53 protein-coding genes and 1 tRNA gene are annotated in these 52,702 nt (G+C 65.2%); 23 read left to right on the top strand and 31 right to left on the bottom strand.

Features of this window, described 5'->3' with window-relative positions; genetic code table 11:
• The first annotated feature begins 15 nt into the window (after nucleotides 1–15).
• From rpmI to rfbD, 11 genes are all read left to right on the top strand, one after another.
• Entirely contained in the window at nucleotides 16–213 is a 198-nt protein-coding gene (rpmI, locus tag IT472_RS02675; RefSeq protein WP_027083463.1) for a 50S ribosomal protein L35, read from the top strand.
• A gap of 11 nt (nucleotides 214–224) precedes the next feature.
• Nucleotides 225–584 carry a 50S ribosomal protein L20 gene (gene rplT, locus IT472_RS02670; protein WP_297177969.1) on the top strand — a complete coding sequence of 120 codons (360 nt, stop codon included), beginning with the start codon at nucleotides 225–227 and terminating at the stop codon, nucleotides 582–584.
• A gap of 102 nt (nucleotides 585–686) precedes the next feature.
• Nucleotides 687–1,682, top strand: coding sequence for a phenylalanine--tRNA ligase subunit alpha (gene pheS / locus IT472_RS02665; RefSeq protein ID WP_297177966.1), 996 nt, complete (start codon nucleotides 687–689; stop codon nucleotides 1,680–1,682).
• Between the two features lie 10 nt (nucleotides 1,683–1,692).
• The gene (pheT, locus tag IT472_RS02660; protein WP_297177964.1) at nucleotides 1,693–4,062 is read left to right on the top strand and encodes a phenylalanine--tRNA ligase subunit beta; all 2,370 of its coding nucleotides are present in this window, start codon (nucleotides 1,693–1,695) and stop codon (nucleotides 4,060–4,062) included.
• A 12-nt stretch (nucleotides 4,063–4,074) separates the two neighbouring features.
• Nucleotides 4,075–4,377, top strand: a complete 303-nt coding sequence (locus IT472_RS02655) for an integration host factor subunit alpha (RefSeq protein ID WP_297177961.1) — start codon at nucleotides 4,075–4,077, stop codon at nucleotides 4,375–4,377.
• A complete protein-coding gene (locus tag IT472_RS02650; protein ID WP_297177958.1) occupies nucleotides 4,370–4,726 on the top strand; it encodes a MerR family transcriptional regulator in 357 nt (118 codons plus the stop codon). Before IT472_RS02655 ends, IT472_RS02650 begins: the two co-directional genes overlap by 8 nt.
• Nucleotides 4,727–4,788: 62 nt before the next feature.
• Nucleotides 4,789–4,865 (top strand) — tRNA-Pro (locus tag IT472_RS02645).
• A gap of 129 nt (nucleotides 4,866–4,994) precedes the next feature.
• Entirely contained in the window at nucleotides 4,995–6,050 is a 1,056-nt protein-coding gene (rfbB, locus tag IT472_RS02640) for a dTDP-glucose 4,6-dehydratase (protein ID WP_297177955.1), read from the top strand.
• The gene (rfbA, locus tag IT472_RS02635) at nucleotides 6,047–6,937 is read left to right on the top strand and encodes a glucose-1-phosphate thymidylyltransferase RfbA (protein WP_297177950.1); all 891 of its coding nucleotides are present in this window, start codon (nucleotides 6,047–6,049) and stop codon (nucleotides 6,935–6,937) included. Before rfbB ends, rfbA begins: the two co-directional genes overlap by 4 nt.
• The gene (rfbC, locus tag IT472_RS02630) at nucleotides 6,934–7,497 is read left to right on the top strand and encodes a dTDP-4-dehydrorhamnose 3,5-epimerase (RefSeq protein ID WP_297177947.1); all 564 of its coding nucleotides are present in this window, start codon (nucleotides 6,934–6,936) and stop codon (nucleotides 7,495–7,497) included. The genes rfbA and rfbC overlap by 4 nt, the downstream gene beginning before the upstream one ends.
• Nucleotides 7,494–8,390, top strand: a complete 897-nt coding sequence (gene rfbD / locus IT472_RS02625; protein ID WP_297177944.1) for a dTDP-4-dehydrorhamnose reductase — start codon at nucleotides 7,494–7,496, stop codon at nucleotides 8,388–8,390. Before rfbC ends, rfbD begins: the two co-directional genes overlap by 4 nt.
• Here the strand turns inward: rfbD and IT472_RS02620 are convergent.
• The 7 genes from IT472_RS02620 to IT472_RS02590 form a co-directional block, all read right to left on the bottom strand.
• Nucleotides 8,379–9,206: a M15 family metallopeptidase gene (locus tag IT472_RS02620; protein ID WP_297177942.1), complete on the bottom strand. Its 828-nt coding sequence runs from the start codon at nucleotides 9,204–9,206 to the stop codon at nucleotides 8,379–8,381. The genes rfbD and IT472_RS02620 overlap by 12 nt on opposite strands.
• Nucleotides 9,207–9,237: 31 nt before the next feature.
• Nucleotides 9,238–9,792: a hypothetical protein gene (locus IT472_RS02615; protein ID WP_297177937.1), complete on the bottom strand. Its 555-nt coding sequence runs from the start codon at nucleotides 9,790–9,792 to the stop codon at nucleotides 9,238–9,240.
• 3 nt (nucleotides 9,793–9,795) lie between these two features.
• Complete coding sequence (locus IT472_RS02610; protein ID WP_297177934.1) at nucleotides 9,796–11,121, bottom strand: alpha/beta fold hydrolase; 1,326 nt, start codon at nucleotides 11,119–11,121, stop codon at nucleotides 9,796–9,798.
• A 2-nt stretch (nucleotides 11,122–11,123) separates the two neighbouring features.
• A complete protein-coding gene (locus tag IT472_RS02605; protein WP_297177931.1) occupies nucleotides 11,124–11,306 on the bottom strand; it encodes a DUF4177 domain-containing protein in 183 nt (60 codons plus the stop codon).
• A complete protein-coding gene (locus IT472_RS02600; RefSeq protein ID WP_297177928.1) occupies nucleotides 11,303–11,482 on the bottom strand; it encodes an Arc family DNA binding domain-containing protein in 180 nt (59 codons plus the stop codon). The genes IT472_RS02605 and IT472_RS02600 overlap by 4 nt, the downstream gene beginning before the upstream one ends.
• Before the next feature lie 15 nt (nucleotides 11,483–11,497).
• On the bottom strand, nucleotides 11,498–12,361 hold the full coding sequence (locus tag IT472_RS02595) for an SPFH domain-containing protein (protein ID WP_297177925.1): 864 nt from the start codon (nucleotides 12,359–12,361) through the stop codon (nucleotides 11,498–11,500).
• Nucleotides 12,362–12,451: 90 nt separating this feature from the next.
• Nucleotides 12,452–13,369 carry a hypothetical protein gene (locus IT472_RS02590; protein WP_297177922.1) on the bottom strand — a complete coding sequence of 306 codons (918 nt, stop codon included), beginning with the start codon at nucleotides 13,367–13,369 and terminating at the stop codon, nucleotides 12,452–12,454.
• Nucleotides 13,370–13,506: 137 nt separating this feature from the next.
• Here IT472_RS02590 and IT472_RS02585 point away from each other — a divergent pair, with 137 nt between their 5' ends.
• Nucleotides 13,507–13,857: a hypothetical protein gene (locus IT472_RS02585; RefSeq protein WP_297177919.1), complete on the top strand. Its 351-nt coding sequence runs from the start codon at nucleotides 13,507–13,509 to the stop codon at nucleotides 13,855–13,857.
• 28 nt (nucleotides 13,858–13,885) lie between these two features.
• Here IT472_RS02585 and IT472_RS02580 read toward each other — a convergent pair whose 3' ends face one another.
• Nucleotides 13,886–14,632, bottom strand: a complete 747-nt coding sequence (locus tag IT472_RS02580) for an arginyltransferase (RefSeq protein ID WP_297177916.1) — start codon at nucleotides 14,630–14,632, stop codon at nucleotides 13,886–13,888.
• A gap of 109 nt (nucleotides 14,633–14,741) precedes the next feature.
• Here IT472_RS02580 and IT472_RS02575 point away from each other — a divergent pair, with 109 nt between their 5' ends.
• Nucleotides 14,742–15,251: an EF-hand domain-containing protein gene (locus tag IT472_RS02575; RefSeq protein ID WP_297177913.1), complete on the top strand. Its 510-nt coding sequence runs from the start codon at nucleotides 14,742–14,744 to the stop codon at nucleotides 15,249–15,251.
• 191 nt (nucleotides 15,252–15,442) lie between these two features.
• On the opposite strand, the gene IT472_RS02570 is transcribed toward IT472_RS02575, so the two are convergent.
• From IT472_RS02570 to IT472_RS02560, 3 genes are all read right to left on the bottom strand, one after another.
• Nucleotides 15,443–16,246 (bottom strand): hypothetical protein, encoded by an 804-nt coding sequence (locus IT472_RS02570; RefSeq protein ID WP_297177911.1) that lies wholly within the window; start codon nucleotides 16,244–16,246, stop codon nucleotides 15,443–15,445.
• On the bottom strand, nucleotides 16,243–17,118 hold the full coding sequence (gene tesB, locus IT472_RS02565) for an acyl-CoA thioesterase II (protein ID WP_297177908.1): 876 nt from the start codon (nucleotides 17,116–17,118) through the stop codon (nucleotides 16,243–16,245). Before tesB ends, IT472_RS02570 begins: the two co-directional genes overlap by 4 nt.
• Before the next feature lie 241 nt (nucleotides 17,119–17,359).
• A complete protein-coding gene (locus tag IT472_RS02560; RefSeq protein WP_297177905.1) occupies nucleotides 17,360–17,917 on the bottom strand; it encodes an N-acetylmuramoyl-L-alanine amidase in 558 nt (185 codons plus the stop codon).
• 22 nt (nucleotides 17,918–17,939) lie between these two features.
• Here IT472_RS02560 and IT472_RS02555 point away from each other — a divergent pair, with 22 nt between their 5' ends.
• The 4 genes from IT472_RS02555 to IT472_RS02540 all read left to right on the top strand — a co-directional run bounded on the left by IT472_RS02555 (nucleotide 17,940) and on the right by IT472_RS02540 (nucleotide 23,560).
• Nucleotides 17,940–18,497: a hypothetical protein gene (locus IT472_RS02555; protein ID WP_297177902.1), complete on the top strand. Its 558-nt coding sequence runs from the start codon at nucleotides 17,940–17,942 to the stop codon at nucleotides 18,495–18,497.
• 85 nt (nucleotides 18,498–18,582) lie between these two features.
• On the top strand, nucleotides 18,583–20,712 hold the full coding sequence (gene rlmKL / locus IT472_RS02550; RefSeq protein WP_297177899.1) for a bifunctional 23S rRNA (guanine(2069)-N(7))-methyltransferase RlmK/23S rRNA (guanine(2445)-N(2))-methyltransferase RlmL: 2,130 nt from the start codon (nucleotides 18,583–18,585) through the stop codon (nucleotides 20,710–20,712).
• Between the two features lie 373 nt (nucleotides 20,713–21,085).
• Nucleotides 21,086–22,729 (top strand): beta-propeller domain-containing protein, encoded by a 1,644-nt coding sequence (locus IT472_RS02545; protein WP_297177896.1) that lies wholly within the window; start codon nucleotides 21,086–21,088, stop codon nucleotides 22,727–22,729.
• A gap of 69 nt (nucleotides 22,730–22,798) precedes the next feature.
• Complete coding sequence (locus IT472_RS02540) at nucleotides 22,799–23,560, top strand: hypothetical protein (RefSeq protein WP_297177893.1); 762 nt, start codon at nucleotides 22,799–22,801, stop codon at nucleotides 23,558–23,560.
• Between the two features lie 103 nt (nucleotides 23,561–23,663).
• Here the strand turns inward: IT472_RS02540 and IT472_RS02535 are convergent, their stop codons facing one another.
• From IT472_RS02535 to IT472_RS02500, 8 genes are all read right to left on the bottom strand, one after another.
• Nucleotides 23,664–24,752 carry a hypothetical protein gene (locus IT472_RS02535; RefSeq protein ID WP_297177890.1) on the bottom strand — a complete coding sequence of 363 codons (1,089 nt, stop codon included), beginning with the start codon at nucleotides 24,750–24,752 and terminating at the stop codon, nucleotides 23,664–23,666.
• Between the two features lie 230 nt (nucleotides 24,753–24,982).
• Nucleotides 24,983–25,663: an HNH endonuclease gene (locus IT472_RS02530; RefSeq protein ID WP_297177886.1), complete on the bottom strand. Its 681-nt coding sequence runs from the start codon at nucleotides 25,661–25,663 to the stop codon at nucleotides 24,983–24,985.
• A gap of 130 nt (nucleotides 25,664–25,793) precedes the next feature.
• Entirely contained in the window at nucleotides 25,794–27,587 is a 1,794-nt protein-coding gene (locus IT472_RS02525; protein ID WP_297177883.1) for an acyl-CoA dehydrogenase C-terminal domain-containing protein, read from the bottom strand.
• Between the two features lie 110 nt (nucleotides 27,588–27,697).
• Complete coding sequence (locus tag IT472_RS02520; protein WP_297177881.1) at nucleotides 27,698–28,171, bottom strand: hypothetical protein; 474 nt, start codon at nucleotides 28,169–28,171, stop codon at nucleotides 27,698–27,700.
• A 49-nt stretch (nucleotides 28,172–28,220) separates the two neighbouring features.
• Nucleotides 28,221–28,406, bottom strand: coding sequence for a hypothetical protein (locus IT472_RS02515; protein WP_297177879.1), 186 nt, complete (start codon nucleotides 28,404–28,406; stop codon nucleotides 28,221–28,223).
• A gap of 175 nt (nucleotides 28,407–28,581) precedes the next feature.
• The gene (locus IT472_RS02510) at nucleotides 28,582–30,660 is read right to left on the bottom strand and encodes a M13-type metalloendopeptidase (protein ID WP_297177876.1); all 2,079 of its coding nucleotides are present in this window, start codon (nucleotides 30,658–30,660) and stop codon (nucleotides 28,582–28,584) included.
• 70 nt (nucleotides 30,661–30,730) lie between these two features.
• Nucleotides 30,731–32,140, bottom strand: a complete 1,410-nt coding sequence (locus tag IT472_RS02505; protein WP_297177874.1) for a pitrilysin family protein — start codon at nucleotides 32,138–32,140, stop codon at nucleotides 30,731–30,733.
• Nucleotides 32,141–32,184: 44 nt separating this feature from the next.
• Nucleotides 32,185–33,564, bottom strand: a complete 1,380-nt coding sequence (locus tag IT472_RS02500; RefSeq protein WP_297177870.1) for a pitrilysin family protein — start codon at nucleotides 33,562–33,564, stop codon at nucleotides 32,185–32,187.
• A gap of 631 nt (nucleotides 33,565–34,195) precedes the next feature.
• Between IT472_RS02500 and IT472_RS02495 the strand changes: the two genes are divergently transcribed.
• Nucleotides 34,196–35,569 carry an MBL fold metallo-hydrolase gene (locus IT472_RS02495; protein ID WP_297177868.1) on the top strand — a complete coding sequence of 458 codons (1,374 nt, stop codon included), beginning with the start codon at nucleotides 34,196–34,198 and terminating at the stop codon, nucleotides 35,567–35,569.
• 110 nt (nucleotides 35,570–35,679) lie between these two features.
• On the opposite strand, the gene IT472_RS02490 is transcribed toward IT472_RS02495, so the two are convergent.
• The gene (locus IT472_RS02490) at nucleotides 35,680–35,805 is read right to left on the bottom strand and encodes a hypothetical protein (protein ID WP_297177865.1); all 126 of its coding nucleotides are present in this window, start codon (nucleotides 35,803–35,805) and stop codon (nucleotides 35,680–35,682) included.
• 174 nt (nucleotides 35,806–35,979) lie between these two features.
• Nucleotides 35,980–37,455 carry a hypothetical protein gene (locus IT472_RS02485; protein WP_297177862.1) on the bottom strand — a complete coding sequence of 492 codons (1,476 nt, stop codon included), beginning with the start codon at nucleotides 37,453–37,455 and terminating at the stop codon, nucleotides 35,980–35,982.
• A gap of 576 nt (nucleotides 37,456–38,031) precedes the next feature.
• On the opposite strand from IT472_RS02485, the gene IT472_RS02480 reads away from it, so the two are divergent.
• Both IT472_RS02480 and IT472_RS02475 read left to right on the top strand, forming a co-directional pair.
• Nucleotides 38,032–39,402 (top strand): DEAD/DEAH box helicase, encoded by a 1,371-nt coding sequence (locus IT472_RS02480; RefSeq protein ID WP_297177860.1) that lies wholly within the window; start codon nucleotides 38,032–38,034, stop codon nucleotides 39,400–39,402.
• Between the two features lie 142 nt (nucleotides 39,403–39,544).
• On the top strand, nucleotides 39,545–41,203 hold the full coding sequence (locus IT472_RS02475) for a phosphoethanolamine--lipid A transferase (protein ID WP_297177857.1): 1,659 nt from the start codon (nucleotides 39,545–39,547) through the stop codon (nucleotides 41,201–41,203).
• Here the strand turns inward: IT472_RS02475 and IT472_RS02470 are convergent.
• From IT472_RS02470 to IT472_RS02435, 8 genes are all read right to left on the bottom strand, one after another.
• Nucleotides 41,192–42,430, bottom strand: coding sequence for a cysteine desulfurase (locus IT472_RS02470; protein ID WP_297177972.1), 1,239 nt, complete (start codon nucleotides 42,428–42,430; stop codon nucleotides 41,192–41,194). The genes IT472_RS02475 and IT472_RS02470 overlap by 12 nt on opposite strands.
• A 2-nt stretch (nucleotides 42,431–42,432) precedes the next feature.
• On the bottom strand, nucleotides 42,433–43,692 hold the full coding sequence (gene sufD, locus IT472_RS02465) for a Fe-S cluster assembly protein SufD (RefSeq protein ID WP_297177854.1): 1,260 nt from the start codon (nucleotides 43,690–43,692) through the stop codon (nucleotides 42,433–42,435).
• The gene (gene sufC / locus IT472_RS02460) at nucleotides 43,692–44,453 is read right to left on the bottom strand and encodes a Fe-S cluster assembly ATPase SufC (protein ID WP_297177851.1); all 762 of its coding nucleotides are present in this window, start codon (nucleotides 44,451–44,453) and stop codon (nucleotides 43,692–43,694) included. The genes sufD and sufC overlap by 1 nt, the downstream gene beginning before the upstream one ends.
• Nucleotides 44,437–44,940: a hypothetical protein gene (locus tag IT472_RS02455; protein WP_297177848.1), complete on the bottom strand. Its 504-nt coding sequence runs from the start codon at nucleotides 44,938–44,940 to the stop codon at nucleotides 44,437–44,439. The genes sufC and IT472_RS02455 overlap by 17 nt, the downstream gene beginning before the upstream one ends.
• Nucleotides 44,924–45,127, bottom strand: coding sequence for a hypothetical protein (locus IT472_RS02450; protein WP_297177845.1), 204 nt, complete (start codon nucleotides 45,125–45,127; stop codon nucleotides 44,924–44,926). Before IT472_RS02450 ends, IT472_RS02455 begins: the two co-directional genes overlap by 17 nt.
• The gene (gene sufB, locus IT472_RS02445; RefSeq protein WP_297177842.1) at nucleotides 45,124–46,569 is read right to left on the bottom strand and encodes a Fe-S cluster assembly protein SufB; all 1,446 of its coding nucleotides are present in this window, start codon (nucleotides 46,567–46,569) and stop codon (nucleotides 45,124–45,126) included. The genes IT472_RS02450 and sufB overlap by 4 nt, the downstream gene beginning before the upstream one ends.
• 72 nt (nucleotides 46,570–46,641) lie before the next feature.
• A complete protein-coding gene (locus IT472_RS02440; protein ID WP_297177839.1) occupies nucleotides 46,642–47,079 on the bottom strand; it encodes an SUF system Fe-S cluster assembly regulator in 438 nt (145 codons plus the stop codon).
• A 60-nt stretch (nucleotides 47,080–47,139) separates the two neighbouring features.
• The gene (locus IT472_RS02435; protein ID WP_297177836.1) at nucleotides 47,140–48,069 is read right to left on the bottom strand and encodes an alpha/beta hydrolase; all 930 of its coding nucleotides are present in this window, start codon (nucleotides 48,067–48,069) and stop codon (nucleotides 47,140–47,142) included.
• Between the two features lie 192 nt (nucleotides 48,070–48,261).
• On the opposite strand from IT472_RS02435, the gene IT472_RS02430 reads away from it, so the two are divergent.
• Both IT472_RS02430 and IT472_RS02425 read left to right on the top strand, forming a co-directional pair.
• A complete protein-coding gene (locus tag IT472_RS02430; protein ID WP_297177833.1) occupies nucleotides 48,262–48,507 on the top strand; it encodes a hypothetical protein in 246 nt (81 codons plus the stop codon).
• Between the two features lie 48 nt (nucleotides 48,508–48,555).
• Nucleotides 48,556–49,020 (top strand): SET domain-containing protein-lysine N-methyltransferase, encoded by a 465-nt coding sequence (locus tag IT472_RS02425; RefSeq protein ID WP_297177830.1) that lies wholly within the window; start codon nucleotides 48,556–48,558, stop codon nucleotides 49,018–49,020.
• 15 nt (nucleotides 49,021–49,035) lie between these two features.
• Here the strand turns inward: IT472_RS02425 and IT472_RS02420 are convergent, their stop codons facing one another.
• Nucleotides 49,036–49,749, bottom strand: a complete 714-nt coding sequence (locus tag IT472_RS02420; protein WP_297177827.1) for a hypothetical protein — start codon at nucleotides 49,747–49,749, stop codon at nucleotides 49,036–49,038.
• A gap of 79 nt (nucleotides 49,750–49,828) precedes the next feature.
• Nucleotides 49,829–51,874, bottom strand: a complete 2,046-nt coding sequence (fusA, locus tag IT472_RS02415) for an elongation factor G (RefSeq protein ID WP_297177824.1) — start codon at nucleotides 51,872–51,874, stop codon at nucleotides 49,829–49,831.
• 279 nt (nucleotides 51,875–52,153) lie between these two features.
• On the opposite strand from fusA, the gene IT472_RS02410 reads away from it, so the two are divergent.
• Nucleotides 52,154–52,702 (top strand): glycine zipper 2TM domain-containing protein (locus tag IT472_RS02410; RefSeq protein ID WP_297177821.1); only part of this gene is annotated, 549 nt, incomplete at its 3' end.

Raw genomic sequence — 52,702 nt, 5'->3', positions numbered from 1 at the left:
TCGCAAGGATTCCCAATGCCCAAGATCAAGACCAATCGGGCGGCGGCCAAGCGCTTCCGGAAGACCGCTTCCGGCAAGTACAAGTGCGGCCACGCCAACAAGAGCCACATCCTCACCAAGAAAGCGACCAAGCGGAAGCGCAACCTGCGGCAGACGAACCATGTTCGTGCCGAGGACGCGGGCCGTCTGGACCGCATGCTGCCGTATTTGTGAGGAGATAAGACATGGCACGAGTCAAACGTGGTGTCATGGCGCGCGCGCGCCACAAGAAGGTCCTGAAGGCCGCCAAGGGTTACTACAACGCCCGTCGCAAGGTCTTCCGCGCCGCCAAGCAGGCCGTCACCAAGGCTGCGCAGTACGCCTACATCGGTCGCAAGCAGAAGAAGCGCCAGTTCCGCACCCTGTGGATCGCGCGTATCAATGCAGCGGCCCGCGCCAACGGCCTGAGCTACAGCCGTTTCATGAACGGCCTGCTGAAGGCCGGGGTCACCCTGGATCGCAAGGTGCTGGCGGACATCGCCGTGCACGATGCGGCGGGCTTTACCGCCCTGACCGAAAAGGCCAAGGGCGCTTTGGCGGCGTAAGCCGCTGATCCACACGCAAGTTGCATCGGTGGCGCAAGCCGCCAGGACGTGGGGAAGGGCGCAAGTCCTTCCCCATGTTTGTTTATGGGACCGGAAAACCTCATGGCCGATATCCAATCCATCACCACGCAGTCACTCGCCGACATCGCCGGCGCCGCAAGCCCCGACGCGCTGGAAGCGCTGCGCGTGGCCCTGCTCGGCAAGAGCGGCAGCATCACCGCGCAGCTGAAGGCGCTGGGCGCACTGCCCGGTGACCAGCGCAAGTCGGCGGGTGAGGCGATCAACCGCGCGCGCGATGTGATCTCCGAGGCGCTCGCCGCGCGCAAAGCCGCGTTGGACGATGCTGCGCTGGACACGCGTCTGGCCGCGGAAATCCTCGATGTCACCCTCCCCGGACGCGATGGCGAACGCGGTGGTGTGCATCCGGTCAGCCGCACCATGGAGCGCATGGTCGAGATCTTCGGGCGACTGGGTTACGAATTGGCCGACGGCCCCGAGATCGAGGACGACTGGCACAACTTCGAGGCGCTGAACTTCCCGCCGCATCACCCGGCGCGGGCGATGCACGACACGTTCTATTTTCCTGACGGTCGCCTGCTGCGTACGCATACATCGGGCGTGCAGGTGCGCTACATGAAGGATGTGAAGCCGCCGCTGCGGATGATCGCCGCCGGCAAGGTCTATCGCAGCGACTCCGACCAGACCCATTCACCGATGTTCCACCAACTGGAAGGCCTGCTGGTGGACGAGCATTCCACCTTCGCCGACCTCAAGGGCACGATCACCGAATTCCTGCGCGCGTTCTTCGAGCGCGATTTCGAGATGCTGTTCAAGCCGACTTACTTCCCCTTCGTCGAGCCGGGTGCCGACGTGGTGATCAAGTGGGACACCGCGGACGGCGGTTCGCGCTGGCTGGAGGTGCTGGGCTGCGGCATGGTGCATCCGAACGTGCTGCGCGCGGTCGGCATCGATCCCGAGCGCTACACCGGCTTCGCCTTCGGCATGGGCGTGGAACGACTGGCGATGCTGCGCTACGGCATCAACGACCTGCGCGCGTTCTACGAAAACGACGTGCGTTTCCTGAAGCAATTCGCGTGAGGCGGGGCGTATGAAATTCTCCGAAAACTGGCTGCGCCAGCACGTCCGCATCGATGCCGACAGTGCCGCCTTGCAGCACACCCTGACCATGATCGGTCTGGAAGTCGAGTCCAGCGCGGCAATTGGCAATGGGCTTGACGGCGTGGTGGTGGCGAAGATCCTGTCTGCCGAAAAACACCCGGAGGCCGACAAACTGCAGGTGTGTCAGGTCGACGCCGGTGGCGCGGTGCCACTGCAGATCGTCTGCGGCGCGCCGAACGCACGGCCCGGGTTGGTCGCGCCATTGGCGACCGTTGGTGCGGCGTTCGGCGGCTTCGAGATCAAGGCGGCCAAGCTGCGCGGGGTCGAGTCCCAAGGCATGTTGTGCTCGGCCAAGGAGCTGGGGATCGATGCCGATGCCTCCGGCCTGCTGGAGCTTCCCGCCGATGCGCCGGTCGGCGCTTCCATTGCCGAGTATCTCGGCCTGCCGGACACCATCGTCGAGCTGGGCCTGACCCCGAACCGTGCTGATTGCTTCGGCGTGCGCGGGATTGCCTTCGACGTCGCCGCCGCGTTCGGCAGCGTGGTCGAGCCGTTCGAGGCAGCGCCAGTGGCCGCAGCCAGTGCGTCGACCATGGCCGTCGAGTTGAACGCCGGGGCCGATGCGCCGCGCTTCTGCGGTCGGGTGATCGAAGGCGTCGATGCATCGGCGACCACGCCGATGTGGATGGCGCAGCGCCTGTTGCGCAGCGGCGTGCGCCCGATCAGCCTGTTGGTTGACGTCACCCAGTACGTGATGCTGGAACTTGGCCAGCCGATGCACGCCTACGACCGTGACTTGCTGAGGGGGCCGATCGGCGTGCGTCATGCGCGCACCGATGAAAGCGTGAAGCTGCTCAATGGCGAGACGGCCAAGCTCGATCCGCAGTTCCTCGTCATCACCGACGCCGATCGGGTGGTTGGCCTTGCCGGCATCATGGGCGGAGACGACACCAAGGTCGGCACTGCCACCCGCACCATCTTCCTCGAGGCCGCGCATTTTGCGCCCGCCGCGATCATCGGTCGCAGTCGCGAGCTCGGCCTGCACACCGATGCCGCGCACCGCTTCGAGCGTGGCGTCGACCCCGAACTGCCGTGCATCGCCATCGAATATGCAACGCGGCTGATCCTCGATATCGCCGGCGGCACGCCCGGCCCGGTGGTCGAGGCAGCGTTGCCGCAGCACCTGCCCAAACCGCAGGCGATCCACTTGCGGCGTGCGCGATTGGCGCGCGTGCTGGGCACGAGCGTGGCCGATGCCGAGGTCGCACGCATCCTGTCCGCGCTGGGCCTGGCGGTGGAGGCGAGCGACGACGGTTGGCAGGTGACGACGCCGGCGCGCCGCTTCGATCTGGCCATCGAGGAAGACCTGATCGAGGAAGTCGCCCGCATCCACGGCTACGACGCGATCCCGACCTCGCTGCCCGGTGGTGCCACCCGCTTGGTCAGCCCCAGCGAGACCCGCAGCAGCGCGCATGACCTGCGCCGGCAATTGGTCGCACGTGATTATCTGGAAGCGATCAATTTCGCATTCGTGGAGGCCAGCCAACTCGAGGCATGGTCGCTGGCCGACGGTGGCGTCGCGCTCGCCAATCCACTGAGCGCCGAGCTTGGGGTGATGCGCACATCGCTGTTGCCCGGACTGATGGCCGCTTTGACGCGCAATACCGCGCGCCAGCAGCCGCGCGTGCGCCTGTTCGAGCTCGGTCGCAGCTTTGCGGCCGGCGCGGTGGGGCCGCTCGAAACCCGCCGCATGGCCGCGGTGGCCTGTGGCGAGGCGGTGTCCGAGCAGTGGGGCATTGCGGCGCGCACGCTCGATTTCCACGACATCAAGGGCGACCTGGACAGCCTTGCCGCCGTCTCGGGCGTGACCCTGGAGTACCGTGCGGCGGTGCATCCGTTTGCGCATCCGGGTCGGAGTGCCGACGTCTATCGGGACGGCGTGCGGCTCGGCTGGATCGGCCAGGTGCATCCACGCCTGCAGGAGCGGCTCGGGATCGAGGCCGAGGTCTATGCCTTCGAACTCGATCTTGACGCATTGATGGCGCGGCCATTGCCGCGCGCCAAGCCCTTGTCGCGCTTCCCATCGGTACGTCGGGATCTTGCCTTCGTGGTTGGCGATGGCGTGGCCTGGGGCGCGTTGCGGGCGTCCGCGATCGCCGCGGGCGGCGCGCTGCTGCGCGAGGTGGGACTGTTCGACCGCTATCTCGGCAAAGGTATTGATCCGGGTTGCAAAAGTCTCGCCATGCGCTTGATTTTTCAGGATGATTCGCGCACTCTCACCGAGCAGGACGTGGAATCTGCGGTATCTGACGTCGTGGCTGCGCTGGGCCAGGGGTTCGGCGCAACGATTCGACGTTGACAGGGGATGGCAATGGCGTTGACCAAGGCAGAGATGGCCGAACGACTCTATGAGGAAGTTGGGCTGAACAAGCGCGAGGCGAAGGAATTCGTCGATGCGTTCTTCGATGGATTGAGCGAAGCTCTGGAGCAAGGCGGCCAGGTCAAGCTGTCCGGCTTCGGTAATTTCGACCTGCGGCGTAAGAGCCCGCGCCCGGGACGCAACCCGAAGACCGGCGAGGAAATCCCGATCACCGCGCGTACCGTGGTGACCTTTCGCCCAGGGCAGAAACTGAAGGCACAAGTCGAGGCTTACTCGGGCGTCTCGCATGCTTGATCCCGGCAGCAACCGCGAACTCCCGCCGATCCCGGCCAAGCGCTACTTCACCATCGGCGAAGTCAGCGAACTGTGTGATGTCAAACCGCATGTGCTGCGCTACTGGGAAACCGAGTTCCCCAGCTTGGAGCCCTCCAAGCGGCGCGGCAACCGCCGCTACTACCAGCGCCACGACGTGCTGATGGTGCGCCAGATCCGCAGCCTGCTGTACGAACAGGGCTACACCATCAGCGGCGCCCGCTTGCGCCTCGAAGGTGATGGTGCCAAGCAGGAATCCGCGCTGAGCGTGCAGATCGTGCGCCAGGTGCGCAGTGAACTGGAAGATGTGCTGCAGATCTTGCGCCACTGAATGCGCTCGATGCGATTCGCTTGGCGACGCGGTGCTCGCATTCGTTATAATCAGCATCCAACCGGGGTATAGCGCAGCCTGGTAGCGCACTTGTCTGGGGGACAAGTGGTCGTCGGTTCAAATCCGGCTACCCCGACCAAATCATCCGGCTCGCACCGGATTGTCCCGGAAGCCCTGCTGGAAAGCGGGGCTTTTGTTTTTTGCAGGTGGCGAGGCAGAATCGACCGCAGCGGCCTTGGACGAATCGTCGATGGGATCAGGAGAACGCATGACGACGTGGCTTGTCACCGGAGGGGCTGGATTCATCGGCGGCAACTTCGTGCTGGAGGCGGTGCAGCGTGGCATCAAGGTGATCAATCTTGATGCGCTGACCTATGCCGGCAATCGCGACACCCTGGCTGCTCTGGATGGCGATGCGAACCATGTATTCGTGCATGGCGAGATCGGTGATCGTTCGCTGGTGGATGCGTTACTGGTCGCGCACCGCCCGGATGCCGTGCTGAACTTTGCCGCGGAAAGCCATGTGGATCGATCGATCGACGGCCCGGCGGCATTCATCCGGACCAATGTGGTGGGCACATCGGTGCTGTTGGAGGCGATCTGCGACTACTGGAAGGGCTCATGCGGCGCGAGTGCTGAGACGTTCCGATTCCTGCATGTCTCCACCGATGAGGTCTACGGCTCGCTTGCTGACACCGGCAAGTTCACGGAAGCCACGCCGTATGCGCCGAATTCGCCGTATTCGGCGTCAAAGGCTGCATCAGACCACTTGGTCCGCGCCTTCCATCACACCTATGGCTTGCCGACGTTGACCACCCATTGCAGCAACAACTACGGACCTTACCAATTCCCGGAAAAGCTCATTCCGCTGGTGATTGCCAAGTCCTTGGCCGGAGAACCGCTGCCGGTGTACGGCGATGGCCAGCAGGTACGTGATTGGCTGTTCGTCAGCGACCATTGCGAGGCGATCCGCCTCGTGCTGGCCAAGGGCCGGGTAGGTGAGACCTACAATGTCGGCGGCGGCGCCGAGATGCAGAACATCGAAGTCGTCCACGCGATCTGCGCGCTTCTGGACCAGCGGCGCCCGCGAGCGGACGGCCTGCCACGCGCATCGCAGATTACCCATGTCACCGACCGTCCCGGCCATGACCGGCGTTATGCCATCGATGCCAGCAAGCTGCGCGATGAACTGGGATGGGTACCGCGCTACACCTTTGCGCAAGGCATTGCGGAAACCTTGGATTGGTATCTGCATAACCAGGCTTGGGTGCAGCGCGTACTGGACGGCAGTTATCGCTTGCAACGCATCGGGGTGTCGGCATGAGTGCGCAGCGCAGAGGCATCGTGCTGGCCGGCGGTTCCGGTACGCGCCTGTATCCCGTCACCCAAGCGATCAGCAAACAGCTGTTGCCTGTCTACGACAAACCGATGATCTACTACCCGCTGAGCGTATTGATGCTGGCTGGGATCCGCGAGGTCCTGGTCATCAACACGCCGCATGAGCAGGCCTTGTTCCAGCGGCTGCTGGGCGATGGTTCGCAGTGGGGCATGCGGATCGAGTACGCCGCGCAGCCCAGCCCGGACGGATTGGCGCAGGCCTTCCTGATCGGCCGCGACTTCCTTGCCGGTGCGCCGTCCTGCCTGGTGCTGGGGGACAATCTCTTCCACGGCCAAGGCCTCACCGACTTGCTGCAACGTGCCGATGCGCGGGAGGATGGCGCGACCGTGTTCGGCTACTGGGTGCGTGACCCGGAGCGCTATGGCGTGGCCGAATTTGACGCCGCCGGGAAGGTGGTGGGGCTGGAGGAAAAGCCGGCGGTACCGAAGTCGAATTACGCCCTGACCGGGCTGTATTTCTACGACCAACGCGTCTGTGATTTCGCAGCCGAGCTGAAGCCGTCCACCCGAGGCGAGCTGGAAATCACCGACCTCAACCGTCGATACCTCGATGATGGTGCGCTGTATCTGGAGAAGATGGGGCGCGGCTATGCCTGGTTGGATACGGGCACCCACGAAGCGCTGGTGGAGGCCTCCACCTATATCGAAACCATCGTCAAGCGTCAGGGCCTGCGGGTGTGTTGTCCGGAAGAGATTGCCTTCGCCAATGGCTGGATCGATGCCGATCAGTTGCTTGCGCTGGCGACGCCGCTGGCGAAGAACGGGTATGGGCAGTACCTGCTGGGCCTACTCAAGCCGGGTCGCGTGGCATGAAGGTTTTGGACACGGCATTGCCGGGTTGCGTGGTGATCGAGCCTGCCGTCTTCGGTGACGCACGGGGGTTTTTCTATGAGGGCTGGAACGCCGAGCGCTTCGGCCAGCATGGCTTGCCGACCCGGTTCGTCCAGCACAATGTCTCGCACTCGCAACGCGGCGTGCTGCGCGGCCTGCACTACCAATGGCCAAATCATCCGCAAGACAAGCTGGTCAGTGTGCTGGAGGGTGAAGTGTTCGACGTGGCGGTTGACATTCGCGTGGGGTCGCCCAGCTTCGGCCAGCATGTTGCAGCGCTCCTGAGTGCCGACAACAAGCGCCATTTCAGGATACCGGTGGGCTTCGCCCACGGTTTTCTGGTGTTGAGCGAGTCCGCGTTGATCACTTATCTGTGTACGGCGCCGTACGATCCCGCCAGTGATAACGCGCTGCGTTGGGATGATCCACAACTGGCCATTGACTGGCCGATGAGCAATGTCTCGCTGTCGTCCAAGGATGCCACCGCCCCGCGGTTGGCCGAGATCGCGACGAATCGCCTGCCGGTCTACGGCGCGCCATGAAGCTCCTGTTGCTGGGCGGCAACGGCCAGATCGGGTGTGAATTACGTCGCAGCCTGCCGCCGCTCGGGCAGTTGCTGGTGGCAACGCGCGATGGGTTGGAGGCGGATCAGGCGGCCGATTTCGAAGCGCCGGAGGCGCTGTCGTCCCTGGTGCAGGCCATCCAGCCCGAGGTGGTGGTCAATGCTGCCGCCTATACCGCAGTGGATAGGGCCGAAAGCGAGCCGGATGCAGCGTTCCGCGTGAATGCGTTGGGCCCGGCAGCGCTGGCCCAGGCCTGTGCAGCTGTCGATGCGCTGTTGGTGCATTACTCCACCGACTACGTCTTCGATGGCCAAAGCGCACGCCCCTATCGCGAGGACGATGCCACTGCGCCGCTGGGTACCTATGGTGCCAGCAAGCTGGCTGGCGAAGAGAAGATCCGCGCAAGCGGTGCACGCCACGTGATCCTGCGCACGTCCTGGGTGTATGCCGCGCACGGTCACAATTTCCTGCGCACCATGCTGAGGCTGGCGGGTGAGCGCGATCATGTGCGGGTGGTCGACGATCAATGGGGTGCGCCGACACCGGCAGCCTGGATCGCCGATGCCACGGCATTGCTGCTGCGGCAAGGCATGCGCAAGAGCGGCACTTGGAACCTGGTGGCAGCAGGTCAGACCAGTTGGCACGGGTTTGCGGAGGCGATCATGGAGGAAGCCCTTGTGCTCGGCCTGTTGTCGCGCAGCCCGGCCGTGCAGCCGATTTCCACCGCCGACTCTCCGACTCCGGCACGGCGTCCCGCCTATTCGGTCCTCGATACCAGCAGGCTGCAGGCGGATTTCGGGATCGCACCACCCGACTGGCGGGAAGGCCTGCGGGCGACGCTGCGCGAACTGACCACGCGCTCAGCCGGCTGAGTCGCGCCTTGCAAGGCACCAATGCCATGGCTCGTAGACGATGCCGTGGGGATTGTCGCGTGGGTAGCTCAAGCGGAAGCCATGCGCGGCGGCATTGGCTTGCAGCCAGGCGAATGCGGACGTGGTTTCGAAGCTTTCCTCGGCCGGCGGTTCGCCGGGCGTGCCGATGTCCAGTGCCAGCCCGGAATGGTGTTCCGAGAATCCGGGTGCAGCATTGACCGCAAGGATCTGTTCGACCGTCAGGCCGCGTGCCAGCTTGCGTTCGAAAATGCCGAGTTGGTAGTCATGGCTGCGATAGCCGGAGATGGCGTCCAGCACGATGCCATCTTCCAGCGCCGCGTTCTGCATCCGCCCCCACGCGCGGGCGGCGCCCGGGTCGAGCCAGAGCGCCCGCCGCCAGCGATCGAAGCCGGCAAAACGCAGCTGCGTCGGCTCTGGGATCAGGGCAAGGCCGCTGCGTGCGGCATAGCGGTCGGCGTCCAGGCCCAGGGTTTCCAGACGGACTTGCATTCGATGCAAGGGCAGCGTCGCGACCCGTTCGAGTCCGTTGCGGTGGCGGGCAGCGTCCTGAGCGAGGGTGCGCTTGGCGATGGCCAAGCCTGGTTCGCGGCTCAGGTTCGGGATCAGCGGTTGCAGGCCTTCCGCCAGCGCGACAGCGAGGTACTGTCCGTCGCGCTTGCGCCGCAGGACGCGCTGGGCGCGGGCCAGCAGGCGGGCGTGGCCGTTGCTGCGGGCTTGCAGCAACCCGCCCGGCCACAGTTCGATGTCCGCGGTGTTGAGCAGGGTTGCTCGCAGGGGGATGCAGGCGGTGCGCATGGGCGCAGGATAGGGCATCGCCGCGGTGGATTCAGGTGGCCGAGGCGGCGCGCAGCGCGTCGAGCAATGCCTGCGGCCGTTCAAGGCTGAGCAGGATGTGCTGCGTGCCGCCGCGCAGTGGTAGCCACAGCACGCGCTGGCGTTCGGTGAGCAGGCAGAAGGCGCTGCCCAGCTTGTTGCGCATCCTGTAATGCCCGGCGGTATAACCGATCGTGGCGTAACCGTTGCTCCGCCAGCCGGGGCGCAGTTCGGTGCGTTCGTCCAGGTTGACCACGCGGGCGCGGTCCAGATCGAGCTCGGCGGCGGCGGTGCGTTTGGAGTACATCGCGGCGCGGACGTGCAACGTGCCGCCATCCAGGGTCACCGCGCGCCGATGCATCAGCCACAGCAAGACCGGGAGCATGACGAGCACGAAGCCGATCGGAGGCAGCAGCGCGTACAGGGTCTTGAGCGGACCCTGGGCCGAATCGAGGACCGCGTAGAGCATGATGCCAAGGGGCAGCAGGCCCGCCAGCGCGATCATCGACAGCGGTGCTGCAATCGAGGGAGGGCTGACGTCGAAGGTCTTTGCCTCGGCACGCGTCATGGCTCAATGCGCTTTGATCCAGGTGGCCACATCGTCGATCAATGCCGCATCGACATGACCGGGTTGCTGCTGATCGGCCAGCGTAACTTCCCCTTCGCCAGCGATGCCGAGGTGGTTGAGCGTGTAGTACAGCTTGAATGTGACCTTGGGGGCGTCGTGGAAGGCGGACTTCCAGCCCTGCCAGTCGGCATCGACGACCTGGATGTCACGTGAGCCCTGCAGGATCAGCATGGGCAGTGTGACTTGCCGAGCTTCCGCAACCGCATCCACCGAATCAATGCTGCGCCAGTACCCCGCCGGCTGGTTCATGATGGTCGGCGTGGTCGCCGACGTCAGCGGATCTCGGGTCGTGCGAACCTGGTCGGTCAATGCGCTGATGGCCGAACGTTCGGCGTCATCGATCTTGCCGTCGTTGAGTGCAGCGAAACGACGGTTCTGCTCGATCAGGATGTCGAGCAGTGGCCTGGACGGTGCCGCCAGCAGGATCAGGCCATCGACGTGGCCGGACACGGCCGCGATCCGTGGCGCCATCATCGCCCCTTGGCTGTGGCCAAGCACGAAAATACGATTCAGGTCGATGCCCTCGGTTTTGCGCAGGGCATCGACGGCGATCACGGCGTCATTGGTGGTTTCGTCATCAACGGTGAAATTGCCGCTGGCAAAATCCTGCGGGCGCGCCTTGGTGCGCTTGTCGTAGCGCAGCACCGCGATTCCCTGTGCGGCCAGCCCACGGGCGATGTCGAGGAAGGGGCGGTTGGCGCCGATCGTTTCATCGCGATCCTGCGGGCCAGAGCCGTGGACCAGCACGACGGCGGGAAATGGGCCATTGCCTTTGGGGAGCGCCAGGGTGCCGGGCAAGGCCCGTTCGCCTTCGCCAACGCTGAAGTCCTGCTCGGTGAACGGTGCGTCGGCGGCAACTGCGGGCACCGGTTCGGCATGGGATGCGGGTTGGATCAGGAAACCGACGATCTTGCCTTCGGCATCGAATGCGAATTTTGCGAGCATTTCGCCCTTTTCGAAATGCAGGGGAATCATGACCAAGGTGGCACCATTCTGCTCGGCGGTTTGCGCCTCGCCGCGGCCGGTGGCTGCGCCCACCATCCCGGGCAGCGATTCCCACGCCGATTTCAGCTTGTCCTCGGGGACGGCGGCGGCCATCTGTGCGCCGAACAGTTGCTCGACCTGTGCGTACTGGCCCGCATCCAGTTGATCCAATGCCTGCAAGGCGATTGCGGCAGGCGTGGTGGCAGGCGAGGTGGATTGTGCTGCCGCGCCACCGAACGCAACGAAGCAGGCGGCTAGCGCGATCGACACTAGGGTGCGGCGCATTGTCAGGTTTCCTTCTTGAAAATGAGGGTAGGTGAAGACACGGTGGGGGTGGCGTGGACCACGTTGACCAATTCCCATCCCGCGCGCCCCTGTTTGTCAAGCTCTTCCTGCAAGGCTTCGAGCTTGAACCCGCCGAAGACGCCGGTCTTGAGTTCGATGACCAGGTAGGTCCATTTCTTGCTCATGATGCCCTCGCGGATTTCGGTTTGGCCTCGGGCAGTCGTCCGGCCTTGCGCAGGGCGTCGCGCAGCACGTATTCGATCTGCGCGTTGAGGCTGCGGAGTTCGTCGTCGGCCCAGCGCTGCGCGGCCGCAAGGACCTCGGCATTGATGCGCAGCGGGTAGGCTTTTTTTTCGCTCATGACGCCCGGTGGTGGTCAGTACAGCGAGCCGGTATTGACGATCGGCTGGGTGGCGCGTTCACCGCACAGCACCACCAGCAGATTGCTGACCATCGCCGCCTTGCGTTCCTCGTCCAGCTGCACCACGCCGTTCTTCTGCAGCTCGGCCAGCGCCATCTCGACCATGCCCACCGCACCGGCGACGATCCGGGTGCGTGCGGCGATGATGGCGTTGGCCTGTTGCCGTTGCAGCATCGCTTGGGCGATTTCTGGTGCATAGGCGAGGTGGCTGATGCGGGCATCGATGACCTCCACGCCGGCGTCGGCGAGGCGTTCGGTCAATTCGTCCTTCAGGTGCTGGCTGATTTCGGTGGCGTGACTGCGCAATGACACTTGCCCTTCTTCGTGCTGGTCGTAGGGATAGCTGGTGGCCATCGTGCGCAGCGCGGATTCGGATTGGATATGGACGAAGCTTTCGTAGTCATCGACGTTGTAGACCGCTTCCGCGCTGTCCATGACCTGCCAGACGATGACCGAAGCGATCTCGATCGGGCTGCCGTCCAGTTCGTTGACCTTGAGCTTGCCGCTCTCGAAATTGCGCACCCGCTGGCTGATCTTCTTCTTGGCGAAGAACGGGTTGTTCCAGCGCAGGCCGTTGTCCTTGACCGTGCCCACGTACTTGCCGAACAGGCTGAGCACCACCGACTGGTTGGGCTCGACCATGTAGAAGCCGGTCAGCGCGAACAGGCTGGCGATGCCGAGCACGATGGCGGCGATGAATTGCGGCCACAGGTGCTGGTTCATGCTCTGCACGAACAGCATGACGGCGATCACTGCAGCCAGGAGCAGTACCAGCAGCATCGGGATGCCGGAAAGGGAGCGGATCGGATTTTCTTTCATGGTCGTTCTCGATGGATGGAGCATGAAAAAAGATATCAAAATGATATCAAACAAGCAAGGGTCAGCCGACGAACGGTCGTTCGAACCAGTTCACTGCTGGGGGACGAGATAGAAGATCGGTGCCGGGCTGAACTCGCCGCTGGAATAAAGCCCGGTCCCGCCGGCGCTCCAGGTCAGCGCCTCCGCCTGTGGAATCGGCGGAACGTCGTGGGCTTCGGGCGAATGTGAAACCGCATCGGCCCAGTCCTCAGCCTCCGCCCGCCGGTAGAACAGCACGCTGCCGTAGGTCAGCACGGCCAGGGTGTTGCGGTCCGGAGACACATCGGCGGCGGTGACTTGGGAAAACAGCGCAGCCAATGTGGGATCCTGCAGTTTCAGTTCGGGGTCAGCCTGTGGCACGCCTTCAAGACGGCCGATACGGCGTGCTTCCAACACTGCGCCATGCGGGTTGGCGAGAGGCAGCGAAAACAGTTCGGGAGGCACGCGTTTCTTCGAAATCAACAGGACCTGGCCGAGCACGGCATCGACCGCCACCGCTTCGCAATCACGCGGGCCATCTGGCCAGCGCGCATGGATGCTCCAGCGCGGCCGCAGCACGCCGCTTTCGAGCTTGGCAGGTTCCTCGAACACGTAGAGGACGAAATCGCGGCGGTGGCCACCGTTGTCGCCGGTATCGGCCAGCAGCAGGTAATGGTGGCCGGCGAGGTCGAAACTCGAGATGTCTTCCCAGTCGACGTTTTTTGCACCTTCTACGTCGAATCGCGCCAGCAGGCGGCCGCGGGTGCTGATTGCATAGAGTCGGGCAGGATTGCCACTGTCGTTGTGGGCCCACAGCACACCGTCGTGAGCGCGGGAGGCTGCCAAGCCGCTGATTTCGTCGAGTTGACGGCTGACGATCAAGCCGGAAAGACGTGCAAACGGCAGGTTCGGGGCAGAGCAGCCGACGACCCACGATGCCACCGCGATTGCGAAGATGAGGAACGGGAGCAGGCGGGTGCGCAAGGGCATGGCGAAAGCATCGCATGCACAGCGCCAGCCGCGAAGAGGCAGGGTGCAGGCAGGGGGCGTCGGAAGCTGAAACCAGTGGGTCGGATGTCCGGATCCGTGCGCTGGCTTCCGGCTTGCCACCCATGAGAGGATGGGCCATGGCTGAATCTTCGGGTTATGCGGTGTTCTTGTTTGGGCCGGCGCTTGAAGCGCTTGGTGACGCGATCAAGCCTTACCTGCAGGTGGGGCCCGCCGGCCCGTTCGTGCCTTGTCGTGAGGTCGATACCGGCGGGGCGTTCGTGGAAATGCTCCTGGAAGGACGGGCGCCAGATGGCCGCGTCGTCGAATTGGAGTTGATGGTTCCGGGCAGCATGGTACGGATGATCGTATCGGCACGCGCGGATGCAGAGTTCGGTTTCTACGACCGCAAGAAACTTGCCGCAGTGGCGCTAGCCAGGGAATCCGCGCCGCCAGATGCGGGCAGTGTCGGCGGCGAAGCGGCGCAATAGCGCCTTGCCGGGTTGGCTGAAGCGTCGACTATCCGGGCGCGTCGTCGCTTTCCATGTCCGTCATCCAGCGGACCCAGCCGCGGCCATTGAAACGTTCCGTCGGCCTGAAGCGACGTTTGTAATCCATCTTCGGATGACCGGCGATCCAATAACCAAGGTAAAGGTAGGCGCGGCCATCGCGCCGGGCCCATTCGATCTGGCGCAGGATGCCAAGGGTGCCCAGGCCGCGTTCTGACGCATCCGGTTCATGGAAGGTGTAGACCGCCGAGAGTGCACCCGGGACGAGATCGGTGACGGCGACACCGAGCAGGCGATGGCTTCCCTGTTCTCGCAACTCGAGGAACCGGCTGTCATTCCAGCAACCGATCAGGAATTGTTCGAACTCATGGGCGCCATGGTCGTCCATGCCGCCGCCAGCATGGCGCGTCGACAGGTAGCGCTGGTAGAGCGCCAGACGTTCATGCGTGCATTCGGCCGGTACGATGCGTGTTTCGATGTCCGCGTTGCGACGCAGGCAGCGACGCTGGCTGCGGTCTGGACGGAAATCGGCGACCGGAATACGAACCGCGATGCAGGCGTTGCAGGCATGGCAGCTGGGTCGATAAACGATATCACCGGAGCGTCGGAAGCCCCATTCCAGCGCCGTCGGATAGAACATCGGCAGCCGTGGGTCGCGCTGGTCGAGGACAAGGTCGCGTGCTTCGCGCTCCGGCCAATAGCCGCAGGGGTGGGGTGCAGTACGAAACAGCCGCAGGGAGTCGTCGTTGCCGCCCATGCCTGAAGCATAACGCCTTCGTTCAGCCACGAGCAGCCTTGGTCGTCAACGGGAGCAGGTGACAGGCGTTGTCTACCCAACCCCGGACGTTCCGGGAGGAGAACAGGTCATGAAATTGCTCAATTTGCTTGTCCTTGCCGCGGCCTGTGCCGGTGTGTCGGCGGCTGCCATTGCCCAGACTGCACCGACGACGACTCCGGCCGCCTCGCCCGCAACACCGGCAGCGGCCGGTCGCCACGGGATGAGGATCGATGCCAATGGTGATGGCATGGTGTCGCGGCAAGAGGCTGCATCGTTTCCGCGGATGGCCGAGAAGTTCGACCAGATCGATGCCGACAAGGACGGCAAGCTGTCCAACAGCGAGTTGCAGGCCTGGCGTGGGCAGATGAGGCAGGGCCGCGGGCATGGTGACCGGGTTGCGGATCCTGAGCGTCAAGCGCGCATGGCAGAACGCCGCAACGCCTGCTTCGACAAGGCGGATACGGACCACAACGGCCAGCTGAGTCGCGAGGAATTCTCGAAATTGCGCGAAGCGTGCGGCCCGATGCAGATGAGGGCAGGCGGCGCACGCCATCGGCAAGGCAATAACCGGCCTGGGCAGGTTGCACCGCAGGGATGAAATCGTGATGCGGGATCGTGCCCGAGCGGCATCGAGGGTGACATGACGCGTGAGCGACGGTCATCGGACCAAGGATTTTCGGTCATGGCACAGGGACGTGCCGGTGGAGGAATGCCCATCGGGTCCGTTGCGTTGAAGCAGGATTCGAACAGTTGGCTGGATTGGCTGTGTTTCTGGCGAGGTGCCAAAGGTCAGCGTGCGTCCAGCACGCTCCAGTCTCGGCCGTCCCGTTGCACCGACACTGTCGTTGACGCGGTGTCGCCGATCCTGAGCTGCACTTCACCGCTGCCGCTTCCATCGGTCATGTAGCGTTCGACCGCGATGCGCAGCGCCTGCGGGTCATTGCAGGACGACGCCGGGCGGACGCTCAAGCCACCGTTCGTGACCATCGTGAAGACCTCGGTCGCCGGGTCCTTGCCATCGATGCTGGCGCAGACAACCTGGGCCCTGTGTTGGCTTGCCGCGGTCGAAATCAGCTTGGCCGCAAGCGCCTTCGGAACATCGAGCCGGAACACGCTGGTCTCGGTGATCGCTTCCGGAATGACCGCCGGCGCGGCGGCAGGGCGCGGTGCAGGTGCGACCGGCGGTGCGCCCTTGTGTCGCGGCAGGAACACGATCAGGGCGATGACCACGCCGATCATCGCCAGCAGGCCGATCCGCCAGCGCTTGCGCGCCGTCGAGTTGGCGCCCGAACCCGGTGTGAAGCTGAAGCGATCATTGGGCAGCGCGTTGGCGTCACTCTCGCGGGTGGATTCCAGCAGGCCCAGTTCACGCAGGATTTGGCGTGCGCGCGGCTGGTCGTCGGCATTGACGATCCACAGTGTGGGCAATGTCTCCGGGTCACGCGCCTTGCGCAGGTCGTAGCTGAAGTTGCCGCGGCGATAACCCCGCCAGGAACGGCCGTTGGCGATCTTTACCTCGATGCCCTGCTTGCGCAGCAGGTCGGCAGCGACTTCCACGTTTTCCAGCCGCTGGCTGCGGAACACCTGCCTCACGGCGTCGGCTCGGGTGGGAGCACGCGGATCAGGCCTTCCTGCGCGCTGCTGGCAATCAGGCGCCCGCTGCGGTCGAAGATCTGTCCACGCGCCAGGCCGCGGCTCTCCTGCGCACTGGGGCTGTCGATCGCGTACAGCAGCCAGTCGTCGGCGCGGAACGGGCGATGGAACCACAGCGCGTGGTCGAGCGAGGCCATCTGCACATTCGGCTGGTAGTAGCTGATCCCGTGCGGGAACGTGGCGGTGCCGAGCAGGTGGAAGTCGCTGGCATAGGCCAGCAGGGCGCGGTGCAGCTCCGGCGCGTCGCCGACCTTCTCGCTGAGTCGGAACCAGACCTGCTGGAACGGTGGCCGCTTGGGCGGATTCAGCTCATCGCGCGGATAGATATGGCGGAACTCGAACGGGCCGGTGCGATCCAGCCAGCGCTGGACCTTGATCGGCAGCAGCGCCAGTTTCTCGGCGGGAACCGCGGGCGAGGGTTCGAGGTCTTCCGGCTTGGGCACTTCCGGCATCGACAGCTGGTGCTCGGCACCCACTTCATGGTCCTGGAACGAGGCCGCGCAGAAAAACACCACCTGGCCATGCTGGATCGCCGTCACCCGTCGCACCGAAAAACTGCCGCCGTCGCGGGTGCGATCCACGCTGTAGACGATCGGCGCCTCGATGTCGCCGGCGCGCAGGAAATAGGCGTGCAGCGAATGCGCGGCGCGTGGGGATTTTAGGGTGGCCTGTGCGGCGGAAAGCGCCTGTCCCAGCACCTGGCCGCCGAACACGTATTTGGTCCCAATGTCGCGGCTCTGGCCGCGGAACAGGTTGTCTTCCAGCCGTTCCAGCGACAGCAGTTCGATCAGTTCGGAGACGGGGGAGGTCATCGGTGGATTATAGCGGGGGGCCGAAGGTGGGCGGTTTTGCGGGATGGCGTGGCGGGATGCGGACTCCGTTCATGGTTCGACAGGCTCACCACGAACGGGATGTTGGCCCACCACGGACGGGGTTGGGGGGGCATCGGCGAGGTCTTCACGAAGTGCCGTCACCGTTCGCCCTGAGCCTGTCGAAGGGTGAACGGTGGTTGGCAAGGCCAGTCAGGCTGCGATCCGGGATTCCTGATCCGGATCAAGCCGTTCGCGGCAGCGGAACCGATTGCAGCACCGCCTCCCACGGAAAACATGAACCGGGATCGCGCTTGCGGAGAACGCGCTTGGTCGGGTCGTCGCTGGCCGGGACTACGGTCGTATCGAGATCTTCGTGGCCGGCGATCTGGGTCAGCGAGGGGATGCGCGCGTGCAAGCTGTTGACCAGTGCGACCAGCGCCGCGATCTGCGCCTCCGGATAGGCCTCGTCCATCGCCTGATGGCGTGAGTCCAGCCAATCCGGATAGCGCCCGGTATTGACCAGTTCGATGCCGATACTGCGCGGGTTCCAGCCGTGCACGTGGTGGGCGATGCGATCGGGCGGCACGTATTCCTCGATCCGGCCGTCGCGGTCGATGTAGTAGTGCCCGCTGTTGCCGGTGCCGGAGGGGTACAGCACGCGTTCGCCGAACGCCCGCGCCATGGGCAGGTCGGGCAGTTCGGTGCAGTGGATCACCACGGTGTCGATCTGCGCCGTTGCGCGCCGTTCCAGCGCGTCGACGTAGGGCAGGGGATGGCGGTGGATGACGGGTGGCGGCACGCGCCGATGCTAGCATCCGCGCATGAAAGGACACTGCATTCTCTCCCACGGCTTCGAAAGCGGTCCCGGTGCCAGCAAGGTGACGGCACTGGCCGAAGTCGCCGAGCGCATGGGCTACAGCCACGAGCGCCCCGATTACACCGATCTGGATGGCCAGCGCGAGGTCACTCCACTGGGCGACGTGCCGGCGCGGATCGCGCGTCTGCTGATGCTGGCGCAGACGGCGGCCGCACGCGGCCCGCTGGTGCTGGCCGGCTCCAGCCTCGGCGCTTACATCAGCGGCTTCGTGTCGCTGCAGGTGCCGGTGGCCGGGCTGTATTTCATGGCGCCGCCGGTGGTCATGGCCGGTGCGCTGCCGATGCCCGCCGCCGACGTGCCGACCGCGATCATCCACGGCTGGCACGACGAGTTGATTCCTGCCGCGCAGGTGGTGGCATGGGCCGGCTCTCGCGCCGCGCGTTTGTTGCTGGTCAACGACAGCCATCGCCTGAGCGATCACGTGCAGGCCAGCGCCGATGCGTTCGCCGCGCTGCTGGCTTCGCTGGTCATGCCCGCGCAGGCGGGCATCCATGGACGTTGAGACGGCTGGTCGTCATTGCATCCTTTGTTCGTCGGTCCCGCTTTCGCGGGAATGACAACAACTACCCAAGCGTGTCGGAGTTCATTTGAAATTTTTCGCCTCCTGCGGCAAGGGTCTGGAATACCTGCTGGCCGATGAATTGCAGGCGCTGGGCTGTGCCCGTGCCACCGCGACCATGGCGGGTGCCAATGTCGAAGGTACGCTGGAGGACGCGCAGCGCGCGGTGCTGTGGTCGCGCCTGGCCAGCCGCGTGCTGTGGCCGATCGCCGAGTTCGACTGCGCCGACGAGCATGCGCTGTACGCCGGCAGCTGCGCGGTGGATTGGGCGCGGCACATCGGCCCGATGCACAGCATCGCCATCGATGCGCATGTCTCCGGCGCGGCGATCACCCATGCGCGCTACGCCGCGCAGCGGGTCAAGGATGCCATCGTCGATGTCCTGCGCCAGCAGACCGGGCAGCGCCCGGACGTGGACGTGGAAGCGCCCGACGTGCGCATCAGCCTGGTGCTGCGCAAGGGCCGCGCGATCCTCTCGATCGACCTGTCCGGCGGCCCGATGCATCGGCGCGGCTGGCGCAAGGTGCAGGGGGTGGCGCCGCTGAAGGAGACCGTGGCGGCGGCGGTGCTGCTGCGCGGCGGCTGGCCCAAGGCGCATGCCGAAGGTGGCGATCTGCTCGACCCGATGTGCGGCAGCGGCACCCTGTTGATCGAAGGCGCGCTGATGGCCGCGGATGTCGCGCCGGGGCTGCGTCGCCACGACGGCTTGCCGCCGACGCGCTGGCTGGGCTTCGATCAGGCGCAGTGGCAGGCCTTGTGCGAGGACGCGACCGCGCGCGCCCAGCGTGGACTGGCGGCGCTGCGCCCCTGCATTCGCGGCAGCGATCTCGATCCGCACGCCATTCGCGCCGCCCGCGAGAACGCGGAGCTCGCCGGAGTGCGGGAAGCCATCGACTTCAGCGTGCGGGATATCACCGAGCTTCCGCAGCAGGCCAACGCGAAGGGCGTGGTGGTGTGCAACCCGCCGTATGACGCACGCCTGAGCGCCGATCCGGCCTTGTATCGCAGCTTGGGCGATGCGCTCAAACACGCCGCGCCGCAGTGGCGTGCCGCCCTGCTGTGCGGGGATGCCGAACTGGCCCGTGCCACCGGTCTGCGGGCGAAGAAGAGCTATCAGATTTTCAATGGCGCGATCGAATGCAGCCTGATTGCGGTGGATCCGATCGCGCCAGCGCAGCGTGAGGGAACGGACAAGCGCGCGCTGCCGGAAGGCGCGCAGATGGTCGCCAACCGGATGCGCAAGAACCTCGACAAACTGGCGCGCTGGCGGCAGCAAGAGCAGATCAGCTGCTTCCGCGCCTACGATGCCGACATTCCCGAATACGCCTGCGCGGTGGATGTGTACACCACGCTGGAAGGCGAGACTTGGCTGCACGTGCAGGAATACGCCGCACCCGCCGAGATTCCCGAGGCCACCACCCGCAAGCGCCTCAACGACCTGCTGATCGGCGTGCGCGAAGTGTTCGGCCTGCCGAAGGAGCGGGTCGCGGTGAAAACCCGCAGCACCGGCAAGGGCGGCAGCAAGTACGGCCGTTTCGACCATCGCGGTGAATTCCTCACGGTCGAGGAAGGCGCCGCGAAGCTGCGCGTCAACCTGTTCGATTACCTCGACACCGGCCTGTTCCTCGACCACCGTCCGCTGCGCGCACGGATGGCGCTGGAAGCGCGCGGCAAGCGCTTTCTCAACCTGTTCTGCTACACCGGCGCGGCCACCGTGCAGGCGGCGGTGCAGGGCGCTGCGCTGACCACCAGCGTCGATCTGTCCGCGACCTATCTGGAATGGTTGGCCGACAACCTGCGCGAAAACGCGATTGGCGGCACTCGCCACCGCATTGCCCAGGCCGATGCGCTCAAATGGCTGGAAGCCGACCGCGACGTGCACGACGTGATCTTCTGCGACCCGCCGACCTTCTCCAATTCCAAGCGCGCCGCCGATTTCGACGTGCAGCGCGACCACGTGCGCCTGCTGCGCGCCGCGGTGGCGCGGCTGGCACCGGGCGGCGTGCTGTATTTCTCCAACAACTTCCGCCGATTCAAGCTGGATGCGGCCGCGCTGGCCGAGTTCGCGCAGGTGGAGGACATCAGCACAGCCACCATCCCACCGGATTTCACGCGCAATGCCCGTATTCATCGGGCGTGGCGAATCAGCGCGCGCTGACCGCACTTGCGGTTCATGCAACACTGGCATGGACCTTGGAATGCGATAAGAGGGGGTAGCCATGAGGCCTGATGCACGAATGTTGTTGAAGTCTGCGCTTGTGTTGTCCGGCCTGTTGCCGGGCATGGATGCACGCGCACAAACGGCTGCGCCGCCGGTTCAGGCAAATGCCCATCTGCAAGCCTTCGGCTCGCAGCAGGAACTGGATGGCCTGCTCGTGGGTTGGCACCGGAAGGTGGTTGAAGCGCGACGAGGCCGTCAGGACAGAGCGTCGGCCGCAGGAAGCGGGGTGCCTTCGCCAGCGCCGGCCTCTCCGTCGTCGGCGGCACCCGCAGCGCTTGAAAGCCCAGGAACGTTGGGTTCCGTCACTGTCATGGGTACAGCCGCCAGTGCCAACGATTCCATCACCAACAACCAGACCCAAGGCGTGGACGAGGGCGATATCGTCAAGCGCAGTGGCGAATTCCTGATCATCTTGCGGCGCGGACGGCTGTTCAGCCTTCGAATCGGCGGCGATGCCCTGCAGTCGGTGTCTCATGTGGACGCCTATGCACCTGGAGCCGATCCGCGGGGAACCTGGTACGACGAAATGCTGGTCAGCGGCAGCAATGTGGTCGTCATCGGATACAGCTACCGTCGATCGGCCACCGAGCTTGGCCTGTTCACGCTGGCCGCGGACGGAACCTTGCGCTATCGCGATACGTATTACCTGCGCAGCAATGACTATTACGACTCGCGCAACTACGCCAGTCGCCTGATCGGGACCACCCTGCTGTTCTACACGCCACTGCATTACGACCCGGGATTCGGAACTGACCTCGTGTATCCGGGGTTGGCGCGCAGGCCCAAGGGTGATGGGTCGATGGAGTTCAAGCGCCTGTTGCCGGCCGATGCGATCTTTCGCGCCGATGCAGGGCTCGATCCGTTGAGTGACGCCATCACCCTGCATACGGTGACACGCTGCGAGCTGGCTGAGGCAACGCCACGTTGCACCGCGACCGGTGTGCTGGGGCCGAGTGGCGACGAGTTCTATGTTTCGCGCAACGCGGTGTACGTGTGGACCGATACAGGTTCGACCGAAGGTCCCGGGCACGTCTTGCGCATGCCGCTGGACGGTGGTCCGGTGTCTGCGCTGCAGGTGCGGGGCATTCCGATCGATCAGATGTCCTTCCTCGAGGACGACGGCGGCAGCCTGAACGTGGTCGTGCAGTCGCAGGGCAATGGCGTGGGCATGTGGCGGAGTCAATGGGGATCGGGTCGGCTCGCGCTCTTGCGCACGCCGCTGACGGCCTTCGGCTCCCTCCAGGCCTCCACCCCGGATGCGGCCTACCGCTTCTTGCCGCCGGTCAGTGAGGGAGATCGACAGAATCGCTTCATCGGGGATTGGCTGGTGTATGGCGCATCGTCGTATCGGTGGCGCCGGCACGACGACACGAATGCCAATCCGGCCTATGCAGTGCGCTACGCGCAGCCGGATGCACCCATCCGCATGCTGCCGCTGGCGCATGACGTGCAGCGGATCGACGCGATGGGGGCCGATGCCGTGCTGGTGGGCCCGCAAGCTGATGATCTGGTGTTTTCGACGGCAGCGCTGGAGTCGTCGCGGGCATCGCTGCGGTCGCGGTTCGTGTTGGCGGGCGCAAGCCAGGGCGAAAGCCGGACACATGGCTATTCGTATCGACGCGACGGTGATCGTCTGGGCGTGATCGGCTTGCCGGTATTGCGGACGGCCGCGGACACGCAGCGTCCGTTTGCCGGTGCGCCAAGCGAAACGGCCTCGGTGCTGTATCTCAGGAACGACGCCTTGCGGCTGAGCAGGCTGGGCGAGTTGGACGCGCAGGCCAAGCGGCTCCGCGACGACCACTGCAAGGCCAGTTGCGTGGACTGGTATGGCAACGCCAGACCGATCTTCATCGGCCCGCGGGTGTTCGCGCTGATGGGCTACGAACTGGTCGAAGGCACCCTGTTGGGCGATCGGATCCGGGAGCGCCGACGCGTCGATTTTGCGCCGGAATGACGTAACGTGGATGGAGACGGGCGCGGGGCAGCGTGTAGCCGTGGCCAAGAACGTTGAGGGGGCAGGGGGATGGGGCTTGCGGACGCCATCGTCGGGCGTGTGGTCCGTCGGACTGCCGGGGTGTTCCTGCAACCTTGCCCAGTCGTCGATCCGCCTGCGGGAAGCGCGGGCGCGGCCCTGCTCGCCGGGCTTTCGCTGTTCCAGAAGCTGGGACAACTGGGCGTCGCGGCGGATGGCGAGGAATTCCTCATCCACGCTTCTCCGCTGCGGATCCGCGGCGCTATCCAGCCGCGTGGCGGCAACGGCAAGGAACCCGCTCAGGTGTTTGCGTCGGACAACGTCGTGTTCGCGCTGCTGCATGCGCAGCAAAGGCTCTGGCGAACGGATCCGGACGCGTCCCTGCGCGGCATTCCCTGCCATCCGCCCGTGCATGGGGGCCTTTACCGCTGGCTGCATCCGTTCTCAGACGGCGCCGAATACGGTTTCGTCAGCCTCCACGAGGCGCTTGAACGGGCGGTGGATCCCGATCGGCAGGTCTACTTGCACCTGTGCCGCCGCCAGGGATTTCTGCTGCGCCGCCAGGGCGCCGTCAGCCGGCTTTCTCGCGGGTGGATCCGCAGTACTGGCGAATGGGTGTCGCCTTCCGCGGTCGTGCCAGAGCACGTGATTGCGGCGAGCCTGGGGGATCTCGGCTGCCGGGTGTCCCTGCACCCGGAAGGGACCACGCACCTGCAGGCGTTGTTGCGCTACCGGTCAGCGCGCACTGCGTGTTGGAGTCGGGACGTGCGGGATTCCGGCGAGGTGGCGCTGGCGCGGGGCAGGGTTCGATAACCCGCGTGCCGGCGTTGCCACGTCATTGCAAAATGTGCGGCAACCAGACAATTTCGCCCATGCCGTGGCGTGGTGGCAGACAAATTCTCGCCGGTTCCGAGCCCTACTTCTTGCGTCGCCCGAACAATCCGCCGGTGGCGGGAGGATTGCGTACAGGGGTGGGCGCAGGTGGCTCCAAGGTGCTCTGGTTGGCGCTGACCGCGTAGCCGGTCGCCAGATTGGCGTTGATGAAGTCGCGGACTTCGTCCTCGGGCACGCCTGCTGCCACGGCGATTTCAGCCGCAGTGGCCGCTGCCTTCATCATCACGGTTGCGATCCGGAAATGGCGTGGATATTCGCGTTCGATCTGCGGCCATTTGCGGAGCTGGTAAGGTCCGGCGATCTTGTTGCCGGAGAGCAGCCCACCGAACCAAGTCAAGCGAACCAGTGGCTGGGCGGGGCCAATCTTGCGTGCTTCGGCTTCCCATGCGGCGTCGTCAGGGGTTGTGGACCAAGCGTCGCCGGGCTCTGCCGCGAAGCATGGGGTGATCGACTTGAGTTCCTTGGGGCCATGCCAGACACCGGCGTTGGTGTCGAGCAGGACCACGCTGCCGTTCTTGGCCTCGATACGGACACGGCGCGACGGACCGCGCACGCCCATCCAGCCACGCAGGGTGCGCGGAGCATTGGCAGACGATTGGGTTGCAGTCTCTTGTTGGCGGGCGGGCGCAGGGTCTGGAGACCTGTTGGCCGGTTCGATTGCGGCCGCCTGCTGCTCGACCGGTTCGAACTCTGCGCTTTCAGGCGTGGCTGCCGAGGGCGCGTCGTCGATGACGCTTTCCTGGGGGGCGATCACGGCCTCAGGTTCGACAAACACCGGCTGCACTTCGGGCAGGGGCGCCGGTTCGTAGCCGCTGCCGCCTGCGTCCTTCGATTCCGCGTGGGCGATTTCGCTCAGCAGCACGGCAAGGTCGTCGACATTGATCGGACGCGGCAGTCGGTACGGCGTTTTGCTGCGCTTGGCAGAGGTCAGGCCAATCACCTTGCGACCGGTGCCGTGGAGCTTCAACCAACTCATCGGACCATACAAGCTGTCCATGTCGACCACGACGTATTCTGCGCTGTCGTCGGATACGAGGGTCCAGACATTCCCGCTGCGGGCATTGGCAGTATTGAATGCGGCTTGGATCTCGCCTTCCGTTGCGCGATCCATTCCCGTGGTCCCGAATGTCAGAGTCATGTTGTCCTTTCCCCATGCGATCGCGGGTCGCCTGTATCGATTCAACACGATCACGGACACCCGCATTGCATCGATATGCACTGCGTGAACCCTTGATAATACCCGATCATGATGGCATTCCGAAGCCACGCGCGTCGGTGTTGCATGGCAACAGGATGCACCCGCGCCTCGAGAGGACACGCGTAGCCCGTCAAGGTGGCCATTCAGCCGTGGCGTCGCGGGTTTTTCGGCAGTTGTGCCTTCAGGAAGGCCATCTGGTCGGCGAGGATGTTGCGGTTGGACAGGATCAGGTGCTCGATCCAACTGGGCCGGTAAGGGACGGCGAGCAGCGGCATCCCGGCCTGCTGCGGGGTGCGGTTGCCTTTGTGCGAATTGCAGTGGAAGCAGGCTGAAACCACGTTTTCCCAGACGTCACGCCCACCTTTCGAGATCGGATGCACATGGTCGCGGGTCAGCGAATTGCCATGGAATTGGCGTCCGCAGTACAGACACAGGTGCTGGTCGCGGGCGAACAGGGCAGGATTGGTCAGCGCGGGCGTGGGATCGAGCGCACCGGGGCGGGCGTGGCCGCGCGCGGCGATGATCGGATGCAGCCGGATCAGGCTCTGTGCGCCGCTGGCGCGGCTGATGCCGCCATGGATCGACAAGCAGGGCTCACCCAGGGTCCAGGCAACGGCATCGCGGGCGTACAGACAGGTGGCATCCTGCCAGCTCAGCCAATCGAGTGCGCGGCCGTGGGCGTCCAAACCGAGCAAGCGCAGGCCCGGCAGGCGCGCCGCCCGCGTCTCGGCGAATCCATCGAGGGAAGCGAGCCCATCCGCGAGGCTTGCCGCGGATCGGGCTCCGGCGTGGACCGGGCGAACTGTCGCGCTGTCGGTCTCCATCGGGAAACCAGTTTATACGCCTTCGCTGACGGTTTGGATACCCTCGTTGGCACGGACGCGTCGCCGGAGTTCGTCATTCCCGCGAGCACGGGAATGACGAGACCAGAGCGGATTGTTCGGTGTTGCCCGGTTACGCCGCGCCGAAGCCTTCGTCTGACAAGGCCATCAGGGTGGCCGCGCCGCTTTCGATCGCCGCCTTGTGCGCCAGCGTGCGCGGCAGGATGCGGGCGAAGTAGAAGCGGGCGGTGTCGCGCTTGGCGTCCTTGAACGCCTGCGGGCGATCGGAGACATCGGCGGCGGCGACTGCGCGCACCCACCAACAGGCCAGGGCGACGTAGCCGGAATAGAACAGATAGTCGGTGCTTGCCGCGCCCAGTTCTTCCGGGTTGCCCATGCTGCGCATCACGGTGGCGATGGTCAGTTGGCCCCACTCCTCGCACTTGGCGCGGAGCGGGCCGAGGAATTCGGCCAGGACGGGGTCGTTGGCATGTTCCTTGGCGAAGGCTTCCATGTCGGCGAGGAACAGCTTGAGCCCGGCGCCCTGGGTGGCGGCGGTCTTGCGGCCGATCAGGTCCAGCGACTGGATCCCGGTGGTGCCTTCGTACAGGGTGGTGATGCGGGCATCGCGCGCCAACTGCTCGATGCCGTGTTCGGCGATGTAGCCGTGGCCACCGAAGCACTGGATCGCGTTGTAGGTGTTCTCGATCGACCATTCGGTCAGGCAGGCCTTGCAAATCGGGGTGAGGAAGCCGACCAGGGTGTCGGCGCGTTCGCGCTCGGCGGCATCCTGCGAACGCTGGGCGATGTCGAGCTGGGCATAGGCGGACAGCGACAGCATGCGGCCGCCTTCCACCAGCGCCTTTTGTGCCAGCAGCATGCGGCGCACGTCGGGTTGCACGATGATCGGATCGGCGGCCTTGTCGGGGAATTTGGGGCCGGCCAGCGAACGCGATTGCAGGCGTTCGCGCGCATAGCGCAAGGCGTTCTGGTAGGCACGCTCCGACAGGGCATGGCCCTGGATGCCGACCGCGAGGCGGGCGGTGTTCATCATCACGAACATCGCCTGCAAGCCCTTGTGCGGCTGGCCGACCAGATAGCCCTCGGCGCCGTCGAAATTCATCACGCAGGTGGCCGACCCGTGGATGCCCATCTTGTGTTCGATCGCGCCGCAGCGCACCGCGTTGCGCTCGCCGACGCTGCCATCGCGGGCGACCTTGAACTTGGGCACCACGAACAGCGAAATGCCCTTGGCGCCAGGCGGGGCGTCGGGCAACTTCGCCAGCACCAGATGGATGATGTTGGGGACGAGGTCGTGTTCGCCGGCGGTGATGAAGATCTTGGTGCCGGTGATGGCGTACTTGCCATCGGTCAGCGGTTCGGCGCGGGTCTTGAGCAGGCCGAGGTCGGTGCCGCAGTGCGGTTCGGTCAGGCACATGGTGCCGGTCCAGGTGCCGGTCACCAGCGGCTTCAGGAACACCTCCTTCTGCCAGTCCTCACCATAGGTCTCCAGCGCCTTGACCGCACCGTGGCTGAGCATCGGGAAATTGCCCCAAGCGAGGTTGCCGCTGTCCACCATCTCGGTGACGGCGCTACCGATCAGCGCCGGCATGCCCTGGCCGCCGTGCTCCGGATCATTGGTCAGGCCGGTCCAGCCGCCTTCGACGAACTGTTGGAAGGCCTGCTTGAAGCCGGGCGGCGGGGTGACCTCACCGCTGGCGGCGTCGAACTTGCAGCCGATCTCGTCACCGACCTTGTTGAGCGGCGCCAGCACGGTTTCGGAAAAGCGCGCGGCCTCGTCGAGCACCGCGTCCATCAATTCGCGGTTGACGTCGGCATAGCCGAGTCGTGCCAACAGGCCTTCGGCACCCAGCATGTCGTGGATGACGAATCGCAGATCGTCGAGGGGGGCCTTGTAGCTGCTCATGTGGGTCGGGTCCTGGCGTGTGCGGGCCGCCGATCGGCCCGTCCGAAGCATGGACATACTATAGCGTATGGTCTAGCCGATAGGGAGCCAGCAAGCGAATGCGGCCGGCCTCAGCGCAGCGTGCCGGGCAGGCCGGGGACCGGCGAGAGGGCACTGCTGGTCTTGATCTTCCAGGTTTTGGCGCTGCCGTCGGCCGGCGTGGCCTGCACCGTGCCTTCCAGCGTATAGCTCAGGCCGTGGCCGTCGGCCAAGGCAGTCGCCAGTCGGGCCATTCCGGCAGCAGTCGGCGTCAGGGTGACAGCATGGACATCCGCCGATTCAGGTCCGATTTCAATGTTCGGGCTGGCCACGAGGCGGGCTGCCGGGCCGTTGTCGAGGGCGATGTCCAAGGTGGCCCCGGTGAAGCGCATCGGGACGCTGCTGAAGTTGTTGAATCGCAGTTGCACATCCCAGCGGCCATCGGTGCGAACGGTGATCTGCTGGAGGCTGGCGGCCGGTTGCGAGATGCGCCGGACCGGGCCATTGCTGCCGCAGCCAGCAAGCAGGAGGCCGGTTGCGGCCAGCAGGACAAGCCTTCGGATCATGCGGGCGAACCCTCGTGCGGGACGATGTGGCGGAAGTGGGGTATGCGGATCAGAAATTGCCGTTGTCGCCGACCGGCAACTCACGGATGTAGAGATCCTTGGCCTTGATGAAGGCCTCGGCGCAGCGGTAGGCCTCGCGGCCGAGTTCCAGCCGGACCGCATCGTCCATCGGGCCGCCGGAATGTGCGCCGACGAGTTCGGTGAACAGGGTCAGGGCGATATCGTGGATGTCCATGGTGTGTAGGTCCGGGCAGCGGTTCGAGGAAAGGAATGTCGAACATACACCGTGCGCGCGCTGGCCGGAACCCGCGCCATCCCGCCCAGCGTGTGACGGGGCGAGGACGGCAGCACGCGGACGTCGTGGCTTACCAGATGACGGGGCGAGGACGGCAGCACGCGGACGTCGTGGCTTACCAGATCACCACTTTGGCATCGCCGCTGCGCACCATGGGGTCGCCGGCCTTGCAGCTGAATGCCTCGGCGAACGCGGCCATGTTGCTGGGTGCGCCGATCGCGCGGAAGTTCGCCGGCGCGTGCGGATCGGTGTTCAGGCGCACCCGCAGTTCGTCCGGGGTGAAGCCGCGGCGCCAGACCGTGGCCCAATTGAAGAAGAAACGCTGGTTCTCGCTGTGGCCGTCGATCATCTCGTCGCCGCTGCGGCCGGCGTCGCGCAGGGCCTTCTGGTAGGCGTCCCAGGACACACTGAGGCCGCCGAGGTCGGCGATGTTCTCGCCCAAGGTCAGCTGGCCCTTCACGTGCAGGGCATCGATGGAGACGTAATCATCGAACTGCTTCACCAGCCGTGCGGTGCGGGCGGCGAAGCGTTCCTGATCGCCGGGCGTCCACCAGTTGTGGAAATTGCCCTGCGCATCGAACTGGCTGCCCTGGTCGTCATAGCCGTGCATCATCTCGTGGCCGATCACCGCGCCAATGCCGCCGTAATTCAGCGCCGGATCGGCCTTGGGATCGAAGAACGGCGGTTGCAGGATCGCGGCCGGGAACACGATCTCGTTCATCAGCGGGTTGTAGTAGGCGTTGACGGTCTGCGGCGTCATCCCCCACTCGCTGCGATCGACCGGCTTGCCGATCTTGGCCATGTCCCAGGCGTGGTTGAAGCGCGCCGCGGCAAGCACGTTGCCGAGGTAATCACCGCGGGAGGTGGCGAGGCCATCCCAGCTGCGCCAGTGGTCGGGATAGCCGATCTTGGGGGTGAAGCTGGCCCATTTCTCCATCGCCTTCTTGCGAGTCTCCGGGCTCATCCACTCGAGGTTTTCCAACCGCGCCTTCAGTGCCAGCCGCAGGTTCTGCACCAGCGTTTCCATCTGCGCCTTGGATTCCGCAGGGAAATACTCGCGCACGTACAACTGCCCCAGCGCCTCGCCGACCGAGCCTTCGACACCATCGAGTACACGCTTCCAGCGCGGTTTCTGCTGCTGTTGTCCACGCAGGGTGCGGGAGAAGAAGGCGAAGCGCTCATCGGCGAACGTCGAGGACAGCATCGGCGCCATCCCGTCGATCATGTGCGCGCGCAGGTAGGCCTGCCACTGCGCGGCCGGCACGTCGACCAGCATCCGGTTGAACTCGTCGAAGAACGTCGGCTGCGACAGCGAGAAGCCATTCGCCTGCACGCCGTTGGCGCGGAAGAAGGCCGACCACGGGAAGTTGGGCGATGCCTTGTCGGCGTCGGCCATGCTGACGAAGTGGTACTGGTTGTTCGGGTCGCGCAATTCGATCGGCGAGAGCGAAGCGCGCGCCAGTCGGGTCTCGAAGGCGAGCACGTCTTCGGCCTGCTTCTGCGCATCGACCGCAGGGATGCCGGCGTTCTGCAACTGGCGTGCGACGTGGGCGACATAGGCCTCGCGGATGGACTTGTACTTCCCGTTCGCGCCATCTTCGAGGTAGTAGGCCTTTTCCGGCAGCGACAGGCCGTCCTGATAGGCATAGCCGATCTTGTGGCTGGAGTCCTTGAAATCGGCTTCGGCGCCGAACGAGAACACTTCGCCACGGCCCGCCGCGAACTCCTCGCGCAGATAGGCGGCGATGTCGGCGGGTGTCTTCAGCGCGTCGATTCGGTCCAGCATCGGTCGGATCGGGGTGACGCCCGCCGCCTCGATGGCCGCTTCGTTCATGCCGCTGGCGTACAGATCGCCCACCAGCTTTTCAACGCCACTGGCATTCGGATTGGCGGCGGCCGCCTCGACCAAGTGCCTGCTGGCGGCCAGGCTGCGCTCGTTGAGCATCTCGAAGCTGCCCCAGCTGGTCTTGTCCGCCGGCACCGGGTTGGCGGCCAGCCAGCGGCTGTTGACGTAGTCGGCGAGGTTGCTGCAGGCGCTCTTCGACGGATCAAGATCGCTGGTCTTGAAGGCCGACGACGGCGGCAGGGCAGTGCTGCTCGGCGAGCTGCCATCCGCACCCACGGCGGGCGCATTGGCAGCGGCAAGTGCGGCGGTGATCGCCAATGAAAGGAGCAAGGGCTTGCGAAGGCTCATGGCGGGATTCCGATGGCAGGTGATGGGGCCGGGCGATTCTGCGCGGCGGCGCGTTCAGGTCTGGCGAAGGTCAGGGAGTGAAGCGTGGATCCGACAGGCGCATCTCGGTGACCGGACCGTAGGCCTTGAGCAGGCCGCGGATCTTGGCGGCATCACCGATCACCACGATGGTCAGGTCCGTGCTGTCCGGGAACACGTCGCGTGCGGCGGCAATCTGTTCCGGCGTAGCGGCGGCCACCGCATCGAGATAGCCGTCGACGTAGCTGCGTGGCTCGCCGTACAGGGTCAACCAAGCCAGGCTGGCGGCGATCTGCGGGCCGGTTTCCAGCTTCGGGGCGAACTGGCCCGCGATGTAGTTCTTCGCCGACTGCTGGGTAGCTGCATCGAGCCCGTCGTGGTGCAGGCGGTCGAGGGTTGCGATGGCCATGTCGATCGCGGCGCGGGTGGAATCAGTCTTGGTGAAGGTGGTGATGTCCACGCTGCCGGGCTGGATCTGGCGGTCGATGCCGGCGCGGGCGCCATAGGTCAGGCCGGATTTCACCCGCAATTCGGTATTGAGCATCGAGGTGAAGCGCCCCCCGAAGGCAGTGGCGACGATGTCCTGCGCGGCACGTGCGGGATCAGCGCGGGTGGTGCCGATATTAGCCAACGCGAAATAGGTCTGGGTTGCGCCCGGCTTGTCGACCAGCAGGACACGCCGGCCGTGCTGCTTCGGTTCTGCTGCCACCGTCGGCAGGCTGCCGCTGGCGCGGGCCCAACTGCCAAACTCCGCGCGCACTTGCGCGGTCACGGTGGCGGGGTCGAAGTCGCCGGCGATGACGAGGATCAGCCGATCGCCGCCCATCTGGTCACGGCGGAAGGCTTGCAGGTCGCCGAGGTTGATGGTCGCGAGGCTGGTCTCGTCGCCTCCGGTGGGGCGGCCGTAGGGGTGCCCGCGGAACAGCCAGGCGTCGAGATAGCTGCCGATCAGACGGCGCGGATCGGAATCCTTGGCCGTGGCAATCCCGGCGATCGCGCGCTGGCGCAGCTTGTCGAATTCGGTCTGCTCCATGCGCGGACGCAGCAGCGCGTCAGCCAGCAGCGAAAGCATCAGGCCGCTGTCCTTGGACAGGAATTGGGCTTCGGCGACGATGGCGTTCTGGCTGCTCTCGATCGACAGGCTGCCACCGGCGCCGTCCACGGCCTGCGCGAAGGCCAGTGCGTCGCGCGTGCCGGCACCTTGCGCGAGCAGCGAGGCCAGCAGGTCGGCGCTGCCTTCCTTGCCGGCCGGATCGGCCAGCGAACCGCCGCGCACCAATGCGGTGGCGGCCACCATCGGCACGTCCTTGCGTGGGACGAGGATGAGCGTTGCGCCGTTGTCGAGAACGACGGTCTGTGCCTCGGGCAAGCGGATGCCGGCGGCCATTGCGCTACCGCCAGTCACGCCGAATACGGCGAGGGCGATGGCAAAGGTGGCAGTCAGCGAGCGCAGGAAAGACATGGGGGTTCCCGTGTTGCGTCGGAGGGCAATGCGCGGTGTGGTGTTCATCGAGCGGCCTCCGCGTGCTCGGTACTCGGCATCAGAACGCCGGTGGTGCGGTTGCGCTGGCGCAGCAGTTTCGCCGCCAGTGCCTGGATGTCCGCGGCGCTGACCGCGGCGTAGCGGGCCGGCGCGTCGAACGCCTGACGATAGTCGCCATTGAACACTTCGTGCTCACCCAGCGCCCGCGCCTTGCCGTTGATCGTCGCCATTTGCCGCCAGAATGCGGACAGTTGCAGGTTGCGCGCCTTGTCGAGTTCCGCTGCGCTCACGCCGTCGCGGACGATGCGTGCGAGCTCATCGTCCAAGATCCCTTGCGCCTTGGCCACGTCGGCACCGGGCGGCAAATTGGCATAGATCCACAGCAGGCCGGGATCGAAGCCGAGGTCGGCGAACGCGCCGACGTCCACGGCGGCCTGTTCGCGTTCGACCAGGCGCTGGTGCAGGCGCGAGGAATCGCCGTCCGCGAGGATGGTCGTCAACAGTTCCAGCGCGGGTGCGTCCTTGCCGCCGGCTCCGAAGCCGGTGTGGAAGGCATAGGCGAGGATCGGTGCACGCACGTCGGCGCGCTCGACCACGATGCGGCGTTCGCCGAGTTGCTCGGGCTCGACCGTGGTGACCGCGGGCGGTGTCGGCTGACGCGGGATCGCGGCGAGGTAGCGGTCGGCCAGCGCGAACACCTGCTGCGGGTCGACGTCGCCGGCGATCACCAGCACGGCGTTGTTCGGGGCGTAGTACGTCTTGAAGAAGGCCTTGAGGTCGTCGATGGTCCAGTGCTCGATGTCGCTGGGCCAGCCGATGGTCGGGATGTGGTACGGATGGGCAATGAAGGCGGTGGCCTGCATCTGTTCCATCAGGGTGCCGAAGCCGTCGTTGTCGACGCTGGAGCGACGTTCGCTGTAGACCACGCCGCGCTCGCTTTCGACCACCTTGGGATCGAAGGCAAGGTTTGCCATGCGGTCGCCTTCCAGATCGAAGATGGTCTCCAGCGCGGAGGAGGGGAACCAGTCGGTGTAGATGGTGAGGTCATTGCTGGTGCTGGCATTGTTGCTGCCGCCGGCGGCCTCCATGGTGCGGTCGAATTCGCCCGGCGCGCGCCGGCTGGTGCCGTTGAACATCATGTGTTCGAAGAAATGCGCCAGCCCGGTGATGCCAACGTGTTCGTTGCGGCTGCCGACCCGGTAGAAGGTGTAGTAATTGGCGCTGGGGATGTCGTGGTCGGGCCAGACGATGATCTTCAGCCCATTGGCCAGGGTCTTGCTGACGATCTGATCACTGCCGGGGACGGCGGTGGCGGAAGGCGCGGACGCCGCCGCCTGCGTGGCCAGCGCCGGCAGACCGGTGAAACCCAGCAGCAGGGCGAAGGAAAGTGAAAGCAGGCGCATGGCGTTTTCCGGAGGGGAATCGGGAAAGCATGACCGATCGGCGCAGCCACGCCAATCTGCCGGAAGTCGTGTTGGGTGCGGGCGTGCCCCAAGCCCCTCTCCCCCCGGGAGAGGGGCTTGGGGTGAGGGCAGGTTTGATGGCAGAGTGCGATAGCCAAGTTTGCAGTTTCGTCGGCGGCGGGCACCTGCTCCCGTGTTCCGTACCGCTCGGGGCTTTGCTGGGCTTCCCTGCGATGCTTCCCGGCAGTTCGCCGGATTCCGCAGGCCTTTTGAACAAATGTCCCCCGGCATCCGCCTGCGGCGGCTGCCTCCTCCTTTACTTTGTCCAAAAGGCCTACGGAACCCGACGAATCGACGTGCGATTTTGAGACCACGCAACGTGAGTAACCACAGGTCGCGGGTTGCCCGCTGGGGTTCGAGCAGGCCATGGATGGCCTGCGCCCGCGAATCGAAGCTGGAAGCGAAGTATTGAGCGGCGAACCCCAGCGGGCGACACGCGACGCGCTCAGCCCGCGCCACGCAACTCCCCAGCTGACAACCCGCGCCGCCCCCAGTGTGCACTCGGATCCCGATGCGTAATGCGCCCGTGTTCTTGCGCTACCCTTGCGTCAACACCTGACAGGGACAGCCCATGCGCGTGCATTTCCACGGAGCGGCCGGCGATGTGACAGGATCGATGCATCTGGTCGAGGCGGCAGGAAAACGCATCCTGATTGATTGCGGCCTGGTGCAGGGCAGCCCGGAAGCGGATGCGCGCAACTTCGCGCCGTTTCCGTTCGATCCGAAGGACCTCGATGCGCTGGTGCTCAGCCATGCCCACATCGACCACCTCGGGCGGGTGCCGCGACTGTGCATGGACGGGTTCCACGGGCCGATCTTCACCCAGCGCGCCAGCGCCGATCTGCTGCCGATCATGCTGATGGATTCGGCTTCGCTGCAGGAGAATGAGGCCGAACGCGACAACCGCCGGCGCAAACCGGGGCAGCCCAAGGCGATGCCGTTGTATACCCGCGAGGACGTGCGCTCGGTGTTTGCGCAAGTGCGCCCATTGCCGTATGCACAGCGCACCGAAATCCTGCCCGGGGTCGAGCTGGCCCTGCGCGATGCCGGCCACATCCTCGGTTCGGCCATCGTCGAATTGTTCGCCGACGGCCGCAAGCTGGTGTTCTCCGGCGATCTCGGGATGCAGGGAACCCCCATCCTGCGCGATCCCGAGCCGGTGGTACAGGCCGACCTGCTGCTGATGGAATCCACCTACGGTGACCGCAACCATCGCCAGCGCCACGACACCGTGCGCGAACTCGGGGAGATCCTCGACGCGGCCTGGAACGATCGCGGCAATGTCCTGATCCCGGCATTCGCGGTCGGTCGTACCCAGGAACTGCTGTACTGGTTCGCCCGCCACTGGGATGACTGGGACATGGGGCGCTGGCGCATCCACCTCGACAGCCCGATGGCGTCGAAGGTGGTTCAGGTCTATGACCGCCATCACGAACTGTTCGATGCCGATGCGCGCGAAGTCTGGCGCGGCACGCCCAACCCGTTCCGGCTGCCCAACCTGCGGGTCACGGAAACCGCCGAGGAATCGATGGCGATCAATCGCCTGCACAGCGGCGCAATAGTAATAGCGGGCAACGGCATGGCCAGCGGCGGTCGCATCCTGCACCACATGCGGCAGAATCTGCCCAAGCGGCAGACCCGGATCATCTTCGTCGGCTATCAGGCGCAGGGCACGATCGGGCGGCGTCTGGTCGAAGGGGCGCGCTGGGTACGCATCCACGGTCACGATGTCCGCGTCAACGCGCACCGGCATACGGTGGGCGGTTTGTCCGCGCACGCCGATCAGGCGGCGCTGCTGGACTGGTATGCACACTTTCAGCCGTCGCCGCCGCTGGCGCTGGTGCACGGGGAAGACCTGGCGCGTGAAGCACTGGCCGGCGAAATCCACGAACGCCACGGCGTCGAAGCCACGCTGGTGCGTCCGGGAGACGTGCTGGAAGTTTGAACGCGGGCTGTCCATCGCCACTCTGTCAGTAGGCCGAAGGTATCGGAAATGCCTGGCTGCGGGGTCGGGGCAGTGCTGGGTTGTGGATGTCCCTGTGTTGCCGTTCTGTTTTACCGTTCGTCGCGAAGGGACTCCGCGCACTGGCGGGTGGCGACGGCGACCACGTGGTAAGCCAGTGCCACGTCCTCCACGAATACCGAATCCGGGGACAGGGCCGAGGCTGGCAGCGCGATCACCTCGCAGCCCAGCCACTCCAGTGCACGGCAGTTGGCGGCGTCTTGCGATCATGCGCGATCGATGTCGATGCGCGTGCGCGGCAGGAAGGAAAGTTCGCAATCGGCCAGCGCGGGGCTGACCTCACGGGTATTGGCGGTCCACATCGCGCCTTTGTAAGCCGGCGACCCCGTGGTTCACTCGAGATTCCGCCCGAAGATGGCTTCGAAACGGGCACGCTGCGCTGGCGTTGCCTGCGGCTCGCGGCTGATGAACATCTCCTCGACGAAACTGTCCATGCGCAAGCCCAGCGCCGCATAACTCGGACGGATATCGAAGTACGACTCGCTGCCCACCGCTTCAGCGAAGAAGCCGGAGAAGTCGCTGCCGGTCAGGTCTCTGGCGATGCGCTCTAGGTCGTGCAACGAATACGTCTTGCCCGGTCTGGCGAACTCCGTATACAACACCTTCATGAAGTCGGGCAGGCCGACCTTGTCGCCGCTGCGTTCACGCAGGGCTACGTCCAGGGCCAAGGCGGCCAGGCTACCGCCGCCGTACACCAACTGGCGGTTCGGCTGCTTGTCCTTGCTGGATTCGCGTACGCTCATGCCCAGCCCTTGCGCGTACCGCGCAATCAGATACCGCCTCGGCACGTTCTCCAGTCGTTTCGACAGCAGTTCGCCCCCCAGCCAGCCGTTGCGGGCCAGGGTCGCGATGGTCAGATAATCGGTGGCGCCTTCCTTGAACCATTCCTCGCGGTAGTCGGTTGGGACGATGCTCAGCCCGTTCCAGAAGTGCAGCAGCTCGTGCGCCATCACGTAGCCCCAGATCACCCGGTTGCGCTCGTCGGCATCGCCCTGGATGAACTGGCTGAAGCTGCTGGCGAAGGCCCCACCATCGCCACTGGCATTCTCGTTGATCACGATCAGGTAGCGTTTCGACAGCGGCGGGCCACCGAACAGTTCGGCGTAGCTGGCCAGTTGGGAGCGCAGCAGGTCGACGAACAGCGGCGCACTCTTGCGATAACGCTTGCCCAGCACCAGGGTCAGCTCCACGCCACCGGCATCGAACGTTTCGGACATTGCGGTGCCTAGGAACAGCGCATTGCTGAGCAGTTCGCGGCGCGAGGCCACGCGGTAACGCTCTCCCGTCCCGATACGCGTCCACGGCGTGTTCGCGTGCCAGCCACGCGGCAGCTCGAACTCGACCTCAATTGGCGCCTGCACTGGCGCATCGCCGTCGGCGAAAAACAGGGTCGCGCCGGTGGTCATCAGACCTTCGTCGGTGTGGTATGCGACCTCCTCCATGCCCGCCGGCCACGAATAGTGATCATGTTCCAGCCGCACCGAATAGGACAGGTGGATGCGCTGGCCACCTCTGATGCCGAAGTCGCCGCCCCCCTGGTCCTTCAAGGCGAGGCTCGTGCCGCTGGCATCGGAGACGCGCATGCCCTCGACCAGGCTGGCCTGGCCGTTTGCCAAGCCGGGCACCACCATCACACCGTACATTGAGAGCATGTCGCTCTGCTGCCACAGGTCGGCTTCGACCTCGGCGCGGGTAGCCTGCGCATCGATGCGGACGCGGTAGCGGTTGGGTTGGCCATCCCAATCGGCAGCAAATGCGGAGATCGGCAACAGCAGGAACAGGGCGAGGCAGGTCAGGAAACGCGACAATACGGACATCCATGGACACGGTGTGCAATGGATACGCCTACTGTGCCTGCGGTTGCAAGCACGGAGTTCCGCGGCTACCGACCGATCGAAGTGGCCACCGGCGTGCGCTGCTGCTTCACCTGCCTGCACCACCCGTGTGAGCGGGCAGTAACGAGAACTTCAATGGCCTGCTGGGCCAGTACGTCCGCAAAGGCCACAGCCTGAGCCACGTACGGCTAGCGGACGAATGAGTTTTCAGAATCACTGAATCTTTGGTCGATGCCCGCGCCTGTCGTTCCGAAGCTGCTTCCCCGTTCATTCCACTCGCCAAACGCGAGCCTGCAGACGCATGGATGCCTGCAACTGTTCTACCCGGGTCCCGAATTCAGGTACAATGCACAGGTTCTGCGCACGGCTGATCGTTTTTCCCGGTCATGCCCGCCGCCCTTGCGGCCAGCTTCTCCACACGCCTTTCGTCGCGCAGACACGGCCCGGATCACCGGCGTCGTGCCATCTGTCGACCTCGCGCGCGGTTCCAGGGAAACGCACGGGTTCGCCCACGCTTCGCGCGTGGTTCGTTGCCATGGAGTTTCCAACGTGAATTTCGAAGAACTGGGCCTTGCGCCCACGCTGCTGCGTGCGCTCGGCGAGTACGGCTACACCACCCCGACGCCGATCCAGGCTCAGGCCATCCCGCTGATCCTTGCCGGCCACGACGTGCTGGGTGGCGCCCAGACCGGCACCGGCAAGACCGCTGCGTTCGGCCTGCCGCTGTTGCAGATGCTGGCTGCGCTGCCCAAGCCCGAGGGCCTGCATCGCCCGCGCGTGCTGGTGCTGACCCCGACCCGCGAGCTGGCGGTGCAGATCACCGACAACCTGCGTGCCTACGCCAAGTACCTGCGCCTGAATGTCACTCCGCTGTTCGGCGGTGTCGGCATGCAGCCGCAGCTGGACGCTTTCCGTCGTGGCGTGGACGTGTTGGTGGCCTGCCCGGGTCGCTTGATCGACCACCTCGAGCGCGGCAGCTGCAAGCTCGGCGACGTGCAGATGCTGGTGCTGGACGAGGCCGACCGCATGCTCGACATGGGCTTCCTGCCGTCGATCAAGCGGATCATGAAACATGTCCCGCAGCGGCGGCAGACGCTGTTGTTCTCGGCCACCTTCGAGCCGCGGATCAAGGCGTTGGCGCTGGAGTTCATGCGCGAGCCGAAGCAGGTGCAGGTGGCGGCGCAGAACACCGTGATCGAGACCATCCGCCACCACGCCCACCCGGTCGATGGATCGAAGAAGCGTGACCTCTTGATCGAGATCCTCGCCCGTCGCCACACCGAACAGGTGCTGGTCTTCGGCAAGACCAAGCACGGTTGCAACCGCCTTGCCGAGCAGTTGGAATCCGCCGGCCTGCCGGCGCTCGCCATCCATGGCAACAAGAGCCAGGCCGCGCGCCAGAAGGCACTGAACGAGTTCAAGTCCGGCAAGACCCGGATCCTGGTCGCCACCGACGTGGCCGCGCGTGGCCTCGACATCCCGGACCTGCCGCTGGTGATCAACCACGATCTGCCGATGGTGGCCGAGGACTATGTCCACCGCATCGGTCGCACCGGCCGCAATGGCGCGACGGGAGAAGCCATTTCGCTGGTGTCGCCGGACGAAGCCGGTCTGCTGCGCCAGATCCAAAAGCTGCTGGGTCGTGAGATCGCGATGGAAACCGTGCCCGGCTACGAGCCGTCACGCGCCATCCGCAGCGATGCCAAGCCGTTCGACAACGCTCCGCGTGGCCCGCGACCCGCGCGCAACCGCCGCCCGCACGGCAAGCCGCGCAGCACCGAGGCACATGCGCACGCACACACCGGGCCGAAGCCGGCGCGCGAAGGGCAGCGGGAGGGTCAACGTGAATCCCAGCGCGGCAGCCAGCGTGACCGGAACCGACAGGGCGAGCGTGGCGAAGCGCGGCGTGGAATGCGCTGATCACGAGCGGGTTTTGTACGGATGATTTGCCTTGCCCGAACTCACCGGGTCGTGGCCGCATCCGGTCCGACCCGGCCGTGGCATGCGGCTGTCTGCGATTACTGCTAGCCTGCGCCACCTGCAGCCCCATCCACACCCCATCATGGCAGCGATAAGACCCCTTCCCGGCAAGCGTCTGGCCCCTGTGTGGCGGCCGTTCCTGTCTGCGGAAACATTGATCGTTCTTGTCAGCCTGTATTGCCTGGCGGCGCTCAATGGCCCGTTCTGGGCCGGGGTGAGGGCGGCGACCGATTCGGTCGCGGTGATGCTGTCGCTGGGCGTGGCGGTGTTCGCGCTCAATGCCTTCCTGCTCGGTCTGCTGTGCTGGGGGCGCTGGGCGCGTCCGGTCCTGGCGGTGGTGCTGGTGGTCAGCGCGCTTGCGCACTGGTACATGAGCCGGTATGCGGTGGTGCTCGACGCGGACATGCTCCGCAATGTGCTGCACACCGATGTTGCCGAGAGTCGCGAACTGATCACGGCGGGCATGCTGTTCCATGTGCTGCTGTTCGGCCTGCTTCCCGCCATCGCGGTCCTGCTGGTGCGGACCCATGCGCGGCCGTGGAAGCGAGGCCTGTTGCTGCATTCCGGCTTCCTCGCCGGGATGCTGCTGCTGACCGTAGTCGCCATCATCCTCTCGTCGCAGGGTGTGTTCGCGATGATGCGCCAGCACAAGGCGCTGCGTTACCAGATCACCCCGGGCAATTACCTCGTCGGGCTGGTCAACGTGGCCAAGCCGAGCAAGCGCGAATTCAGCGGTCCGCCGGCGGTGATCGGTGCGGATGCCAAGCGCCCGTCGGCGGCGTTGCAGCGTCGACCGCGCCTGTTCGTGTTGGTGGTGGGTGAAACCGTGCGTGCCGACCACTGGGGACTGAACGGCTATGCCCGCCAGACCACGCCGGAGTTGGCGGCGCGCAAGGTGATCAACTTCCCCGACGTGCGCGCCTGCGGCACCAGCACGGAGGTGTCGGTGCCATGCATGTTCTCGATGCAGGGGCGCGAACATTACGATCAGGACGCCATCCGCAACCACCAGACCTTGCTCGATGTCGTGGCCCGCGCGGGCGTCAGCGTGCTCTGGCGCGACAACCAGTCAGGCTGCAAGGGCGTCTGTGCGCGGGTGCCTTCGCATGTGATGGGGTCGCAAGATGCCTCGGACCTGTGCGCCGGCGGACGCTGCTTCGACCAGATCCTGCTGGCCGGGCTTGCGGACAGGATCAAGGCGATGCCGGGCGATGGCTTGATCGTCCTGCACATGCTCGGCAACCACGGGCCGAATTACTTCGAGCGCTATCCACCGGCCTTCGAACGCTGGACGCCGGTCTGCAAGTCGGTCGAACTGAGCCGTTGCAAGCAGCCCGAATTGGTGAACGCCTACGACAACGCAATCCTGTATTCGGACTCGGTGCTCGGCAGTCTGATCGACTTGCTGAAGGCGCAGACCTCGCACGATACGGCGATGCTGTTCGTGTCCGACCACGGCGAATCGCTGGGCGAGTACGGCCTGTACCTGCACGGTGCGCCGTTCTCGATCGCACCCGACCAGCAGCTCGCAGTGCCGATGGTGCTGTGGCTGTCGCCAGGCTTCGAGGCCGATGCCGGCATCAACGACGCCTGCCTGCGCGAGTTTGCACGTCGGCGAGCCAGTCACGACAACCTGTTCTCGACCGTGCTGGGTGTGTTCGACGTGCAAACCTCGGTCTATCGCAACGAACGCGACCTGCTGGCCAGCTGCCGCGGCACCACCCAGGCTTCAGCCCAATAGCTTGCGCACCTTGCGCAGTGCGGCCACGAACGCCTCGATCTCGGCGTGGCTGTTGTAAAAGGCGAGTGAGGCGCGGCAGGTGGTGCCCACGCCCAGCCACTGCAACAGCGGATGCGCGCAATGCTGGCCGGAGCGCACCGCCACGCCTTCGAGGTCGAGCAGGGTGGCGAGGTCATGCGAGTGGGTGCCGTCGATGGCGAAGCTGATGACGGCGGCCTTGTCCTTCGCGGTGCCGAAGATGCGCAGGCCTTCGATCTTCAGCAGTTCCTCGGTGGCGTGGGTCAGCAGATCCTGTTCGCGCGCAGCGATATTGGCCATGCCGATGGCGGACAGGTAATCCACCGCGGCACCGAGGCCGACGAAGCCGGCGATGTTGGGCGTGCCGGCCTCGAACTTGTGCGGGGCGTCGTTGAACACGGTACCGTCGAAACGGACTTCCTTGATCATTTCGCCGCCACCGAGGAAGGGCGGCATCGCGGCCAGGTGCTCGCGGCGCGCCCACAGCACGCCGGTGCCGGTCGGGCCGCTGATCTTGTGGCCGGTGGCGGCGTAGAAATCACAACCCAGGGCGGCGATGTCCACCGGCATGTGCGGGGCGGCTTGTGAGCCGTCGACGACGGTGACGATGCCGCGCTTGGCGGCTTCCTTGCAGATCGCGGCCACCGGGTTGACCGTGCCCAGCACATTGCTGACGTGGGCGAGGCCGAGCAGTCGCACGTCTGGCGTCATCAGGGCGAACAGCGCATCAAGATCCAGTGAACCATCCTGCAGCAGTTCGGCCACCTTGATGGTCGCGCCGGTGCGCTCGGCGATCAGCTGCCAGGGCACGATATTGGCGTGGTGCTCCATTCGCGTCAGCAGGATGACGTCGCCCGGCTGCAGGCGCGGCAGTGCCCAGGAATAGGCGACCAGGTTGATGGCGAAGGTGGTGCCGCTGCACAGCACCAATTCGTCGGCCGCGACGTTGAAGAAACGCGCCAGCTTGCCGCGCGCGCCCTCGTAGGCCGCGGTTGCCTCGCTGCCGAGCGCGTGCACGGCGCGGCTGACGTTGGCGTTGTGACGGCGGTAGAACTCATCGACGGCGGCGATCACGCAGTCGGGCTTCTGCCCGGTATTGGCGCTGTCGAGATACACCAGTGGCTTGCCGTGGACCTGGCGGTCGAGGATCGGGAAATCGGCACGCATGCGTGCCCAGTCGATCGCGGTGTCGGAGCGGGTGCCATCCATCTTCATGCGTCCAGTTGGCCCAGCGCTGCGTCCAAGGCCGCTTCGCACGAAGCGCGCACCGCGGCATGTTCGATCCGGCCAGCGACTTCGCGGCAGAACGCAGCGGTGAGCAAGGTGCGCGCTTGCGTCTCCGGCAGACCACGCGAGCGCAGGTAGAACAACGCGGTCGGATCGAGCTGGCCGACCGCTGCGCCATGCGCGGCCTTGACGTCATCCGCATGAATTTCCAGCGTCGGCTGGGTATCGATCTCGGCGTTGTCCGACAGCAGCAGGTTCTTGTTCGACAGCGCGGCATCAGTGCCGTCGGCACCTTCGCGGATCAGGATGCCGCCGTGGAACACCACCCGGCCGCGTTGCCCTGCGAGTCCACGCCACAGCAGTTCACAGCGGCTGTCGCGGGCGGCGTGGTCGATGCCGAGCCGGGTATCGACATGCCGGCGACCGTCGGCCAGCAGCACGCCATCGGCACGCAGGGTGGCGGCGTCACCGTCGAGGCGAACATTCAATTCGTGGCGCGACAGCTGCGCACCGAGTTCGAAATCGCTGCGCTGGTAGCTTGCCCGCGTGGCCAGCACGGCGTCGGTGCGGGCAAACAGGGTGGCGCGTGGCGCTGCCGACTGGATGCGGGCATGCGACAGCCGGGCGTCGTTGGCGACGTGGACATGCAGCAGGCTGTTGCCGAGGTGGGCGTGGTCGCCGTCGGCAAGCTCGTGCTCGACCAGCGTGAGCGAGGCGCCTTCGCGCAGTTCGATGAAATGGCGCAGGTGCCAAGCGACGTCACCGACATCCGGCGTGCCGACGTGGACCAGATGCAGCGGTTGTTCGATGTGGGTTCCAGCCTCGACGCGCAGGACCATGCCTTCGCGCGCCAGCGCCGCGTTGAGCCGTGCGAACGGCTCATCGACACGCAGGTAGCGGCGTTCGAGGAAGTCCAGTGCGCGTGATTCGCCACCGTGCAACAAGGTCGACAAGGGCTGGGCGTCAAGACCGATGGGCAGCGCGGAGAGCTCGCTCAGGCCGGCATCGAACAGGCCATTGACGAACACCATGCGTGGCGATGGGGTCGCCGCCAGCAGCGCCGGATCGATGGCCACGGCCTTCGGCAGGGCGAAATTGCGGCGTTCGAGCTGGCGCAGCGAGGTGTATTTCCATGCTTCGGCGCGCGCCGGCGGCAGGCCGTCCTGCAGCAGCGCATCCAGTTGCGCACGACGGTTGGCGTCGCCCTCGAAGCCGGCCGCAAGGGAGTCGAGCAGGGCGCTCATCACGCCGCCTCCGGCCCGATCCGCTGGCGGATCCAGGCATAGCCGTGGGCCTCCAGCTCCAGCGCCAGGTCCGGGCCGCCGGTTTCGACGATCTGGCCATCGGCCAGCACATGCACCACATCGGGCTTGATGTAATCGAGCAGGCGCTGGTAGTGGGTGATCACGAGGAAGGCGCGATCCGGCGTGCGCAGCGCGTTGACGCCATCGGCCACCGATTTCAGTGCGTCGATATCGAGCCCGGAATCGGTTTCATCGAGAATCGCGAGCTTGGGTTCGAGCAGGGCGAGCTGGAAGATCTCGTTGCGCTTCTTCTCGCCACCGGAAAACCCTTCGTTGACGCCACGATGCAGCAGCTCGTCCTTCAGGTGCAGCACGGCGAGTTTCTCGCGGACCTTCTTCAGAAATTGCATCGAGTCGAGCTCGGGCTCGCCACGGGTCTTGCGCTGGGCATTGAAGGCCGAACGCAGGAAGTAGGTGTTGTTCACGCCCGGGATTTCCACCGGGTACTGGAAGGCGAGGACGACCCCGGCCGCGGCGCGTTCTTCCGGCTTCAGCTCAAGTAGCGGTTTACCCTCGAACTCGACGCTGCCGGCGGTCACCTCGTAGCCATCGCGGCCGGCGAGGATATTGCCCAGAGTCGATTTGCCGGCGCCGTTCGGCCCCATGATGGCGTGGACTTCGCCGGCCTTCACCTCGAGTGAGAGGCCTTTGAGGATTTCCTTGCCGGCGACGGAGGCGTGGAGATCATTGATTTTCAGCATTGCAGTCTCCGGGGCGAGCGTCAGCGGCCCCTTCCAGATGTTCCAGATCGGCCAGGTCCTGCAGGCGGCCAACCGCACGTTTGTTTGTCCGCAGGTCATCGAGGGCGATGACGGCGACCTGCACCCCGTCGAGCGGAACCATGATGCGGCGTGGGTAGCACGCATCGAAGTCGACGCCGTCGGCGAAGTTGATGAGTTCGATTGCGTTGGGTTCCTTGCCCAGCACCAACATCGCGCGAGGCTTGCAGAACGCCGATGCGGGTGCGGAAATGTCGGTGAATCCGAACGTCCGCAATGCCGCGATCAATCGCTCGGCATTGCGTTCAGTGCCGTGGAACCAGATATCCATGTCCTTGGTGTAGCGAACATGTCCATGGACGCCAAGCGCGATGCCGCCCACCAGCATGTATTCCACGCCTTGGGTTTCGAGCGCAGCAAGAAAGTCCCGCCAGCCCTTGTCCAACACGTTGTCACTCGCACTGGCCATCGAATAACTTCCACTGCAGCGTGAATGGTGGATGCCCGCCCTTGAACAGCGCATTGCCTTCGCGGTGCAATGTCAGCACGGCATGCAGGCGTTCGCCGGTGCTGCGCTGACGCCAGTAGCCGAGATTTCGCTGTTGGCGCTGATCGGCATCGACGAACTGCAGGCGGCGGATCGGAGCGTTGTTCATCCGACGGTTCCTTCGAGGGTGACATCGAGCAGGCGCTTGGCTTCGACCGCGAATTCCATCGGCAGCTCGCGGAACACCGACTTGCAGAAGCCATCGACAATGAGTGACACCGCATTCTCCGGGTCGATGCCACGACTGCGGCAGTAGAACATCTGGTCGTCGGAAATCTTCGAGGTGGTGGCCTCGTGTTCGACGGTGGCGGTCGGATTCTTGACCTCGATGTAGGGGAAGGTGTGCGCGCCGCAGGTCTTGCCGATCAGCAGCGAATCGCACTGGGTGTGATTGCGCGCGCCCTCCGCGCCGGCACCGACCTTGACCAGGCCGCGGTAGCTGTTCTGGCCGCGCCCGGCGCTGATGCCCTTGCTGACGATCTTGCTCTTGGTGCGCTTGCCGACGTGGACCATCTTGGTGCCAGTGTCGGCCTGCTGGAAATGGTGGGTCAGCGCGACCGAATGGAATTCACCGACGCTGTCGTCGCCGATCAGCACGCAGCTCGGGTATTTCCAGGTGATGGCCGAGCCGGTCTCGACTTGGGTCCAGGTCACCTTGCTGCGCGCGCCGCGGCATTCGGCGCGCTTGGTGACGAGGTTGTAGATCCCGCCGACACCGTTCTCGTCGCCCGGATACCAGTTCTGCACTGTGCTGTACTTGATCTCGGCGTCGTCCAGCGCCACGAGTTCCACCACCGCCGCGTGCAATTGGTTCTCGTCGCGCATCGGTGCGGTGCAGCCTTCGAGGTAGGAGACGTGGCTGCGTTCCTCGGCAATGATCAGGGTGCGCTCGAACTGGCCGGTGTTGCCGGCGTTCATGCGGAAATAGGTCGACAGCTCCATCGGGCAACGCACGCCCTTGGGGATGTAGACGAAACTGCCGTCGGAGAACACCGCCGAGTTGAGCGCGGCGAAATAGTTGTCGCCCTGCGGCACCACGCTGCCGAGGTACTGCTGCACCAGCTCGGGATGGGTCTGGATGGCATCGCTCATCGAGGTGAAGATCACCCCGGCCTTGGCCAGTTCGTCCTTGAAGGTGGTGCCGACGCTGACTGAATCGAATACGGCGTCGACCGCCACGCCGGCGAGCTTGGCGCGTTCGTGCAGCGGCACGCCGAGCTTGTCGTAGGTGTCGAGGATTTCCTTCGGCACTTCATCCAGCGATTTGTATTTCGGGCCCTTGGGCGCGCTGTAGTAGGAGATCGCCTGCAGGTCGATTGGTGCCATCTGCAGCTTGGCCCAATCCGGCGCTGTCATCTGCTGGAAACGGCGAAATCCCTGCAGCCGCCATTCCAGCATCCAGTCCGGTTCGTGCTTCTTGGCCGAGATCGCGCGGATGACGTCCTCATCCAGCCCCGGCGGCAGCGACTCGGATTCGATCGCGGTGATGAAACCGGCCTCGTACTTGCGCCCGAGTTGGGCGTGGATGCCGGCGTTCTGCTGTTCACTCATGGAGGTGGTCCTGGCTGGACGCGCCGGTTGCGGGCGGCGTCTTGCTGGCGGCGTGGGTCATGGCGGCGGTGTTCAGGCCTGCGCGATGCGTGAACGGGTGGACTGCGGTGCGCGGGCCAGCATCTGCGCCAGCGAAACACCGCGCAACGCATCAATCACGACATCATTGATGCGCCGCCAGTTGTTGCGTACGCCGCAGCGGTGTTCGATTCCGCAGTGACCGCTGGCCGCGCTGCATTCGGTCATGCTCAGCGGGCCTTCCATGGCTTCGACGATTTCGATCAGCGAGATGTGGTCCGCGGGCTTGGCGAGGCGGTAGCCACCGCTGGCGCCGCGGAAGCCCTGCACCAGGCCGGCGGCTGCCAGCGGCTTGAGCAACTTGGCGACGGTGGGCTGTTCCAGTCCCGAGCTTTCGGCCAGTTCCGGCGCACTCAACACCGCGCCCGGCCGTGCGGCGAGCACGGTCAGGACGACGGTGGCGTAATCGGTCAGCTTGGTGACGCGAAGCATGGCGGGGCGGCGTTCAATCGGTACTGAAATTGTACGATTTTGCGGCCGCCGCCGCCATGTTCAGCGCCTGACTTGCATCAAGCGCTGGTTGATCCAGCCTGCGACGGCCTGCGTGTAGTCCGAGGGCAGGCCGAGCTGGGCATTGATCTCCCCGTGCGACAGGGTTTCCCGGAGGACCAGTGCGGATACCGATACGCTGTGCGCACGATTGGCCAGCTTGTTCGCCTCATCGCAGGGCGAAGTCGGGAAATGGCGCGTGCTGGAGCACACCAGCAGCATCGGCAGGGCACGCCAATCCAACTGCTGCTGCGGTGACACCGAGCGCCAGAAGGCCGGGTCGCTGCCGAAGGCATTGGTATACAGCTCGGGCACGCGGTTCTGGCTCATCAAGACCGGTACGTCAAGCGCGCCGCTGTCCAGCGATACCACGCCGAGCGGGAGCCGGGCACCGGCCTGGCGCAGCAGGTCGGGCTTGGTCGACACCAGCATGACCAAGTGGGCACCGGCGGAATGCCCCATCAGGATCATCCGGCCCGGATCGGCCTGCCATTGGCGCGCGTGTTGCTGAACCGAGGCAATGGCCGCCGCCACGTCCTCGGCCTGCTGCATCGGATTGGCGTCCGGCACTAGTCGGTTGTTGGTCGAAACGAACACGAACCCCTGATTCAACCAATACGCGGCCTTGTTGCCGACCACACCGGGCGAGGCCTTGTCGCCGCGGCGCCAGCCACCACCGTGGACCATGAACAGGATCGGCGCACCGGGCTGCATCCGTGCGGGCAGGTAGACGTCATAGCGCTGCTTCGGGTCATTGCCGTAGGCGATATCGCGCTCGATCCGGGTACCGGCGGGTAGCTCTGTTCTGGGAATGTTTGTGCGACGTTGTTCCAGCATCTGCCGCAGGCGCTGCTGGGCGGACGCCTGGCTGCCCACACCGGCGAGCAGGCCGAAGGCGAGCAGGGAGACGAGTGCGGTGGTGGCGATTCGCATCTATGCGGTCCTCAATCTGACGTTGACGATCACGACAACGCGGCCGCGCGCACCCGGTTGACGCGGGGCGGACAGCTGCAAGGGTTGACGGATGCGCATGGTGGCGATGCCTTGCGTGGGGACAATGACGGTCATGGCAGGCAGCGGGATCGACGCGCTTCCAGCCACGCCACGATGCCGCAGGAGATCCCGATGTCCACGCAGACCCGATTCGAAGTGTCGTTGTACGACCGCCTCCAGGCCAGCATGGGCGATCTGGTGGAGCGCGTCGGCAAGGCCGAGGGCGCCGAGCGCTCGCGCCTGCTGCACTGGCTGCTGGCAGCCGGCTCGCTGTTCCTGTTGTGGCGCGCAAGCCGCAGCACGAAAAAACTATTCTGGATCCTGTTCGGCTTCGGCATGGCCATGCATTGGAGTGGCGGCGCGTGGTGGTTGCACTGAAGTGTCGAGGCTGGGGCACAATGCGCACTTTCCCCGTGTTGCGTGCCGATGCCGAAGAAAATCCAGACCCGTCGCTCCGCCATCCACGGCAACGGCGTGTTCGCCGTGCTGCCGATCGGCAAGGGCGAGCGCCTGATCGAATACAAGGGCTGTCGCCGCAGCCACGAAGAGGTGGACGCGGATGACAGTGGCGACATCGAAAGCGGCCACACCTTCCTGTTCACCCTGGACGAGGATTGGGTGATCGATGCCAATTTCGAGGGCAATGCCGCACGCTGGATCAACCACAGCTGCGCGCCCAATTGCGAGGCGGTGCTGGTGGAGGATGCGTCCGACCCGCGACGTTCGCGGGTGTTCATCGAAGCGATTCGCGCGATCAAGCCCGGCGAAGAACTCACCTACGACTACGGCATCCGCCTCGCCGAACGGCATACGCCGCGGCTGAAGAAGATCTGGGCCTGTCGCTGTGGTGCAAAAACCTGCACCGGGACCATGCTCAAGCCGAAGCGCTGAGACCTGCCGACGGCCTCAATCGTTTTCGTCCGGCCAGCTCATCAGCACCTGCCCGACCACCAGGTCCTTGCCGACGTTCGGCCATTTCGGATCGTCGCTGCGGAACAGGCCATCGCCAGCGGGCAGGGCGACGGATTCACCGAGGCCAGTCCGGCGGGTCAGGATGATTGTCGGGTAGGTGGTCAGGGGATCCGTTGGCGCCAAGGTTCCGCCATGCCAATCCTGGATCGTGCCGCCGTAGTCCCAATCCAGCCCGGAGAAGCTGATCGGCTTGCCGTTTTTCGCCACCAAGTCTTCGAGCGTCATCCCGGTGTGCAAGCCATTGGCGTCATGCCAGCGTGTGCCCGTGTCCACGATGCGGATCCCTGCGATCCTGTCCACGCCGCTGTCGTTGAACAGGTCCAATTCGAGGCGTCTGGTGGGATCGTCGGCGAACAGTACGTAGGCGTCGTAGGTCATGCCTTCCGGGCCAGTGAGTGTTTCCTTGCGGACATTCCCGGCGCCGTAACGGGCCTGCAACTGGGCCAGCGTCGTTTGCGGCGTGATCCAGCCGGGCAGGGTCCAGTCGGCTTGGTCGACCACGGGTGCCGAGGGTGTGGCGGCAGCCACCGGTGCCGCCGTGGCCGAGGGTGTCGGCTGTGCCGTCGATGGCGAGGCTGCCTGCGGCGATGGGCGACAGGCAACCAATAGGCAGGAGGCAATCAGGACGGCACGCTGCAAGATGCGCATGGGGCAAAGCACTCCTGGATGGTTGCGTTCCACCATCGCACCCATGTCAGACGCGATGATCCTCGGACTGCGGCCGGAATCAATCTTCCTCGACATGCGGCTTGTAGGCGTCCGCCAGTTTCTTCTGCACCTGAGGCGGCACCGGCTCGTACCGACTGAAATCGAGGGAATAGCGGCCGCGACCCGCGGTGGCGGACTTCAGCTCGGCGCCGTAGCTTTCCAACTCGGACAGTGGCACCAGCGCGCGGATGACGATTTCCCCACCGGCCAGTGAATCGGTGCTGTTGATGCGCGCGCGCTTGGTGGCCAAACCGCCGCTGATGTCGCCCATGTACGACTCCGGTGCGGTGACTTCCAGTTCGACGATGGGCTCGAGCACTTGTGGCCTGGCCTTGCCCACCGCATCGAGGAAGGCACGCTTGCCGGCGGCGATGAATGCCACCTCCTTGCTGTCGACCGGATGGTGCTTGCCGTCGTACACCGTCACCCGCAGGTCCTGCATCGGATAGCCCGCGATCGCGCCGTTGGCCAGCACCTGGCGCACGCCTTTTTCCACCGCCGGCAGGAACTGTCCCGGGATGGTGCCGCCCTTGACCTCGTCGATGAACTCGAAGCCGCTGCCGCGCGGCAGCGGTTCGATCCGCAGGAACACTTCTCCGAACTGGCCGGCGCCACCGGTTTGCTTCTTGTGCCGATGGTGGCCTTCGGCAGGCGCACCGATCGTTTCCCGGAACGCGATCCGCGGCGGGCGGGTCGTCACCTCGACCTGGAAGCGGTCCTTCAGGCGCTGCAGCATGACCCGCAGGTGCAGGTCGGACAGGCCGCGGATGACGGTTTCGTTGGTTTCGCCGCTGTGTTCGACCACGAAGGCCGGGTCCTCCTCGGCGAGCTTCGCCAGCGCTGTTGCCAGCTTCTGTTCCTGGCCCTTGGTCGCCGGCTCGATCGCCATGCCGAACATCGCGCGCGGGAAGACCATCGGCGTCAGTGAAATCCGGTCCTCGTCATGTGAATCGTGCAGGACTGCCTCGTAGTGCAGTTCGTCGACCTTGGCCACTGCGGCGATGTCGCCCGGGATCGCCTGCGCGATCTCGACATGGTCCTTGCCCTGCAGCCGGAACAAGTGCGCCACCCGGAATGCCTTTTTGCCGTCATCGACGAACAGTTGGGTGTCGCGTTTCACCGTGCCCTGGTGGACGCGGAAGATGCCGAGCTTGCCGACGAAGGGGTCATTGATGATCTTGAACACGTCGGCGATGACATGGGCCTCGGGATCGGGCAGGGCAACGACGGGCTGCATTTCGGCGCCCAAGCCCTTGCGGAATGGCGCCGGATTGGCCTCTTTGGGGTTCGGGAACAGGCGCTCGGCGACGTCGAGGAACTTGCGCGTGCCCACGCCGGTGCGCGCCGACAGGAACAGCACCGGGATCAGATGGCCTTCGCGCAAGCATTGTTCGAAGGCGTCGTGGAGCTCTTCGGCAGTGAGGGCGTCCTCGCCATGTTCGAGAAAACGGTCCATCACCTCTTCGTTCATCTCGACCACCTGGTCGAGGATCTTCTGGTGCCATTCGGCCACAGGGCCGAGGTCGCTGTCGCCCTCGCGCCCCCCGAAGCAGTCGATCACTCGCGCCCCTCCGTCCGCGGGCAGGTTGATCGGAAGCACTTCCGGACCGAATTCCTCGCGTAGTGCGTTGAGTAAGCTGCCGTCGGCGTGGCCTTGGTCGATCTTGTTGATCACGATCGCACGCGACAGCCCGCGGCCGATCGCGTAGTGCATCATCCGGCGGGTGCCGTGGCCGATGCCGGTTTCGGGGTCAACCACGATTGCGATGGTTTCCACTGCATCCATCACCCCAAGCGCCGGGCCGCGGAAGTCCTGGTACCCCGGGGTATCGATCAGGGTGAGATGCATTCCGGGGCGATCGATGCTGGCGATGACGGAATCGATGGAGTGTCCGCGTTCCCGTTCGATCGGATCGTAATCCGACACCGTGTTGCCGCGCTCGACCGTGCCTGCCGTCTGGATGGCGCCGCCGGCATGCAGCAGGGCTTCGAACAGGGTGGTTTTGCCGGCGCCGGGGTGGCCCGCCAAGGCCACGTTGCGGATCTGCGATGTGCTGTGGGACATGCCTGGGACCCTCGCTGCAGGTTGGATAGGATCGTCGTGGCGGTCCGCGTTGATGGCGATGGTTGCAGCGTCATGTGCGGGCGTCACGGCGTCCCACCACCTTAGCGCAGCCCGTGGAGTGGTGATCGTGCGCTGCAACACAGTGCTTCGGACTGGCCTTGCCAAGCTGTCGCGTCGTTAAACGGCTCTGGCGAGTCTTGCCGTGTTCAGCTTCTCGTCAACCGGGCGGATGCAATGTCGCTGCACGCCGGTCCATTTGGCTCCGGTCTGGGGAAACACATGAAGCGCCTGTCTGCCTGCTTGCTTGCCTTGGGTCTGGTTGCCGCTTGCCCGGCCGTGCTGGCCCAATCCAATGATCTTCCTTACGACGATGGCGACACGCCCGCCCAGGCGGGTGCCTACGTCGAATCCGATCCCGGGACCTATTACGACTACGCCCAGGTGATCCGGGTGGATCCGGTCCTGGTCGGGGGTGACGCTCCCGCACCTTCCCGTATTTGCCGCGAAACGGCAGCCACGGGTCGTTACGAAAGCTACGAGGACAGGCGTTACGGCCGGGATTCCTACTCGGATCGTGATCCCTACTACGACCGGTATGCTTACTACGGCCGGGACGCCTACGGCGATCGCCGCTACGGGACCCGCGCCGGAAGCAACACGGCGGCGGTGATCGGCGGAATCGCTGGAGCATTGCTCGGCAGCCAGATGGGTGGAGGCACCGGCGCCTATGCGGCAACCGCAGTGGGTTCGATGCTCGGCAGCATGGCCGGTCGCGAAATCTACGAGCAACGCCAGCGCGAGCTCCAGGCGCGTTCTGGAACGGTCCAG

The organism is Thermomonas sp. (assembly GCF_020850895.1).
In the GTDB taxonomy this organism is placed as follows: domain Bacteria; phylum Pseudomonadota; class Gammaproteobacteria; order Xanthomonadales; family Xanthomonadaceae; genus Thermomonas.
The sequence above is the reverse complement of the archived record's forward strand: the minus strand, read 5'-3'. Positions and strand labels throughout refer to the sequence as shown.

Coding starts and splice junctions, on each gene's coding strand:
- IT472_RS02540 (WP_297177893.1), top strand. CDS start 22,799: ATGGGGCTTGCGGACGCCATCGTCGGGCGTGTGGTCCGTCGGACTGCC.
- rfbC (WP_297177947.1), top strand. CDS start 6,934: ATGAAGGTTTTGGACACGGCATTGCCGGGTTGCGTGGTGATCGAGCCT.
- IT472_RS02455 (WP_297177848.1), bottom strand. CDS start 44,940: ATGGCCAGTGCGAGTGACAACGTGTTGGACAAGGGCTGGCGGGACTTT.
- pheS (WP_297177966.1), top strand. CDS start 687: ATGGCCGATATCCAATCCATCACCACGCAGTCACTCGCCGACATCGCC.
- IT472_RS02610 (WP_297177934.1), bottom strand. CDS start 11,121: ATGCGCCGCACCCTAGTGTCGATCGCGCTAGCCGCCTGCTTCGTTGCG.
- IT472_RS02430 (WP_297177833.1), top strand. CDS start 48,262: ATGTCCACGCAGACCCGATTCGAAGTGTCGTTGTACGACCGCCTCCAG.
- fusA (WP_297177824.1), bottom strand. CDS start 51,874: ATGTCCCACAGCACATCGCAGATCCGCAACGTGGCCTTGGCGGGCCAC.
- IT472_RS02615 (WP_297177937.1), bottom strand. CDS start 9,792: ATGACGCGTGCCGAGGCAAAGACCTTCGACGTCAGCCCTCCCTCGATT.
- IT472_RS02530 (WP_297177886.1), bottom strand. CDS start 25,663: ATGGAGACCGACAGCGCGACAGTTCGCCCGGTCCACGCCGGAGCCCGA.
- IT472_RS02515 (WP_297177879.1), bottom strand. CDS start 28,406: ATGGACATCCACGATATCGCCCTGACCCTGTTCACCGAACTCGTCGGC.
- IT472_RS02590 (WP_297177922.1), bottom strand. CDS start 13,369: ATGCCCTTGCGCACCCGCCTGCTCCCGTTCCTCATCTTCGCAATCGCG.
- IT472_RS02650 (WP_297177958.1), top strand. CDS start 4,370: ATGCTTGATCCCGGCAGCAACCGCGAACTCCCGCCGATCCCGGCCAAG.
- rpmI (WP_027083463.1), top strand. CDS start 16: ATGCCCAAGATCAAGACCAATCGGGCGGCGGCCAAGCGCTTCCGGAAG.
- IT472_RS02440 (WP_297177839.1), bottom strand. CDS start 47,079: ATGCTTCGCGTCACCAAGCTGACCGATTACGCCACCGTCGTCCTGACC.
- IT472_RS02575 (WP_297177913.1), top strand. CDS start 14,742: ATGAAATTGCTCAATTTGCTTGTCCTTGCCGCGGCCTGTGCCGGTGTG.
- IT472_RS02475 (WP_297177857.1), top strand. CDS start 39,545: ATGGCAGCGATAAGACCCCTTCCCGGCAAGCGTCTGGCCCCTGTGTGG.
- IT472_RS02500 (WP_297177870.1), bottom strand. CDS start 33,564: ATGCGCCTGCTTTCACTTTCCTTCGCCCTGCTGCTGGGTTTCACCGGT.
- sufB (WP_297177842.1), bottom strand. CDS start 46,569: ATGAGTGAACAGCAGAACGCCGGCATCCACGCCCAACTCGGGCGCAAG.
- pheT (WP_297177964.1), top strand. CDS start 1,693: ATGAAATTCTCCGAAAACTGGCTGCGCCAGCACGTCCGCATCGATGCC.
- IT472_RS02600 (WP_297177928.1), bottom strand. CDS start 11,482: ATGAGCGAAAAAAAAGCCTACCCGCTGCGCATCAATGCCGAGGTCCTT.
- sufD (WP_297177854.1), bottom strand. CDS start 43,692: ATGAGCGCCCTGCTCGACTCCCTTGCGGCCGGCTTCGAGGGCGACGCC.
- rfbA (WP_297177950.1), top strand. CDS start 6,047: ATGAGTGCGCAGCGCAGAGGCATCGTGCTGGCCGGCGGTTCCGGTACG.
- IT472_RS02435 (WP_297177836.1), bottom strand. CDS start 48,069: ATGCGAATCGCCACCACCGCACTCGTCTCCCTGCTCGCCTTCGGCCTG.
- IT472_RS02555 (WP_297177902.1), top strand. CDS start 17,940: ATGAAAGGACACTGCATTCTCTCCCACGGCTTCGAAAGCGGTCCCGGT.
- IT472_RS02595 (WP_297177925.1), bottom strand. CDS start 12,361: ATGAAAGAAAATCCGATCCGCTCCCTTTCCGGCATCCCGATGCTGCTG.
- rfbB (WP_297177955.1), top strand. CDS start 4,995: ATGACGACGTGGCTTGTCACCGGAGGGGCTGGATTCATCGGCGGCAAC.
- IT472_RS02520 (WP_297177881.1), bottom strand. CDS start 28,171: ATGATCCGAAGGCTTGTCCTGCTGGCCGCAACCGGCCTCCTGCTTGCT.
- IT472_RS02620 (WP_297177942.1), bottom strand. CDS start 9,206: ATGCGCACCGCCTGCATCCCCCTGCGAGCAACCCTGCTCAACACCGCG.
- IT472_RS02450 (WP_297177845.1), bottom strand. CDS start 45,127: ATGAACAACGCTCCGATCCGCCGCCTGCAGTTCGTCGATGCCGATCAG.
- IT472_RS02580 (WP_297177916.1), bottom strand. CDS start 14,632: ATGGGCGGCAACGACGACTCCCTGCGGCTGTTTCGTACTGCACCCCAC.
- tesB (WP_297177908.1), bottom strand. CDS start 17,118: ATGACCTCCCCCGTCTCCGAACTGATCGAACTGCTGTCGCTGGAACGG.
- IT472_RS02420 (WP_297177827.1), bottom strand. CDS start 49,749: ATGCGCATCTTGCAGCGTGCCGTCCTGATTGCCTCCTGCCTATTGGTT.
- IT472_RS02525 (WP_297177883.1), bottom strand. CDS start 27,587: ATGAGCAGCTACAAGGCCCCCCTCGACGATCTGCGATTCGTCATCCAC.
- IT472_RS02510 (WP_297177876.1), bottom strand. CDS start 30,660: ATGAGCCTTCGCAAGCCCTTGCTCCTTTCATTGGCGATCACCGCCGCA.
- IT472_RS02545 (WP_297177896.1), top strand. CDS start 21,086: ATGGGTACAGCCGCCAGTGCCAACGATTCCATCACCAACAACCAGACC.
- IT472_RS02470 (WP_297177972.1), bottom strand. CDS start 42,430: ATGGATGGCACCCGCTCCGACACCGCGATCGACTGGGCACGCATGCGT.
- IT472_RS02425 (WP_297177830.1), top strand. CDS start 48,556: ATGCCGAAGAAAATCCAGACCCGTCGCTCCGCCATCCACGGCAACGGC.
- rfbD (WP_297177944.1), top strand. CDS start 7,494: ATGAAGCTCCTGTTGCTGGGCGGCAACGGCCAGATCGGGTGTGAATTA.
- IT472_RS02585 (WP_297177919.1), top strand. CDS start 13,507: ATGGCTGAATCTTCGGGTTATGCGGTGTTCTTGTTTGGGCCGGCGCTT.
- IT472_RS02655 (WP_297177961.1), top strand. CDS start 4,075: ATGGCGTTGACCAAGGCAGAGATGGCCGAACGACTCTATGAGGAAGTT.
- sufC (WP_297177851.1), bottom strand. CDS start 44,453: ATGCTGAAAATCAATGATCTCCACGCCTCCGTCGCCGGCAAGGAAATC.
- IT472_RS02505 (WP_297177874.1), bottom strand. CDS start 32,140: ATGTCTTTCCTGCGCTCGCTGACTGCCACCTTTGCCATCGCCCTCGCC.
- IT472_RS02605 (WP_297177931.1), bottom strand. CDS start 11,306: ATGAGCAAGAAATGGACCTACCTGGTCATCGAACTCAAGACCGGCGTC.
- rplT (WP_297177969.1), top strand. CDS start 225: ATGGCACGAGTCAAACGTGGTGTCATGGCGCGCGCGCGCCACAAGAAG.
- IT472_RS02535 (WP_297177890.1), bottom strand. CDS start 24,752: ATGGATCGCGCAACGGAAGGCGAGATCCAAGCCGCATTCAATACTGCC.
- IT472_RS02495 (WP_297177868.1), top strand. CDS start 34,196: ATGCGCGTGCATTTCCACGGAGCGGCCGGCGATGTGACAGGATCGATG.